The organism is Streptomyces sp. NPDC058008 (genome assembly GCF_042886395.1).
In the GTDB taxonomy this organism is placed as follows: Bacteria; Actinomycetota; Actinomycetes; order Streptomycetales; family Streptomycetaceae; genus Streptomyces.
In genome coordinates, this window is record NZ_JBHVQX010000003.1 from 179,330 (window position 1) to 237,000 (window position 57,671).

A 57,671-nucleotide genomic window follows, 5' to 3' on the forward strand; every position below is an offset into this window, starting at 1 on the left:
GAACGCGCGCGGCTCGCCGAGCACGGCCCGTGGAGCGAACGGGCCACCGGCTTCGCCGCCCGCTGGTCGGCCTTCGTCGAGCGGCGCCCCCGGCTGCTGGGCGCGGTCGCCGCCCTCGTCATGGCGGTGCTCGCGCTGCCCACCCTCTCCCTCCACCTGGGCACCTCCGACCAGGGCAACAACCCCGCCTCGGCCACCACCCGCCAGGCGTACGACCTGCTGGCCGACGGTTTCGGCCCCGGCGTCAACGGGCCGCTGACGATCGCCGCCCGCCTCGACGGAGCCGACGACCGGCTCGCCCTGGACGGCCTGCCCGCCGTGCTGCGGGACACGGCCGGCGTCGCCTCGGTGAGCCCCGTGACGTACAACGGCAGCGGCGACACCGCGTTCCTGACCGTCGTCCCGGACTCCGCGCCGCAGTCGCAGCGGACCAGCGAACTCGTCGACCGGCTGCGCCACGACGTCCTGCCCGCGGCGGGGGACACCACCTCGCTGCGGACACACGTGGGCGGGGTCACGGCCAGTTACGACGACTTCGCGGAGATCATCATCGGCAAACTGCCGCTCTTCGTCGGTGTGGTCATCGGACTCGGCTGTCTGCTCCTGCTGCTGGCGTTCCGCTCGCTCGCGATCCCCCTCAAGGCCGCCGTGATGAACGTGGCCGCCGTGGCCGCCTCCTTCGGCGTCGTCGTCGCCGTCTTCCAGTGGGGGTGGGGGAGCGAACTGCTCGGGCTCGGCAGCGCGGGCCCCATCGAGCCCTTCCTCCCCGTGATCATGGTCTCGGTCCTCTTCGGACTGTCGATGGACTACCAGGTCTTCCTCGTCGGCCGGATGTACGAGGAATGGCTGGAGACAGGCGACAACTGCCGTTCGGTCCGGGTCGGCCTCGCGGAGACCGGCCGGGTGATCAACTCGGCGGCGGTGATCATGATCTCGGTCTTCCTCGCCTTCGTCCTCAGCGGTGACCGCGTCATCGCGATGTTCGGCATCGCGCTGGCGGCCGCCGTCGCACTCGACGCCTTCGTCCTGCGCACCCTGCTGGTGCCCGCGCTGATGCACCTGCTCGGGGGCGCGAACTGGTGGCTGCCCGCCCGCCTTGACCGGCTGCTTCCGCGCATCAGCATCGAGCCGCCGGACCACCCGGCCCCCCGTGCGAAGATCCCGGGGAAGCGCGCGGGGGAACAGGCCCAGGCCGCCCCCCAGCGCGTCCACTGAACGAGCACGAGAACCGAGGAGATGCACTGTGTTCACGGTGTCACTGGGTGACGACGGGGCGGAGCTGCGCCCGCTGGAGCCCTGGCAGGCGGAGGAGTTCCTGGCCCACATGGACCGGGCGCGCGCCCTGGTCGACCCCTGGATCCCGTTCGCCGCGGCGGCCACGGACCTCACCTCCGCACGGGCCCTGCTCCAGCGCTACGCCGACAAGCAGGCGGCCGACACCGGCCGGATCCACGGCATCTGGCTGGACGGCACACTCGTCGGCGGCGTCCTCTTCCGGATATTCGACGCGGAGAGCGGCACCTGCGAGGTCGGCTGCTGGCTGGAGGGGGCGGCGGAGGGCCGGGGCCTGGTGACCCGCGCGTCACGGAAGCTGATCGACTGGGCCGTCGACGTGAGGGGCATGCACCGGATCGAGTGGATCGCCTCGGCCGCCAACCGGCGCAGTACCGCCGTCGCCGAGCGGCTCGGTATGACCCGTGAGGGCGTGCTGCGCGAGGCCTATCCCTACCGTGGCGAGCGTCACGACAGCGAGATCTGGGCGGTTCTGGCCCCCGAGTGGCGTAAGGGACGGGGCTGAGGAGCCCAGTGTTAAGGAGGTTCTCATACGGGACCCCTAGCGTGCGGCGCATGAACACCTCCCCCTCCACTCCGACCACTGACGACACCGAAGAGAAGAAGGCGGCGGACGGGACGGCCACCGCGCCGGACACGACGAAGCAGGCCGCTCCCACGGAAGACGTGGTCGCGGACGACGTCGCACCGGGTGTGAGCCCGTCCGACGTGACCGCGATGGACGTGGCCGCGACGGACGCGGCCGCGGAGGACGGCCTGGAGACCGATCTGGAGCCCGACCCCTACGCCGACGCCGAAGCCGCCGCGGCGGCCGGGGTCGGGACCGGAGCCGCGGCCGTGGTGGCCGCCGGGCTCGGCATCATCTCGCTCTCGGGCACGTGGACCGGCCGCGTCGTCGCGGAGCGCGAGACCCTGATCGGCCAGATCAAGACCTCCGGCGGCGGCAGCGCCGCCCAGCAGATCTCCGAGATCTACGGTGACGCCTGGCACAGCACCGCCCTCGTCAACGGGCTCTTCGCCCTGCTCGCGCTGATTGTCGGCGTCTTCGTCCTGGTCAGGCCCGCCTTCGGCACCCCCTCCCTCCGTCCGCAGGCCGGCTGGGTCCGCTCCGTCGCCGTCGCGGGCATCACGCTCGGCGTGCTCGGTGTGCTGATCTCCTTGGGCATGTACTTCGATCTCTTCCTCGCCCTGCCCTCCGCCGCAGGCTGACGGCCCCACGACAGCCGGCCCTGGCCTCGGGCCTGAGGCGTCCGGCCTCAGAACTCCGGCGTGAGACGCCCGACCTGAGACCTCGGGCGCGACACCTCGGGTGTGGGACGTCCGGTGTGAGACCTCGAGTGTGAGACCTCAAGGGTGAGACGTCCGGCGTGCGGTGTCCGGGTGCACCCGGCGCGCCGGGAGTCCCCGGCGGACCGCCTGAGACCTCCGGCCGCACCCGCCGGAGGTCTCAGGTGCACCCGCCCGGGTCAGGCCTGGCTCCCCCCGCCCGGGTCAGGCCGCCCCGTACGTCCGAGCCTCCCTCCCACCGGCCGGAGGCCTCCGGCACACCGGCCACAGGCCCCCGTTTGCAGGTCCGCCTACCCGCTGCCCACCCCCGCCTCCTACCTGTTGCCGATCCGCCGCCGGAAGGGCGTCGGTAGGGCGCACCCGTACGAACTGGCGGTGCGCCTCGGCGGAAGCGCGTAGGGGGAGTGAGCGTGGCGGGGGCGAGGAGCCGTGCCCTCGGTGCCCCCACGCTCGCTCCGCACCGACGAGAAGACCGTGCACGTCTGCACGTCTGCACGTCTGCGCACCGCACCGGACCGATCCATGGAGCCGATCCGCACGGCCGGAGAGAGCGCACCGTCCACCGGCAGTGCCCGCCCGGCCCCGATCTCACCCCGGCCCGGGGAGACGTGGGGCAAGTGGTCGGCAACCGGATCGCCCTGGCGTCACCTTGGCCCGCACCGCGCTCACCACGTCCACCGCGCCCCGCGCCCCGTGCCCCTGCCACGGTGCGACGGCTGCTCCGGCACACCGCCTCCGCCTGCACTCGTGGGGGCGGACCGAGCCCGGGGATTCGAAGCGGTGCGACGGGCGGTGGCCCCGACCTCCCCGGCACGTCAGAGTGTGCCGCGCCTCCGCCGCCCCCGACCCATCAGGCCATCCGGACCGGGCAGGCCGCCTGGCCCCGCCCGCCGGTTACCGCACCTTCAGGAGCAGGATCCGGTCGTCGCCCGGCCTCACGGTGCCACGGCCGTCCGTGTTGCTCGTGACCAGCCAGAGCTTGTCGCCGCCCGCCGCGAGCACCGTGCGCAGCCGCCCGTACTTCCCGTCCAGGAACGCCTGGGGAGGTGCCAGCGGTTCCTTGCCGGTCCTGCCCGAGAGGGGGATCCGCCAGAGCCGCTCGCCCCGCAGCGCCGCCATCCAGATCGACCCCTCGGCGTACGCGATGCCGCTCGGTGAAGCCTCGGAGGTCTTCCACTCGGCCACCGGATCGACGAAGCCGGGCTTGCCTCCCTTGCCCTCCACGACGGGCCAGCCGTAGTTCTTGCCCGGCTCGATCAGATTCAGCTCGTCCCAGGTGTTCTGGCCGAACTCGGAGGCCCAGAGCCGCTTCTCGCTGTCCCAGGCCAGCCCCTGCACATTGCGGTGCCCGTACGTGTAGACCGTCGAGTCGGCCTGGGGATTGCCGTGCACCGGCTCGCCGTCCGGCGTCATCCGCAGGATCTTGCCCCCGAGGGAGGACTTGTCCTGGGCGAGCCCCTTGTCCCCCGTCTCGCCCGTGCCCGCGTACAGCATGCGGTCGGGGCCGAACGCGATCCGCCCGCCGTTGTGGATGGTCCCCTTCGGGATGCCCCGCAGGATGGTGTCCGGCGCTCCCAACTGCTCGCCCGGGGGCTTCTTCTCGTCGTACTGCATGCGCGCGATGCGGTTGTCCGACTCGGTGGTGAAGTACGCGTAGATCAGGTGGTCCGCGCCGAACGTCGGGGCGACGGCCAGGCCGAGCAGGCCGCCCTCGCCCGCCGGCGCCACCCCCGGCACCGAGCCCAACAGGGTCTTCCTGCCGCTCTCCCCGTCGATCCGGGTGATCGTCGCGTCGTCGCGCGAGGAGACCAGCAGATCGCCCCCGGGCAGCGCCGCGAGACCCCACGGGGACGCCAGCCCCTCCGTGAGTGTCCTGACCACCTCGACCGAGCCCTTGGCCGGCGGCAGCTCCGCCGACGGGCTCGCCGAGGCCGCGGGGCTCGTCGGGGGAGCGGAGGCGCCCTCACCGACCGCCCCGCCGTCGTCGGACGAACAGGCGGACAGCAGGAGGGAGGCCGAGGCGAGCAGAGCCACCATCCCCTTGCGCAGCACGGGTGTTTGCACAGCACCGATCCTTTCGACGATCGCACCAATACTGTTCTTACACCGCAGGTCCGCGCCGGGTTCCCGATCTCCGCCGATTCCCCGCGACGGAGTCACCCCCATGACCCGCCGGCCCGCGGCAGCCCGGCTATCTCGGCCAGATCCCCCTCCGTGAGCACCAGGTCCGCCGCCTCCGCGTTCTCCACGGCCCACCGCTCCCGCTTCGCGCCAGGAACCGGCACCACATGGCGGCCCTGCCGCAGGACCCACGCCAGCGCCACCTGCGCCGGGGTGGCGCCGTGCCGTTCCGCGATCCTGCGCAGCCCCGCCACCACGGGCTGGTTGGCCGCCATCATCTCCGCCGTGAACCGGGGGTGCCTGGCCCGGAGATCATCCGGCTCGAAGCCCTCGCCGGGCTTGAGCGTGCCCGTGAGGTAGCCGCTGCCCAGCGGCATCGCCGCCAGCACACCCACACCCCGGGCGGCGCACCACGGGAGCAGGTCCTCCAGGGCCTGCGGCGACCACACCGAGAGCTCCGCCTCGACCGCGCTGACCGGAAAGACCTGCTGCACCCGCTCCAACTGCCGGATGGTGCCGTCGTGCACCCGCGCCCCCGGCCCGCGCCCGGCCCGGGCCCCCACCGCGCACAGCCCGAGCGCCCTCACCTTGCCCGCCGCCACCAGGTCGGCCATCGCACCCCAGGTCTCCTCGACCGGCACCTCGGGATCCGCACGGTGCAGCTGGTAGAGGTCGATCACGTCGGTCTGGAGCCTTCGCAGCGAGGCGTCGCAGGCACGGCGCACGTAGCCGGGACGCCCGTTGGCCACGATGTGCTGGTCGCCGACGAGCAGACCGCACTTGGTGGAGAGGAAGGCCTCGGACCGGCGCCCCTTGAGCGCCCGCCCGATGAGCAGCTCGTTGGTGAACGGCCCGTACATGTCGGCGGTGTCGAGCAGCCGGACGCCCGCGTCCAGGGCGGCGTGCACGGTCCGCACCGAGCGGTCACCGCGCTGCTGCGACGTGCTGTACGCCCAGTTCATCGGCATACATCCCAGCCCGACCGCGCCCACGGCGAGCGCCGCCGCACCGATAGTCCTGCGCTCCAACTCCCCGAACCCTCCCTCGGCCCACGTGATCACGGGGCCACCAGCATCCCAAAGTAACCTCTGCCGTTCCGCGCCCTTCGCATAGCCTCCTGACCATGACTTCGATATCTGCCACCGACGTATGGCTGCCCTTCGCCGCCGAGGAGATCCCCGGGCTTCCCGAGGGTCTCGACTACCGGTTCTGGGACGGTGGCCGGGACTACCCGGCGGACCCCGCCGACTGCGCGTTCTACGTCGTCCCGTACATGAAGGGCTCCGAGGTCGCCGTCCGTCCGCTGGAGCGGATGCGCGGGGTCCAGGTCGTCCAGACCCTCTCCGCCGGCATCGACCACGTACAGCCGGGACTCGGGCTGCTGCCCGCCGGGGTGAGGCTGTGCAACGCCAAGGGCGTGCACGAGGCGTCCACGGCCGAGCTCGCGCTCGCGCTGGTCCTGGCCTCGCTCCGCGGGTTCCCCGGCTTCGTGCACGGCCAGGACGAGGAGGAGTGGAAGTCCGGCTTCTACCCGGCGCTCGCCGACAAGTCGGTCCTCGTGGTGGGTTACGGATCGATCGGGGCGGCCATCGAGGACCGGCTCGAACCCTTCGAATGCGCGCGGGTGGTGCGCGTCGCGCGCTCCGCGCGGACGACCGGGCGCGGCCCCGTACACGCGATCGAGGAGCTTCCCGCGCTGCTCCCCGAGGCCGACATCGTCATCCTGTCCACCCCGCTGAACCCTTCCACGCAGGGGCTGGTGGGCCCCGGTTTCCTCGCCGCGATGCGGGACGGCGCGCTCCTCGTGAACGTCGCGCGGGGCGCGGTCGTCGACACGGCGGCCCTGCTCGCCGAACTCGAATCCGGGCGCCTGCGGGCCGCGCTCGACGTGACCGACCCCGAACCCCTGCCCGCGGGCCACCCCCTCTGGCATGCTCCCCACACACTGATCACCCCCCATGTGGGCGGCAGCACCTCCGCGTTCCTGCCCCGAGCCAAGCGGCTGCTGGCCGGACAGCTCACCCGGTTCGCCGCCGGGGAGCCGGTCGCCAACCTCGTCCTCACCACCGGCTGACCACGCTGCGGAGCGGACCGGCGGCGCCCCGTACCCACAACACCCCAGGTGGTCACGGAGAGTAGAGAAGGTATGTCCCTGAGTGACGGCTCTGGTGTATCGTCCACAAGAGGGATGCGCCGTGGAAGGGGCGGCGCCGGGGAGGAAGCGGATCGCGAGGGGGCGACAGGCGATGTTCGGCCAGTGGAGAGACGGACCGCGGCGGGGCGGGCAGGAGAGGTCGGCGGCAGCGAGGGCGCGAGGGCCCGCCCGTGGGGCTCTGCGGTGAGCGCCCTCGGGGCACTTCTCTCCCGGCAGCCGGCGTCGGAGCGGACCGTGGGACTGGGCACCCAGATCGTCCTCGCCGCCGTCTGCGCCGGATACGCGGTGGGGGCCGTGGTCGGCTGGGGATCCCCCTCGGTCGCCCTCTTCATGGGTGACTTCGGCCTCAGTGTCGCCGCCCTGATCGCCGCGGTGTCCTGCTTCCTCTACGCACGCGCCGGCGGCGGCCGGTTCCGGCCCGCCTGGCTCCTGTTCTCGCTCTCCTCGGCCATGGCCGCCGGGGGCAACGCGGTCTGGGGGTGGTACGAGGTGGTGCTGGGGAGCCCGGTGCCCTCCCCCTCCCTCGCGGACCTCTTCTTCCTCTGCTTCGCCCCGCCCGCCATCGTCGGGCTCCTCGTCCTGGCCAAGCGGCCCGTGACCAGGGCCGGCTGGGTCTGCCTGGTGCTGGACTCCTGGCTGATCGGCGGATCGCTGCTGACGATCTCCTGGAGCCTCGCGCTCGCCCATGCCGCCCAGGTCGCGAACGCCGAGGGGGAGAGCGTGGCCAGGGCCGCGCTCTCGCTGGCCTACCCGCTGCTCGACATCGTGCTGGTCTCCATGGTCCTGGCCCTGCACTTCCGGCGGGTCAGCAGGAACCGCTCCGCGGTGAACACCGCCATCGCCGGCCTCGCCATGACCGTGCTGTGCGACGCGCTGTTCACGGCCCCGCTGCTGCGCTCGGCGTACCACTCGGGCCAGTTGCTGGACGCGGGCTGGTTCGCCGGCTCGCTGCTCCTCGCCTACGCGCCCTGGGGCGCCCACCGCGGCCAGGACAACGCTGTCGAGGTCCCCGGCCCCGAGCCACGGGCCGCCAGCCGCCCGATCGCCGGTTCCCTCGCCGCGCTCACGCCCTACCTGGCGGCCGCGGTCTGCACCCTCGGCATCCTGTACAACGTCGTCGAGGGCCGCAGGGTCGACCGGGTGGTGGTCCTCACGGGCTGCACGGTCGTGCTCGCCCTGGTCCTCCGGCAGGCCATCATGCTCCTCGACAACATCGCGCTCACCCAGGAACTGGCCCAGAAGGAGAACCACTTCCGCTCCCTCGTGCAGGGATCGAGCGACGTCATCATGATCGCCGAGCCGAGCGGCGTGCTGCGCTACGTCAGCCCCGCCGCGGCCGGCGTCTACCGGCGGGCCGCCGAGGACCTCGTCGGCGCGGAGCTGTCGACGATCATCCACCCCGACGACCTCGGGGGAGTGGTCCACGAACTGCGCCGCTTCCTCGCCGCGCCGCCCCGCGAGGAACCCACCACCCGGATCGAGTGCCGCTTCGGATCGGGCACCGGCGACTGGCTCCACGTCGAGTCCACCGTCAACCGCCACCAGGGCGGCCTGCTGCTCAACAGCCGCGACGTGACGGAGCGCGTGAGGCTTCAGGCGCAGCTCCAGCACAACGCCGAGCACGACCACCTCACCGACCTCCCCAACCGCGCCCTGTTCACCACCCGGGTCGGCCAGGCGCTGGGAGGCCGGCGGGCCGGGGACCCGGGCACCGCGGTGCTCTTCATCGACCTCGACGGCTTCAAGGCGGTCAACGACTCCATCGGCCACCAGGCGGGCGACGAACTCCTCGTCCAGGCCGCCCGCCGCCTCCAGGAGTCCGTACGCACCTCGGACACCGCGGCGCGCCTCGGGGGCGACGAGTTCGCCGCGCTGATCGTCGGTGACGGGACCCGCGACCAGGCCGCCCGGGAGTACCAGGTCCACGAGATCGCCGACCGGCTGCGCCTCAGGCTGTCCCAGCCCTACCGCATCGGCGCCGCCGACGTCCGGGTGGCCGCTTCGATCGGGGTCGCCTTCGCCGAGCCCTCCATCACGCCCAAGGACCTCATGCGCAACGCCGACCTCGCCATGTACCGGGCGAAGGCGGGCGGCAAGGACCGGGTCGAGCTGTACGCCCCCCAGATGCAGGCGGACGTCGTGCGCCGCTCGGAGCTCGCCGCCCGGCTCCGGACCGCCCTGCGCGACGGCGAGTTCGCCCTGCTGCACCAGCCCGTCGTCCACCTCGCCAGCGGCACGGTCGCGGCCGTCGCCGCCCAGGCCCGCTGGCGCTCCGCCCAGGGCATCCTGTTCACCCCCGCCGAATTCCTGCGCGTCTCCGAGGGCAGCGAACGTGCCGCCGAACTCGGCACCTGGCTGCTGGACAAGGCCGTCGAGCAGGCCGCCGACCGCTCCCGTGCCGGACACCCGGTCTCCGTGTCCGTCCGGGTCTCGGCGGCCCGGCTCCTGGACCGGTCCCTGCCCCCGGGTTCCGTCGAGGCGCTCCTGACCCGGCACGGCCTGCCCTCCGGCGCCCTGATGATCGAAGTGGCCGACAGCGATCCCCGGGTCTCCTTCGACGAGCTGGAGCAGCGGCTGGTCGCGCTGCGCCGGCTCGGTGTCCGGATCGCGCTCGACGGCTTCGGCAGCGGGTACGCCGCGGTCAACGCCCTGCGCCGGCTCCCCATCGACGTACTGAAGCTCGACCGGTGCCTGGTGGAGGGCGTCGTCGAGTCGGCGAGGCTGCACAAGATCACCAGCGGGCTGCTGCGCATCGCCGGGGACCTCGGCATGCAGTCCGTGGCCGACGGGGTGGACGGGCCCGAGCAGGTGCGCGCCCTGCGCGCCATGGGGTGCACCCACGGCCAGGGGATGGCCTTCGCGGGACCGCTGGACGAGTACCGGCTGCGGCGCACCCTGATCCGCGGGAACTACCCCGTCCCGGGCGCCGCCCCGGCCGCTCAGCCGGTGCTCGCGGGTGGCGCGATCCCGCTCCAGACCCGCTCACATGATGAGACTCCCGTCCCACCCACTTGACACCGTGTGCGTGCCGGAGAGAGGGTCAATGCCATGCGCACCCGAATTCTCGTACTTGGAAAGCGCGTCGGCTGAAGCAGGGTCACTCATGGACACCTTGCAGACCGCACCGGCGCGCTCCCCTCGCTTGCCTCACGGCACGAGGGGTTTTTTGTTGCACCGGGACCTCTCAAAACCCCGCAAAAACACCGCATAAACCCTCAGCTTCGAGAAGAGAATGCCGATGATCGAGCAGGCAACCGGGGCCCAGCACCCGCAGCCGCGGGCCCGTAACGGCGGACCGTCCACCGCCTCCGTTGAGCACCTCACGGGCGCGCAGTCCCTCATCCGCTCTCTCGAGGAAGTCGGCGCCGACACCGTATTCGGACTCCCCGGCGGCTGCATCCTTCCCGCGTACGACCCGCTGATGGACTCCACCCGGGTCCGTCACATCCTGGTCCGCCACGAGCAGGGCGCGGGCCACGCGGCGACCGGTTACGCCCAGGCCACCGGCAAGGTCGGTGTCTGCATGGTCACCTCGGGTCCCGGTGCGACGAACCTGGTCACCCCGATCGCCGACGCCGCGATGGACTCGGTGCCGCTGGTCGCGATCACCGGCCAGGTGGCCTCCGCCGCCATCGGTACGGACGCCTTCCAGGAAGCCGACATCTGCGGCATCACCATGCCGGTCACCAAGCACAACTTCCTGGTCACCCGCGCCGAGGACATCGCGCACACGATCGCCGAGGCCTTCCACATCGCGTCCACCGGCCGCCCGGGGCCGGTCCTCGTGGACATCGCCAAGGACGCGCTCCAGGCGAAGACCGCCTTCAGCTGGCCGCCGACGATGGACCTGCCCGGCTACCGCCCGGTCACCAAGCCGCACGCCAAGCAGATCCGCGAGGCCGCCAAGCTCATCACCCAGGCCAAGCGCCCGGTGCTGTACGTCGGTGGCGGCGTCATGAAGGCCGGCGCCACCGCCGAGCTGAAGGTCCTGGCCGAGCTCACCAAAGCGCCCGTCACCACCACCCTGATGGCGCTCGGCTCCTTCCCCGACAGCCACCCGCTGCACGTGGGAATGCCCGGCATGCACGGTTCGGTCACCGCCGTCACCGCGTTGCAGAAGGCCGACCTGATCGTCGCGCTCGGCGCCAGGTTCGACGACCGCGTCACCGGCAAGCTGGACAGCTTCGCCCCGTACGCCAAGATCGTCCACGCCGACATCGACCCCGCCGAGATCGGCAAGAACCGTGCCGCGGACGTCCCGATCGTCGGCGACGCCCGCGAGGTCATCGCCGACCTGGTCCAGGCGGTCCAGGCCGAGCACAACGACGGCCACACCGGCGACTACGGCGCCTGGTGGAAGGACCTCGACCGCTGGCGCGAGACCTACCCGGTCGGCTACGACCTGCCGGAGGACGGCAGCCTCTCGCCGCAGCAGGTCATCGAACGCATCGGTGAACTCGCCCCCGAAGGAACGATCTTCGCCGCGGGCGTCGGCCAGCACCAGATGTGGGCCTCGCACTTCATCCGGTACGAGCAGCCCTCCACCTGGCTCAACTCCGGCGGCGCCGGGACCATGGGGTACGCGGTCCCGGCCGCGATGGGCGCCAAGGCGGGCATGCCCGAGCGGGCCGTGTGGGCGATCGACGGCGACGGCTGCTTCCAGATGACCAACCAGGAACTCACCACCTGCGCGCTCAACAACATCCCGATCAAGGTCGCGATCATCAACAACGGCGCGCTCGGGATGGTGCGTCAGTGGCAGACCCTGTTCTACAACCAGCGGTACTCCAACACCGTGCTGCACTCCGGCGCGGACGCCGACGGCGTTCCCGCCAAGGGCACGCGGGTGCCGGACTTCGTCAAGCTGTCCGAGGCCATGGGCTGCCACGCGATCCGCTGCGAGGACCCGGCCGACCTGGACAAGGTCATCGCCGAGGCCAACGCGATCAACGACCGCCCGGTCGTCATCGACTTCATCGTCCACGAGGACGCCATGGTGTGGCCGATGGTCGCCGCCGGCACCTCCAACGACGAGGTCATGGCCGCACGTGGTGTCCGCCCCGACTTCGGCGACAACGAAGACGACTGAGAGACAGAGAGAGACCGACTCATGTCCACCAAGCACACGCTCTCCGTCCTGGTCGAGAACAAGCCCGGTGTCCTCGCCCGGATCACCGCCCTGTTCTCCCGGCGCGGCTTCAACATCGACTCGCTCGCGGTCGGTACCACCGAACATCCCGACATCTCACGCATCACCATTGTCGTGAATGTCGAGGGCCTGCCCCTGGAGCAGGTGACCAAGCAGCTCAACAAGCTGGTCAACGTCCTGAAGATCGTCGAACTCGAGCCCTCCGCAGCGATCCAGCGGGAGCTCGTCCTGGTGAAGGTCCGCGCAGACAACGAGACCCGCTCCCAGATCGTCGAGATCGTCCAGCTGTTCCGCGCCAAGACCGTGGACGTCTCCCCCGAGGCCGTCACGATCGAGGCGACCGGGGGTGCCGACAAGCTGGAGGCCATGCTCAAGATGCTCGAACAGTTCGGCATCAAGGAGCTTGTCCAGTCCGGCACCATCGCCATAGGGCGCGGCGCGCGCTCGATCACCGACCGTTCCCTGCGCGCGCTCGACCGCACGGCGTAGACCATTACCGGCCGACCCACCGGCCCGTATGGCGAGACCCGGCACCGCATCCACGCACCCCGCCGTACGGTGGGACGCAACACCTGCACACCAAGGAGAAGACCCAGTGGCCGAGCTGTTCTACGACGACGATGCCGACCTGTCCATCATCCAGGGCCGCAAGGTCGCGGTTCTTGGCTACGGCAGCCAGGGCCACGCGCACGCGCTGTCGCTGCGTGACTCGGGTGTCGACGTCCGTGTCGGTCTCCACGAGGGCTCGAAGTCCAAGGCCAAGGCCGAGGAGCAGGGCCTGCGCGTGGTCACGCCGTCCGAGGCCGCGGCCGAGGCCGACGTCATCATGATCCTCGTCCCGGACCCGATCCAGGCCCAGGTCTACGAGGAGTCCGTCAAGGACAACCTCAAGGACGGCGACGCGCTGTTCTTCGGCCACGGCCTGAACATCCGCTTCGACTTCATCAAGCCGCCGGCCAACGTCGACGTCTGCATGGTCGCTCCGAAGGGCCCGGGCCACCTGGTCCGCCGTCAGTACGAGGAGGGCCGCGGCGTCCCGTGCATCGTGGCCGTCGAGCAGGACGCCACCGGCAAGGGCCTGGAGCTCGCGCTCAGCTACGCGAAGGGCATCGGCGGCACCCGCGCCGGCGTCATCAAGACGACCTTCACCGAGGAGACCGAGACCGACCTGTTCGGTGAGCAGGCCGTCCTCTGCGGTGGCACCGCCGCCCTCGTGAAGGCCGGTTTCGAGACCCTGACCGAGGCCGGCTACCAGCCGGAGATCGCGTACTTCGAGTGCCTCCACGAGCTGAAGCTCATCGTGGACCTCATGTACGAGGGCGGCCTGGAGAAGATGCGCTGGTCCATCTCGGAGACCGCCGAGTGGGGCGACTACGTCACGGGCCCGCGCATCATCACGGACGACACCAAGGCCGAGATGAAGAAGGTCCTCGCCGAGATCCAGGACGGCACCTTCGCCAAGAACTGGATGGCCGAGTACCACAACGGCCTGCCCAAGTACAACGAGTACAAGAAGGCCGACAGCGAGTCCCTGCTGGAGACCACCGGCAAGGAGCTGCGCAAGCTCATGAGCTGGGTCGACAACGAGGACGCCTGAGTTCCCGCCGGGGACGGGTCCGCACGGTCCCGTCCCCGGCACCCGGCCGGTCCACCTCCGTGTCACTGCGGGGGAGGGACAGGTGGCAGGACGGAGGTGGCGGACGCCTGTACAGACCGTCCACCCCGTGAGGGTGATCCTTCCACCAGGGCGCCAGCGGGCGCCCGGCCGCATGGCTACACTGCTCAACACATACACGCGTCAGGGCCCACAGTGTCGTGCGTCTTCCACGCGGCTAGCCCCTCCACCGCCTGCGGCCGTCGGGACGGCCGTCCGCACTGGACTTGTGAGGACACACGTGAGCCCGAAACCTGTCGTACTCATCGCCGAAGAGCTGTCGCCCGCCACGGTTGACGCCCTGGGTCCGGACTTCGAGATCCGGCACTGCAACGGCGCGGACCGCGCCGAACTCCTCCCCGCGATCGCCGGCGTCGACGCCATCCTGGTGCGCTCCGCCACCAAGGTCGACGCGGAGGCCATCGCCGCCGCGAAGCAGCTCAAGGTCGTCGCCCGCGCCGGGGTCGGCCTGGACAACGTCGACGTCTCCGCCGCCACCAAGGCCGGCGTGATGGTCGTCAACGCACCGACGTCCAACATCGTCACCGCCGCCGAGCTGGCCTGCGGTCTGCTCGTCGCCACCGCGCGCAACATCCCGCAGGCCAACACCGCGCTGAAGAACGGCGAGTGGAAGCGCTCCAAGTACACGGGCGTCGAGCTCAGCGAGAAGACCCTCGGTGTCGTCGGCCTCGGCCGCATCGGCGTGCTGGTCGCGCAGCGCATGTCGGCCTTCGGCATGAAGATCGTCGCGTACGACCCCTACGTGCAGCCCGCGCGTGCCGCGCAGATGGGCGTCAAGCTCCTCACGCTGGACGAACTCCTCGAGGTCTCCGACTTCATCACGGTGCACCTGCCCAAGACCCCCGAGACGCTCGGCCTGATCGGCGACGAGGCGCTGCACAAGGTGAAGCCCTCGGTGCGCATCGTCAACGCCGCACGCGGCGGCATCGTCGACGAGGAGGCGCTCGCCTCCGCCCTCAAGGAGGGCCGGGTCGCCGGCGCCGGCCTGGACGTGTACACCAAGGAGCCCTGCACGGACTCCCCGCTCTTCCAGTTCGACCAGGTCGTCTGCACCCCGCACCTCGGCGCCTCCACGGACGAGGCCCAGGAGAAGGCGGGCATCGCGGTCGCCAAGTCCGTGCGCCTGGCCCTCGCCGGTGAGCTCGTGCCGGACGCGGTCAACGTCCAGGGCGGCGTCATCGCCGAGGACGTGCGCCCCGGACTGCCGCTCGCCGAGAAGCTCGGCCGGATCTTCACCGCGCTCGCGGGCGAGGTCGCGGCCCGTCTCGACGTCGAGGTCTACGGCGAGATCACGCAGCACGACGTGAAGGTGCTCGAACTCTCCGCGCTCAAGGGTGTCTTCGAGGACGTCGTCGACGAGACGGTGTCCTACGTCAACGCCCCGCTCTTCGCGCAGGAGCGCGGTGTCGAGGTCCGCCTCACCACCAGCTCCGAGTCGCCCGACCACCGCAACGTGGTGACCGTCCGCGGCACGCTGTCCAGCGGCGAGGAGGTCGCGGTCTCCGGCACGCTGGCCGGCCCCAAGAACCTCCAGAAGATCGTCGCGATCGGCGAGCACGACGTCGACCTCGCGCTCGCCGACCACATGGTCGTCCTGCGGTACGAGGACCGTCCCGGTGTCGTCGGCGCCGTCGGCAAGATCCTCGGCGAGGCCGGTCTGAACATCGCCGGCATGCAGGTCTCGCGGCAGGACGCGGGCGGCGAGGCGCTGGTGGTCCTCACCGTCGATGACACCATCCCGCAGTCGGTCCTCACCGAGATCTCCGAAGAGATCGGTGCGGCCTCGGCCCGCTCGGTGAACCTCACCGACTGAGCCCCGCTCCCGGCCTCCGCGTTACCACGGCCGCGTCCGGCGCACGGATCACGATCCGTCCGCCGGACGCGGCCGTCCGCGTGCACGGGGTGGTCCGCAAGGGGGGACCGGTCCGTCCACCCGCCCGGTGGGGCATGACGGGGAACGGATCCGGCCCTTCACGGAGATCGGTACGGGGAACCGGGCGGCGACCACGCGTCCCGGCAGTACGAGGGCCTCGGGACGGCGCCGGTGTGCGGGCGTCCGGGCGTCCGGGCGAGGAGCCTGCCGGGCAGGACCAGCGCGCCGGGAGCGGCAGGCCGTCGGCCAGAGGAAACGGCCCGCCGGCGAAAGCGTTCTCCGGCGACGACACGGCGGCGGCCGCTGCGACAGCCGCGACGGTGCCGGTCAACGGGGCCGCCCACCGCAGTGGTTCGGGCCGCCTTGATTGCGGCGAGGGGGAGGGGCGTCCTGACGCCGTGGCCCATCGGCCACGTCCTCCGGGTGCGACGCGCTGACGCTGCCGGACGATGCGCTCAGGCCTGGCGGGCGGGTCGGCCGGCGGCTCTGGACCGGCTCCCCACCGGGGTGGTTCGGGCCGCTGGAGTGCGGTGAGGGGGAGGGGTGTCCTGACGCCGTGGCCCACGGGCGCTGTCCTCCGGGTGCGACGTGCTGATGCTCCCGGACGACGCGCTCGGGCCCGGCGGGCGGGTCGGTCGGCGACTCCGGACCGGCTCCCCACCGGGGTGGTTCGGGCCGCCTGGAGTGCGGTGAGGGGGAGGGGCGTCCTGACGCCGTGGCCCATCGGCCACGTCCTCCGGGTGCGACGCGCTGTCGCTGCCGGACGATGCGCTCGGGCCCGGCGGGCGGGTCGGCCGGCGGCTCTGGACCGGCCGCCCCGGACTGGCCGCGCCGGCCCCCACCCCGGGGTGGTTCGGGCCGCCTTGATTGCGGCGAGGGGGAGGGGCGTCCCGACGCCGTGGCCCACGGGCCCCGTCCACCGTGTGCGACGAGCTGACGCTGCCGGACGATGCGCTCGGGCCCGGCGGGCGGGTCGGCCGACCGCCCCGGACCGGCCGCCCCGGCCGCCCCGACCGCCCCGGGCCGGCCGCCAAGTCCGCCACGGACCGGCTCCGCGCCGCTTCGCGGGCCTACCGGTGCACTCGGCCGGCGGCCGTGCCGTCCTCGTCCGGGGCGCCGCTCACAGCCGTGCGGTCTTCAGCGCCATGTGCAGCAGCAGCCGGTCCTCACCGTCGTTCAGATCGAGGCCGGTGAGCTGCTGGACCCGGGCCAGGCGGTAGTAGAGCGTCTGGCGGTGGATGCCCAGTTCGGTGGCGGTGCGGCTCGCCTGGCCCGCACGGTCCAGGAACACCTCGGCGGTGCGGGCCAGTTCGGCGTGCGGCGGGGAGAGCAGGGCGCGGACGGTGGGGTCCGGCGCGGTGCCCGGGGTGCGGGGGAGCGCGGCGAGCAGGCGGTACGGGCCGATGGCCGACCAGTCGGCGACCGGCCCGAAGCGGGATTCCGCCGAGGCCGCGCGGGCCGCGGACAGGGCCTCGTGCCAGGAGTCGGCCAGTTCCGCCAGGCCCCGGCGGGGTGCGGCGAGGCCGCCGGTCGCGGCGGGCCCGGCGGTGTCGCGCAGCCGTCGCGCCGCCGTCGTCGCCGGGTCGAGCGCCTCGGGGGAGCGCAGCCGGACCAGCGCCGCCAGCGCCTGGCCATCGGCCCCGGGCACCGCGGCGAGGGCCGCGGCCGACGGCACCGTGCGCACGGAAGGGGCCTCGCCCGGCCAGGGGGTCACGCACACCAGCGTGTGCAGACCGTCCGCGTCGGCGCCCAGGGCCTCGCGCAGCGCGGCCACCGCCATCTCCCGCTGCCATCCGTGCCCGGCCACGAGCACGGCGCCGAATTCCCGGGACAGGTCCGTGCCCGCCCGCTCCTCGTCGGCCAGCAGGGCACCGATCCGGGCCGCGACGTCCATCGCCGCCGCCAGCTGCTCGTCGGCCGGCCCGGGATCCGCGTCCAGCAGCCACACGTAGCCCAGGACGACACCCCGATGGCGTACCGGCAGGCAGACGCGGTCCCGGAACACCCCGGCCTCCGGGGCCGCCGGGATGCGGACCGGGCCCGTCGCACGGGTGATGCCGAAGCCCTCGAACCAGGCGCGGACCGCGGGGGTGGAGCGGCGGGTGAGGATCGAGCGGGTGCGGACGGGGTCCATGGCCGTGTCGTCGTCGCTGTCGTGGGCCCCGAAGGCGACCAGCCCGAAATCGCGGTTCTCCAAGGTCGCGGGGGCGCCGAGCAGCGCGGAGATCTCGTCGACCAGCTCCTGGTAATCGCCCTTCACCCGGCCATTCTCGCATCCCTTCAGACATATGTCTGAGATCCAGTACACGGATGCGTGACAGCTGTCGATGGCACGCGGTTGCGGGGGTACCTAGATTTCGCAGTGGTTCTCCGTGCCGTCCCGGTCTGTTCACATCCGTACCGGTCCGGCCTCGTTCGTACTCCGTGGAGGTGCCCCGTGCTGGGTCCCGTGATTCTCGCCGCGTCACGCAGCGACAAGATGCGTCGTTTCATCTCGGCCGCGCCGGGCACCAAGCAGGTCGTCGACCGGTTCATCGCCGGTGAGAGCGTCGACGACGTGGTCCCCGTCATCGAGGACGCGGCCGCCAAGGGCCTCGAGGTCACCCTGGACGTCGTCGGTGAGGACATCACCACCCCGGAGCAGGCCGCCGCCGCGCGTGACGCCTACCTGGAGCTGGTCGGCCGCCTGGAGGAGCTCGGACTCGGTGTCCGGGCGGAGATGTCCGTCAAGCTGTCGATGTTCGGCCAGGCCCTGGAGAACGGCCACGAGCTGGCCCTCGCCAACGTCCGCCCCGTTGTCGAGGCCGCCGCCGCGATCGGCACCACCGTCACGCTGGACGCCGAGGACCACACCACCCTCGACTCGATGTTCGCCATCCACGAGGAGCTGCGGAAGGACTTCCCGCAGACCGGCTGCGTGATCCAGTCCTACCTGTTCCGCACCGAGGCCGACGCCCGCCGCCTCGCCGCCTCGGGCAGCCGGGTCCGCCTGGTGAAGGGCGCGTACAAGGAGCCCGCCTCCGTCGCGTACCAGAACAAGCCGGAGATCGACAAGGCGTACGTCCGCGTCCTGAGGACGCTGATGCGGGGCGAGGGCTACCCGATGATCGGCTCCCACGATCCCCGTCTCATAGCGATCGGCCAGGAGCTCGGACGCCAGGCAGGGCGCAAACTGGACGAGTACGAGTTCCAGATGCTGTACGGCATCCGCAGCGAGGAACACGTCCGGCTCGCCGCCGAGGGCCACCGGATGCGCGTCTACACGGCGTACGGCACCGACTGGTACGGCTACTTCATGCGCCGCCTCGCGGAGAAGCCGGCCAACCTGCTGTTCTTCGGCCGCTCCGTTCTCACCAAGGGCTGAACCGCAGGGTTCGTCCGCATGACGCACCAGGGCCGACCCGCCCGGCCGACCACCCACCCCGACCAAGGAGACAAGGCACTCATGGACGCCGTCACCCAGGTTCCCGCGCCGGTCAACGAGCCGGTCCACTCCTACGCCCCCGGCACCCCCGAGCGGGCCCGCCTGGAGGCGAAGCTCAAGGAGCTCGCCGAGAACCCCGTCGACCTGCCGATGACCATCGGCGGCGAGAAGCGCATGGGCGGCGGCGAGCGCGTCGACGTCGTGCAGCCCCACAACCACCGGGCCGTCATCGGCACCTTCGCCGGTGCCACCGAGCAGGACGCCCAGGACGCCGTGGACGCGGCGCTCGCCGCCGCTCCGGCCTGGCGCGCGATGTCCTTCGACGACCGCGCGGCCATCATCCTGCGCGCCGCCGAGCTGCTGTCGGGCCCCTGGCGCGAGACGCTGGCCGCCTCCACGATGCTCGGCCAGGGCAAGACCGCCCAGCAGGCCGAGATCGACTGCCCCTGCGAGCTCGTCGACTTCTGGCGCTTCAACGTGCACTACGCGCGCCAGATCCTCGCCGAGCAGCCCCCGGCGAACTCCCCGGGCGTGTGGAACCGCATGGACCACCGCCCGCTGGAGGGCTTCGTCTACGCGATCACGCCGTTCAACTTCTCGGCCATCGCCGCCAACCTGCCCACCGCGCCCGCCCTCATGGGCAACGTCGTCGTGTGGAAGCCGTCCCCCACCCAGACCCACGCCGCCGTGCTGCTGATGCGGCTCCTGGAGGAGGCCGGGCTGCCCAAGGGCGTCATCAACCTGGTCACCGGCGACGGCATCGCGGTCTCCGAGGTCGCGCTGAACCACCGCGACCTGGCCGGTGTCCACTTCACCGGCTCGACCCCCACCTTCCAGCACCTGTGGAAGACGGTCGGCAACAACATCGCCAACTACCGCACCTACCCGCGGCTCGTCGGCGAGACCGGCGGCAAGGACTTCGTCGTCGCGCACCCCAGCGCCGACCGCGCCGTCCTGAAGACCGCGCTGACCCGCGGCTCCTTCGAGTACCAGGGCCAGAAGTGCTCGGCGTCCTCCCGCGCGTACGTACCCGCCTCGATCTGGAACTCCGGCTTCAAGGAGGAGTTCGCGGCCGAGGTCGACGGCATCACCATGGGTGACGTCACCGACCTGTCGCACTTCATGGGCGCCGTCATCGACGCGCGTTCCTTCGCGAAGAACAAGGCCGCGATCGACCGCGCCGCGGCCGACCCGACGTGCACGATCGTCGCCGGCGGCACCTACGACGACTCCGTCGGCTACTTCGTCCGCCCGACCGTCATCGTGTGCGACGACCCGGCCAACGAGGTCTTCACCACCGAGTACTTCGGCCCGATCCTCGCCGTCCACGTCTACGAGGACGAGAAGTACGACGCCATGCTGGAGCAGATGGAGTCGGTGTCCGACTACGCGCTGACCGGCGCGGTCATCTCCAACGACCGCGCGGCCGCCGCGTACACGATGGACAAGCTCCGCTACGCCGCGGGCAACTTCTACATCAACGACAAGTCGACCGGCGCCGTCGTCGGCCAGCAGCCCTTCGGCGGCGGCCGGGGCTCCGGCACCAACGACAAGGCCGGCGCCCCGCAGAACCTGCAGCGCTGGACGCTGACCCGCGCCATCAAGGAGACGCTGGTCCCGCCGACCGAGTACACCTACCCCCACCAGGGCTGACGCCCTCCGGGGCGCCCGGACCGGGCGCCCCGCCCCCTGCCCCGCCTCCCGACCGGCTCCCCCCGCCGGCCGGGAGGCGGTTTCCATCTCCCGGCGGCCGCTCAGCCCTTCACGGTGAAGCCCGCCCGCAGGAGGACGTCGTCGGCCGAGGACGGGCCCACGAGCAGTTCGAAGGCGCCGGGCTCGACGACCCGCCGTCCCGCCGCGTCCACGAGGGTGCAGTCGGAGACCGGCAGCTCCAGCAGCACCTCACGCGTCTCACCCGGGGCGAGCGCCACCTGCCGGTAGGCCTTCAGCTCCTTCTCGGCCCAAGTCACGGACGTGACGGTGTCGCTGACGTACACCTGCACGGTCTCCAGGGCCGGCCGCCCGCCGGTGTTGCGGACGGTGACGCGGGCCCGGAGCGTGTCGCCCTCCCCGACGCTCGGCGTGAGCACCTCCAGGCCGGAGTAGGCGACGTCGGTGTAGCTCAGCCCCTCGCCGAACACGAAGGCCGGACGCTGGGTGAGGTCGGCGTACCGGCTGCCGTGCTGGCCGCGGATCTGGTTGTAGTACGTCGGCTGCTGGCCCGCGTGCCGGGCGAAGGAGACGGGCAGCCGTCCCGACGGCTCCATGAGGCCCAGCAGGACCTCGGCGACCGCCCGGCCCCCCTGCATACCCGGGTTGAAGGCGTGCACGATCGCCGCCGCGCCGAGCGCGGACGGCGGGAGCACCAGCGGCTTGGAGCTGATGACCACGACGACGAACGGCCTGCCCGTCGCGGCGAGCGCGTCGAGCAGCGCGACCTGGTCGCCGACGAGCTCCAGGGTCGCGGTCGAACGGCCCTCGCCGACCAGCTCGATACGGTCACCCACCACGGCGACCACGTGGTCGGCGGCCTCGGCGGCGGCGACGGCCTCGGCGATCAGGGCCGCGGAGGGCTCCGCGGGGACGACGACGTCGGGGCGGGGCTGCCCGTCAGGGAAGAAGGCCCCCTCCGGGTCGGGGCCCACGGAGAGGATCTCGGCACCCCGCGCGTAGGTGACCTCCCACCCGTCCGGGACGTGCTCGCGGAAGCCGTCGAGCACGGTACGGATCATGGCGCGCGGGTGGCCGTCCGGCAGCCAGTCGGCCTGGCCGGAGGAACCGGCCCAGTCGCCCAGCTGGGTCTGCGCGTCGTCGGCGTTGGGGCCGATGACGGCGACCGTGCGCGGAGCCGTTCCCGCCGCGGCCACGGCACGCCCCTCCGGGCCCGCCACGAGCCCGCCGGCCAGCGGGAGGGTGCCGTCGTTGGTGAGCAGGACCAGCGAGCGCCGGGCGGCCTCCAGGTTCAGCACGGCGTGTCCGGCGCTGCCGATGACCGCGGCCTGCCGGGCGGGGTCGGGGTGGCGCGGGTCCTCGAACAGGCCGAGCTCGAACTTCAGGGTCAGGACACGGCGTACGGCCGCGTCGATCTGCGCCTCGTCCAGCGTGCCCTCGGCGACCGCGGCCTGGGCGCCCTCGAAGAACTGGGGGGTGGTCATCACCATGTCGTTGCCCGCCCGGACCGCCGCCGCCGCGGCCTGGGTGTGGTCGGCGTAGATCTTCTGCTCCCACACCATGCGGCCGACGTTGTCCCAGTCGGTGACCAGCGTGCCGGTGTAGCCCCACTCGCCGCGCAGCACCTCGTTGAGCAGCCAGTCGTTGACGGTGACGGGCACGCCGTCCATCGACTGGTAGCCGAGCATGAACGTGCGGCAGCCCTCGCGGGCGACCCGCTCGAACGGGGGCAGGAACCAGGAGCGCAGCTTGCGCCGGGAGATGTCGGCCTCGCTCGCGTCACGGCCGCCCTGCGTCTCGGAGTAGCCCGCGAAGTGCTTGGCGCAGGCCAGGACGGCCGTCGGGTCGTCCAGGCCCTCGCCCTGGTAGCCGCGGACCATCGCCGAGGCCAGCTCGCCGATCAGGAAGGGGTCCTCGCCGAACGTCTCGCTGACCCGGCCCCAGCGCAGGTCGCGGGTGATGCAGAGCACCGGGGAGAACGTCCAGTGGACGCCCGTCGAGGCGACCTCGACCGCCGTGGCCCGGGCGACACGCTCCACGAGCTCCGGGTCCCAGGTCGCGGCCAGGCCGAGCTGCGTGGGGTAGATCGTGGCCCCCTCCCAGAAGGAGTGGCCGTGGATGCAGTCCTCCGCCACCAGCAGCGGGATGCGCAGCCGGGTCCGCCCGGTCAGCTCCGCCGCCTCGACCACGCGCTCGGGCGCGGCGTGGAGGATCGAGCCCACGTGCAGGTCCTCGATGAGGTGGCGTACCCCGTCCTTGGCGTTCAGCTGGAGCATCTGACCGGTCTTCTCGGCCAGGGTCATACGGCCGAGGAGGTCACCGACCCGCTCGGCGACGGGGAGCGAGGGGTCGAGGTAGGGCAGGGAGGGGGACACGGGGGGTCCTTTCGCGACACGGTTCGCCTTCACCATAGAGTCAATACCGACCACCTGGTAAGTATCTCCGGGAATCCGGTCCCGGGGGCCGGACCCCCTGGGTCCGTTTCCCGCGCGGGCCCGGTCCCGCGGAGAGTTGAATGGGAATCCGACGCACGCGAGTGCCGGCCGGACCGGCGCCGGCGGACCGGGAGAGTGGCGAGTGACGGCCGAAGCGCCGCGTGGCTACGCGAAGGGCCGCGCGAAGCGGCGGGAGATCCTCGAACAGGCGATGGCCCTGTTCGGCGAGGCCGGGTACAGGGGCGCCTCGCTGCGGGTGATCGCGACCCGGTGCGGCATCTCCCACACCGGCCTGCTGCACCACTTCCCGACCAAGGAGGCGCTGCTGCTCGCGGTGCTCGAACACCGCGACGACGTGGACGACGCGTGGCTCTCGCTCGGCGGCACCACGGGCGTCGGCCGGCTGCGGCGCTTCGCCGAGCTGGCCGCGCTGAACTCCGGACGGCGCGGGATCGTCGAGCTGTTCTCGGTGGTCTCCGCCGAGGCGACGGCCGCCGACCACCCGGCCCACACGTACTTCGTACGCCGCTACGAGAACTCGGTGGCGGGTGCCCGCCTCGCCTACGAACAGGCGCGGCGGCAGGGCGCGCTGCGGGACGGGGTGGATCCCGGCGCCGCCGGCCGGCAGCTCATCGCGCTGATGGACGGGCTCCAGGTGCAGTGGCTGCTCAGCGACCGCGCCACGGACATGGCGGGCGTGCTGCGGGCGCACATCGAGGCCCAGCTCACCGTCCGTCTCTGAGTCCCCGGACCGGGCCCATGCACACTCCGCTCGCGTCGCCGTCTCAGATAGTAGGAAGTCCGAGTATCTGTAGAGACAGATCGCCCGGGCTGTCCTAGCGTTGTAGGAGCCGAACGAATCGCTGATCCAGCGACCGGCGTGCGTGAGCGGCCCGAAGCAGGCAATCCCTGCGTGCCGTTCCCCGCCCCTTCCGGCTCACCGATCCCGATCCCGGCCTCCGCCGTGCGAAGTCCCGGTCCCGAAATCCACGCGATCCCAAGGAGTCGATCCGTCATGGCCCAGACCACCGCCCGCCGCGTCCGCCGCACCCCCCGCACCGCCGAGCCGGAGCGCAAGAACGCCGCCGCGGCCCTCCAGCGTGCTCTCGACCGCCGGGACAACGGCGGCTCGACGGGCCACTGAGGGCACGCTCCCGCCCCGGGCCGGCCGGCCGGTGACGGCACGGAGAGCGTCCGCATCGTGGACGGCCGGTGTCATGGGGTGGGACGGGGGGCTAGGGTGCCTGTATGTCTCGCAGCATCGATCTCGCAGTGATCCCCGGCGACGGTATCGGCCAGGAGGTCGTCACCCAGGGCCTCAAGGTCCTCAACGCTGTTCTCCCGCAGGATGTGAAGCTGGAGACCAAGGAGTACGACCTCGGCGCCCAGCGGTGGCACCGCACCGGTGAGACCCTCCCCGACGCGGAGCTCGAAGCCCTCAAGGGCCACGACGCCATCCTGCTCGGCGCCATCGGCGACCCCTCCGTGCCGTCGGGCGTGCTGGAGCGGGGTCTGCTGCTGAAGCTGCGCTTCGCCTTCGACCACTTCATCAACCTGAGGCCGTCGAAGCTCTTCCCGAACACCGCGACGCCGCTGGCCGGCCGCCCCGAGATCGACTTCGTCGTCGTCCGCGAGGGCACCGAGGGCCCGTACACGGGCAACGGCGGTTCGCTGCGCACGGGCACGGAGCACGAGGTCGCCACCGAGGTCAGCGTCAACACCGCCTACGGTGTCGAGCGCGTCGTGCGGGACGCCTTCGCGCGTGCCGCCGCCCGCCCGCGCAAGAAGCTGACGCTGGTCCACAAGAACAACGTCCTCGTGCACGCGGGCCACCTGTGGAAGAACACCTTCGACAAGGTCGCGGCCGAGTTCCCCGAGGTCAGCACCGACTACCTGCACGTCGACGCCGCGACGATCTTCTTCGTCACGCAGCCGGAGCGCTTCGACGTCATCGTCACCGACAACCTCTTCGGTGACATCCTCACCGACCTCGCCGCGGCCGTGACCGGCGGCATCGGCCTGGCCGCGTCCGGCAACATCAACCCGACGGGTGCCTTCCCGTCCATGTTCGAGCCGGTGCACGGCACCGCGCCCGACATCGCGGGACAGGGCAAGGCGGACCCGACCGCCACGATCCTCTCCGTCGCCCTCCTGCTGCGTCACCTCGGCTACGAGGCCGAGGCCGTGCGCATCGAGGAGGCCGTCTCCGCCGACCTCGCGGAGCGTGACGGGAAGCACGCACGCACCACCGACGAGATCGGCGACGCGCTCGCGGTACGCGTAGCGGGCTGACCCGACGACTCCACTTCGAAGCCGCCGGGTCGCAACCGCACCCGGCGGCTTCTCCTCGCGGTCTCCGGGTGCCACCATCGACCTCCGGACCGCGTTCCCGCCCCGTGCGGGCGCCACGCCGAACGTCACCGCACGCCCAACATTTCGTGCAGGGCCGCCCCCGGGAGATAATCGAACGCGGGACCGCGGCTCGCGGTGGTACTCGGACGTCCTACGACCTGCCCGGTGACTGCCGGGAGGGAGCGGGCGTGAGCGCGGTCCATCACACACAAGACCGGTGAAGGACACGCACTCATGACGACGCCCACGATCGAGCTCAAGCCCTCCTCGAACCCGCTGTCCGACGCGGAGCGCGAGGCGATCCTGGCCAGCCCCGGATTCGGCCGCCACTTCACCGACCACATGGTGACGATCCGCTGGACCGAGGGCCGCGGCTGGCACGACGCCCAGCTCGTGCCCTACGGGCCGCTGTCGATGGACCCGGCCAACATGACGCTGCACTACGCGCAGGAGATCTTCGAGGGGCTGAAGGCGTACCGGCAGCCCGACGGCACCGTGGCCACCTTCCGCCCGGAGGCCAATGCCGCCCGCTTCCAGCGCTCCGCCGCCCGGCTCGCGATGCCGGAGCTGCCGGTCGAGACCTTCATCGAGGCGTGCGACGCCCTGGTCCGGCAGGACCAGGCCTGGGTCCCGGCGCACGGCGGCGAGGAGTCCCTCTACCTGCGCCCGTTCATGATCGCCACCGAGGTCGGGCTCGGCGTCCGGCCGGCCAACGAGTACCTCTTCCTCGTCATCGCCTCCCCGGCCGGCGCGTACTTCCCCGGCGGCGTGAAGCCGGTCTCGATCTGGCTCTCCCAGGACCGGGTGCGCGCCGTCCCCGGCGGCATGGGCGACGCCAAGACCGGGGGCAACTACGCCGCCTCCCTCCTCGCCCAGGCCGAGGCCGCCGCGCAGGGCTGCGACCAGGTCGCCTACCTCGACGCCGTCGAGCACACGTGGGTCGAGGAACTGGGCGGCATGAACCTCTACTTCGTGTACGGGCAGGAGGACGGCGGCGCGAGGATCGTCACCCCCTCCCTCACCGGCTCGCTGCTCGCCGGCGTCACCCGTGACTCCCTGCTCACCGTGGCCCGCGACCTCGGCTACACCTCCGAGGAGAGCCGCGTCTCCATCGACCAGTGGCGCGCCGACACCGCGAACGGCACCCTCACCGAGGTCTTCGCCTGCGGCACCGCCGCCGTGATCACCCCCGTCGGCACCGTGAAGTCCGCGGACGGCACGTGGACCCAGGGCGACGGCACCCCCGGTGAGGTCACCCTCAAGCTGCGCGAGCGCCTGCTGGACATCCAGCGCGGCACCGCCGAGGACGCCCACGGCTGGATGCACGAGCTCGGCTAGCCGCCCGCCGTGCCCACGGAGGCCGCGCCCCGCACCCCGGGACGCGGCCTCCGCCGTGCCCGCGCCCGTTCCCGGCGGTACGGCCCCGGTGCCCGCCCGCGGCCGCCGCCCGTGCGACGGGCGTCACGCCCGCATCCTGAGACGGGCCGGGACCCGGCGGCGCCGTTGTGCCAGACTGCGAGCGTGTCCTCGTTCGCCATGATTATCGGCAGCAGGCGCGCCGGTCCGCAGTGACCGTCCCGTACCACCACGTACGGAACGGACATCGTGCCCCAGACCCGCGCGCAGACCTCTCGCACCCGCGAGGGGTTTTTTCGTTTTCCGGCCCCCACCACGGCCGGAGCGAGGCACGCGAGAGGATGGGGGCAAGTGGAGCCGATTCGTCCGGATCCGCTCACCCGACAGGAGTCAGATCAGCATGACCACCAAGGCCTCGGCCCCCGACGACAGTTTCCATGTCTTCGACACCACCCTGCGCGACGGCGCGCAGCGTGAAGGCATCAACCTGACGGTCGCGGACAAGCTGACCATTGCCCGGCATCTGGACGACTTCGGTGTGGGCTTCATCGAGGGGGGATGGCCCGGCGCCAACCCCCGCGACACCGAGTTCTTCGCCCGCGCCCGGCAGGAGATCGACTTCGAGCACGCCCAGCTCGTCGCGTTCGGCGCCACCCGCAGGGCGGGCGGCAGGGCCGCCGAGGACCCCCAGGTGCGGGCGCTCCTGGACTCGGGCGCCCCGGTGATCACGCTGGTCGCCAAGTCCCACGACCGCCACGTGGAACTGGCCCTGCGCACCACCCTGGACGAGAACCTGGAGATGGTCCGCGACACCGTCGCGCACCTGCGTGAACAGGGCCGCCGGGTCTTCGTCGACTGCGAGCACTTCTTCGACGGCTACCGCGCCGACGCCGAGTACGCCAAGTCGGTCGTGCGCACCGCCCACGAGGCCGGCGCCGACGTGGTCATCCTCTGCGACACCAACGGCGGGATGCTGCCCGCCCAGGTCCAGGCCGTCGTCTCCACCGTCCTCGCCGACACCGGCGCCCGGATCGGCATCCACGCCCAGGACGACACGGGCTGCGCCGTCGCCAACACCCTGGCCGCCGTGGACGCGGGCGCCACCCACGTGCAGTGCACCGCCAACGGCTACGGCGAGCGCGTCGGCAACGCGAACCTCTTCCCCGTCGTCGCCGCGCTGGAACTGAAGTACGGCAAGAGGGTCCTGCACGAGGGCGCGCTCGCCGACATGACCCGCATCTCCCACGCCATCGCCGAGGTCGTCAACCTCACGCCCTCCACCCACCAGCCCTACGTGGGCGTCTCCGCCTTCGCCCACAAGGCCGGACTGCACGCCTCCGCGATCAAGGTCGACCCGGACCTGTACCAGCACATCGACCCCGAGCGCGTCGGCAACACCATGCGGATGCTCGTGTCGGACATGGCGGGCCGCGCCTCCATCGAGCTCAAGGGCAAGGAGCTCGGTATCGACCTGGGAGGCGACCGGGCGCTCGTCGGCCGGGTCGTCGAGCGGGTCAAGGAGCGCGAACTCAAGGGCTACACCTACGAGGCGGCCGACGCCTCCTTCGAGCTGCTGCTGCGCGCCGAGGTCGACGGCCGGCCCCGGCGCTACTTCCGCGTCGAGTCCTGGAGGGCCATCGTCGAGAACCGCCCCGACGGCAGCCACGCCAACGAGGCGACCGTGAAGCTCTGGGCCAAGGGCGAGCGGATCGTCGCCACCGCCGAGGGCAACGGTCCCGTCAACGCCCTGGACCGGGCGCTGCGGGTCGGCCTGGAGCGGATCTACCCGCAGCTCGCCAAGCTGGAGCTGATCGACTACAAGGTCCGCATCCTGGAGGGCCGCACCGGCACCGAATCCACCACCCGGGTGCTGATCACCACGGGCGACGGATCCGGTGACTGGGCGACGGTCGGCGTGGCCGAGAACGTCATCGCGGCGTCCTGGCAGGCACTGGAGGACGCGTACACCTACGGTCTGCTGCGGGCGGGCGTGGAGCCCACCGACTGACGCCCCCCGCTACTGGAGCCGCCACTTCTGGTTGGCGGCTCCGGTGCACGTCCAGATCTGCACCCGGGCGCCGTTCGCCGTGGACCGGTCGGTCACGTCCAGGCACTTGCCCGAGGCCGTGTTGACCAGGTCCCCCGTCGAGGAGTCGTACCTCCAGCGCTGGGCGCCCGAGCCGTTGCAGGTGTACAGCTGGACCTTTGCTCCGTCGGCCGTGGAGCCCGACGTGACGTCCAGGCAGGCACCGAGCACCTGCACGGAACCGTCCGCGGAGACCGTCCACCTCTGGTTGGCCGCGCCCGTGCAGTCCCAGATCTGGACCGGCGTCCCGTCCGAGCCGCTGTTGCCCGTGGCGTCCAGGCACTTGCCGCCGTCGCCGGTGAGGGCGCCGCCGCTCCCGGAGCCGGACTGGGTGCCCGACCAGGTGAACGTCGCCGAGGTCCGGCCGGGCAGTGAGTAGCCGAACTTCTGCCCGCCCCAGTTCACGGTGATCTGCCGCGCCGACGCCGAACCGTTGTAGGCGATCAGCGCCTTCGAGCCGTCCGGGTTGCGCCAGGCCACGTTGGGCACGGCGGAGTCCGAGGTGGAGGCGACGCGGGCGGCGCCGGGCCGTACGTACTTGGTCAGGTGGCCCATCGTGTAGTACTCGACCGTGTAGTCGACCTGGCCGTGCCTGCCGTCCCCGTTGTGCACGGTGACGAGCCCGTCGCAGGTGCCGCAGCCGCCGTTGTGGGGGCCGCGGTTCTGGTCCACCGCGAGGGACCACTTGGTCACCGACTTCGCCCAGTTGCGGGTGTAGCCGATGATGTCGAGCATGTCCTCGCGCTGCTGGTCGGCGATCCACGTGCCGCCCGAGTGCTCGGTCTGGAAGGCGTCGAGCTGCGGGTAGCGGTCGTGCACGGCCGTCTGCTTCGTGATGTCACCGCCGTAGCCGTGCCAGGCGATCCCGCCGAAGTTCGGGTGGTCGCGTACGGCCGGGTCGTCGACCGTGGGAGCGGCGTACGCGTCGTAGCTGTCCCAGTTCCAGTCGTGCGCCAGGACCTTGGTGGGCAGGCCCGCCGACCGGAGCTTGGGCAGCAGCTCGTTCTTGGTGAAGTAGGCCAGCCCGGAGCCGTTCCAGCTCATCGACGGGTAGCCGGAGCAGCAGGTGGGCTCGTTCTGCGCGGTGACGTAGTCGACCGGGACGCCCTGGTCCCGCCACGCCTGGAGGTACTTCACGAAGTAGTCCGCGTAGGCGCCGTAGTACTCGGCCTTCAGCCAGCCGCCGTTGAGCTGCCCGCTGTCCTTCATCCAGGCCGGCGCCGTCCACGGCGAGGCGACCGTCGTCAGCGCGGGGTTGAGCTGTTCGGCCTGCCTGGTGAGCGGCAGGACGTCCTGGAGATCGTGTGCGATCGAGAAGTCGGCGAGTGAGGGGTCCGTCCGCCCGGCCGGCATGTCGTCGTAGGTGTAGCCGAACCGTGCCAGGTCCGATCCGCCCATCGGGTTGCGCACGAAGGACAGCCCGATGCCCTCCGTGGGGGAGAAGAGCTTCTTCATCGTCGCGTCGCGGGTCGCCTGGCTGAGCGCGCCGCTGCCCTTCATCAGCCAGGCCGCCGTGTCCGTGAACGAGGCGCCGCCGCCGGTGAAGGTCTGGTAGCGGGTGTTCTCGTCGACGGTGATGTTCGTGCCGGAACCGCCGTTCCCGGCAGCGAAGGTGACCGGCGTCTGTGCCTGGAGGCCGCGGGTCACGTGGCGGCCGCCGGCGTCGTCCGTGGTGGTCAGCACGATGTTCACGGTCTCGCCGGCGGCCTGTGCGCTGCCGGAGGAGAGTCCGGCGAGTCCCGCTGTCGCGAGCGCCGTCGCGACGAGGACCCTCGCCGTTCTGCTGGTCCGAATCATGGCTGCTGCCTTTCTCGGCAGGGGCGTGGGGGATGTGCCGTCGAACGAGCCGTGAGTGAACTGCTTTTACGTGTCCGCGTCAAGAGTCTCGTACGTTCGAGAAGTGAACGGAAGCGGTGCCGGAGCTGCTTCGATCATGGGTACGGACCAATCTCGGTGTGAAGTATTGACGCCCCTGTTCCGGCGCGGTTAACTCCAGCCGCAACGCCGGTACCGGTTCCGGTACCGGTTGCGGAACCGGTACCGGAGTCCGCCCCGCCCCCCTGCCCTGCCTTGTCCCCGGAGGCCCCGATGCGTGTCACCATCGCCGATGTCGCCCGTGAGGCCGGCGTCAGCAAGACGACCGTGTCACGGGTCATCAACCTCAAGGGAGAAGTCGACGGTTCGACGGCGGCCCGCGTTCGTGAAGTGATCGCGGACCTCGGCTACGTACCCAGCTCGGGCGCCGTCGGGCTGGCCCGCGGCAGCAGCCGCACGGTCGGCATGCTGGTGCCCTCGCTGGCCTGGCCCTGGATGGGCGAGGTGCTCCAGGGCGTCGTCGACACGGTCGAGGCCGCCGGCTACGGGCTGCTGCTCTTCACCTGCAACCGGGGCGCGGAGTCCGTCGAGCGCTTCACCACCCAGGTGTCGGCGCGCGCCTTCGACGGGCTCGTCGTCGTCGAACCGGAGAACACGCTCGACCAGCTCACCGCACTGCACCGGTCCGGTCTGCCGATCGTCCTGATCGACGACCGCGGCCACCACCCCGAATTCCCCTCCGTCGTGACCACCAACCACGAAGGGGGCGCGTCCGCCGCCCGCCATCTGCGGGCCGCCGGCCGCACCAGACCCCTGGTCGTCACCGGCCCCCAGCACTTCGGCTGCGTACGCGACCGGCTCGCCGGCTTCCGCTCGGTCCTGCCCACCGAACTGGTGGTGGACGGGGACTTCACCGAGCGCCAGGGCCGGCTCGCCGTGGAACGGCTCCTGGCCACCGGGACGGAGTTCGACTCGGTCTTCGCGCACAACGACATCAGCGCGGCGGGTGTCCTGCGCGCCCTGAGGGCCGCCGGCCGCCGGGTACCCGACGACGTCGCGGTGGTCGGGTTCGACGACATCCCGATGGCCGAACACACCGAACCACCGCTGACCACCGTGCACCAGCCCACCCGGCAGATGGGCGAGGCGGCGGCCCGCCTGCTGCTCTCCCACCTCGGCGGCACCGCCGTACCGGACGGACCGGTCGTGCTGCCCACCGAACTGGTCGTGCGCCGCTCGGCGCCGTAACGGATCCGGCCCCGCCGGACACCCGTCCGCATCCCCGACCCGCACCACGCCCACCGGCACCACCCGCACCCGGCGCGTCGAGCGCTGCCCGCCCCCGGATCTCCCAGACCCGCAGTCCTCCTGGAGTCGCCATGTCCGTACGCCGCCGTCACACTCTGAGAGCGCTCTCAGCCGCCACCGCGGTGGTCGCGCTCGCCGCCGGCTGCTCGTCCGCCAACTCGGGTGCCAACAAGGGGGGCGGCGCCGGTGCCTCCGGTGTGCTGACCCTGGGCAAGCCCGACGGGCCGCAGACCAACAACAGCAACCCGTTCCTCGCCACCTCGGCGGGCGCCACCCTCGGCTACCGGTTCATGATCTACGAGCCCCTGGCGATGACGAACCAGATCCGGCCCACCGACAAGGCGGACCCCTGGCTGGCGACCGCCTGGGACTGGGAGTCCAACTTCACCAAGCTCACCTTCACGCTCGACGGCCGGGCCAAGTGGGCCGACGGCAAGCCGCTGACCGCCGCCGACGTCGCGTTCACCTTCGAACTGCTCAAGAAGCACCCCGCGCTCAACGGCAACGGCATCCCCTACGACGGGATCGCCGTCGAGGGCGAGAAGGTCGTCCTGACCTTCAAGGAGTCGCAGTTCGTCAACCAGAACAAGATCATCACGACGTTCGTGGTGCCCAAGCACATCTGGGAGAAGGTCGAGAACCCCGAGACCTGGCCGAACCGCACCCCGGTCGGCTCCGGGCCGTACAAGCTGAAGACCTTCACCCCGCAGACCACCACCCTGACCACCACGCCCACCTACTGGAAGGGCGAGACCAAGGTCAAGGAGCTGCGCTACACCGCGTACAACGACAACAGCGCGGCGACCACGGCCCTGGCGAACGGCAAGGTCGAGTGGTCGTTCGTCTTCATGCCGAACTACAAGCAGCTCTACGTCGCCAAGGACCCGAAGAACCACAAGCTCTGGTTCCCGTCCGGCCTCGGCATCCACGGACTGTGGATCAACACCGCGCGCAAGCCGTTCGACAACCCGGCCCTGCGCAAGGCGATGGCGATGGTCATCGACCGCAAGGCGATCCACGTGCAGGCCCAGGCGACCCTCTACCCGGAGATCAGCAACCCGACCGGCATCCCGCTGCCCGCCGGTGAGCCCTTCCTCGCACCCGAGTACAAGAACGCCACCACGGCGCCCGACGTCGCCGGGGCCAAGAAGATCCTCGACGAGGCCGGGTTCGAGCTCAGCGGCGGCGTCCTGAAGGACCCGGACGGCAAGCCGGTCGAGCTGACCTTCACCGACCCGGCCGGATGGAACGACTACATCACCGGGCTCTCCATCATCAAGGACAACATCAAGCAGCTCGGCATCGAGGCCAAGGTCAAGACGCAGACCGCGGAGGCCTGGGGCACCGACGTCGCCACCGGCAACTTCGACGCCACCCTGCACTGGACCAACAGCGGTGCCACGCCGTACGACATGTACCAGAACATGATGGACGGGGCGATCCTCCAGCCCGTCGGCAAGACCTCCCAGCTCGGCAACTTCGGCCGCTTCAAGAGCCCGGAGGCCACCGCCGCGCTCAAGGAGTACGCCAACGCCACCGACGACGCCGCCCGCACCAAGGCCATGAACACCCTCCAGAAGATCATGGTCGAGGAGGTTCCGGTCATCCCGACGGCCGCGGCCCCGATCGGCGCCGAGTACTCCACGAAGAACTGGGTGGGCTGGCCCACCGAGGAGGACCCGTACGCGGCCCCGCAGCACACCCAGCCCGACGCGCTGGAAGTCGTGCTGAACCTCAAGCCCGCCAAGTGAGGGAGTCCGGCGACCGGGGGCCGGGCACGCACGTCAGCGGCGGCGGCGCCCGGCAACGCCCGGCGCCGCCCCGGCCCTCCGCCCCGCCGCACGCGCCCTCTCCCGCCCCCCAGATGCCGGACCCTCCGAGTACGTAGGGGAAGAACCGTCCATGACCACTGAACAGTCCGCAGACGCGCTCACCGGGAACGACGTGGTTCTCGAAGCGCGCGGAGTCACCAAGCACTTCCCCGTACGGCGCACCGCCGGCGACCTCCTCGCCCGCAGGCGCCGCACCGTCCACGCCGTCGACGACGTCTCGCTGGAGCTCCGGCGCGGCACCGTCACGGCCCTGGTCGGGGAGTCGGGCTCCGGGAAGTCCACCGTCGCACGGCTGCTCGCCCAGCTCTACCCGCTCACCGCGGGTGAGGTCCGCCTCGGCGGCACGGCGGTGAAGGCCGGGCGCGGCCGGTCCTTCCGCGCCTACGTCAGGCGGGTCCAGCTGATCTTCCAGGACCCGTTCGCCTCGCTCAACCCGGTGCACACCGTGCGCTACCACCTGACCCGCGCCCTGAAGATCCACGGCCGGGCGGGGAGCGGGGAGACGGAGCTGGAGGCGAACCTGGCGGCCCTGCTGGAACGCGTCCAGCTGACCCCTCCCGGTCAGTTCCTGGACAAGTTCCCGCACGAGCTGTCGGGAGGGCAGCGCCAGCGCGTCGCGATAGCGCGCGCGCTCGGCGCCGACCCCCAGGTCCTGCTCGCCGACGAACCCGTCTCGATGCTCGACGTGTCGATCCGGCTCGGCGTCCTCAACCTGCTCCGCGACCTCAAGGAGCGGCTCCGCCTCGCGATCCTCTACATCACCCACGACATCGCGTCCGCCCGCTACTTCGCCGACACCACCCTGGTGATGTACGCCGGCCGGATCGTCGAGGGCGGGGACAGCGAGACGGTCACCCAGCACCCCGCGCACCCCTACACCCAGCTGCTGATCGCGTCCGCGCCCGACCCGGACCGGGTCGCCGACGAGGCCGACCAGGAGGAGACCGGGAGCGGCGAGCCGCCCTCCCTGATCACCCCGCCGGCCGGCTGCCGCTTCCACCCCCGCTGCCCCAAGGCCATGGAGCGCTGCCGCACCGAGCTCCCGCCCCGCTTCGACCTCGCCGACGGCCAGTGGGCGGCCTGCTGGCTGTACGGCCCCACCCCCGCGAAGGAGACGGCGAAGTGAAGTACGTCCTCCAGCGCTTCGCCTTCTACGCCGTCACCGCGTGGGCCGCGATCACCATCAACTTCCTGATCCCCCGCCTGATGCCGGGCGACCCCGTCGAGGCCCTGATGAGCCGCTACCAGGGGCAGCTCGACACCAACGCCATCGCCTCCCTGAAGGCCCTGTTCGGGCTCGACAAGAGCCAGTCGCTCTGGGCGCAGTACACCGACTACTGGTCGAGCCTGCTGGACGGCGACCTGGGCCTGTCCTTCACCTACTTCCCGACCCCGGTGGGCGAGGTGCTGTCCGACGCGCTGCCCTGGACGCTCGCCCTCGTCGGCATCACCACGCTGATCAGCTTCCTGCTCGGCACCGGCATCGGCGTCTACAGCGGCTGGCGGCGCGGATCGTGGCTGGACGGGCTGCTGCCCGTCACCACCTTCATCTCGTCGGTCCCCTACTTCTGGCTCGGCCTCATCGCCATCGCGCTGTTCGCGGTGAAGTGGCCGCTGTTCCCCTTCGAGGGCGGCTACGACAGCTCCCTGGTCCCGGCCTTCGACTGGCCGTTCATCTCCAGCGCCCTCTACCACGGGGTACTGCCCGGACTCACGATCGTGCTCAGCGCCGTCGCCGGCTGGATCCTCGGCATGCGCAACATGATGGTGACCGTGTCCTCCGAGGACTACGTCATGGTGGCGCAGGCCAAGGGGCTCTCCGAGCGCCGGGTGATGTTCGCCTACGCGGCCCGCAACGCGGTCCTGCCCAACATCTCCGGTTTCGCGCTCTCCCTGGGCTTCATCGTCAGCGGCACGCTCCTCGTCGAGATGGTCTTCAACTACCCGGGCATCGGCTTCCGGCTCCTCCAGGCGGTCGGGGCGAAGGACTACCCGCTGATGCAGGGGGTCTTCCTGATCATCACGCTCTCCGTGCTCGCCGCGAACCTGCTGGCCGACATGGCCTACGCCCTCCTCGACCCGCGCACCCGTAAGGAGGCCTGACGACCATGGCCGTCACCGCCACCGACGTAGCCGTACTGGACGACGTCCCCGCCCCCGCAGTGCCGAGCCGGGCCAGGTTCCGCTTCCTGCGCGGCGGCAAGACCCGCACGGGCCTGCTGATCCTCGCGTTCTTCGTGGTCCTGGCGGTCGTCGGCCCCTGGCTGGCCCCGTACGACCCGGACGCGATGAGCGACCAGCTGCTGCAACCCCCCTCCGGCGACCACTGGTTCGGCACCACGCACACCGGGCAGGACGTCCTCTCCCAGATCCTGGTCGGCACCCGCGGGGTGCTCGTGGTCGGGTTCCTCGCCGGATTCCTGGCCACGGTGCTGTCCGTGCTCATCGGCGTCAGCGCCGGATTCCTCGGCGGGGCCGCCGACGAGGTCCTCTCGATGCTCTCCAACATCTTCCTCGTCATCCCCGGGCTGCCGCTGATCATCATCATCGCCAGCTTCGTCGAGGACACCGGTGACCTGCTGATCGCCTTCGTCATCGCCCTCACCTCCTGGGCGTGGGGCTCACGCGTCCTGCGCGCCCAGACCCTGTCGCTCAGACGGCGCGACTACGTGGAGGCCGCCCGCGCCACCGGCGAGTCCACCTGGCGGATCATCCTCTTCGAGGTCATGCCGAACCTCACCGCCGTCATCGCCTCCGGCTTCGTCGGCACCGTCATCTTCGCCATCCTCTCGGAGATCACCCTCGCCTTCATCGGCGTCGCCGACATCTCCCACTGGAACTGGGGCACCGTGCTCTTCTGGGCCCAGTCCAACCAGGCCCTGGCCCAGGGCGCCTGGTGGTGGTTCGTCCCCGCAGGCCTGTGCATCGCCCTGCTGGGCACCGCCCTGGCCCTGATCAACTTCGGCATCGACGAGTTCGTCAACCCGAGGCTGCGTACCGCGACCGGCGCCTCGCGGAAGGTCAGGATGCGGGTCGGCTTCACCCCCGTGGCCCGAACGGGCACGCCCACGCAGCCCGGAGCACCCGGCACGCGCAGCAAGGAGCAGTCCGAATGACCGCCGAGCCGATCCTCACCATCAGCGGCCTGAACGTCGACTACGGCACCGGCGCGAGCGGCGTCCACGCGCTGCGGGACATCGACCTCACCCTGCACCGGGGCGAAGTCCTCGGCCTCGCGGGCGAGTCGGGGTCGGGCAAGTCCACCCTGGCGTACGCCGTCACCCGGCTGCTCTCCCCGCCCGGGGTGATCACCGGCGGCGACGTCCACTACCACCGGCCGGGCGCGGGACCCGTCGACATCCTCTCCCTCACCCCGGACGAGCTGCGCGCCTTCCGCTGGCAGGAGCTGTCGATCGTGTTCCAGGGGGCGATGAACTCCCTCAACCCGGTGCACACCGTCCACAGTCAGCTCACCGACGTGCTCAAGGCCCACCGTCCCGGTATGCGCACGGCCGAACGGACGGCACGGGCCGAGGAGTTGCTCGGGCTCGTCGGCATCTCCGCCGACCGGCTCGCCGCCTACCCGCACCAGCTCTCCGGCGGCATGCGCCAGCGCGTCATGATCGCGATGGCGCTCGCGCTGGAGCCCGAGATCGTCATCATGGACGAACCCACCACCGCCCTCGACGTGGTGATGCAGCGTCAGATTCTGCGCAAGCTCGTCCAGCTCAGGGAACAGCTCTCCTTCTCCGTCGTGTTCATCACCCACGACATCTCCCTGCTGATCGAGTTCTCCGACCGCATCGCGATCATGTACGGCGGCCGGATCGTCGAACAGGCGGGCGCCGCCGAGATCTACGGCGACCCCCGGCACCCCTACAGCGCGGGCCTGCTCCACTCCTTCCCCGCGCTGCACGGCCCCCGGCGCGAGCTCACCGGCATCCCGGGCTCGCCCCCGCACCTGTCCGCGATGCCCGCGGGCTGCGCCTTCCACCCCCGCTGCGGCAAGGCGTTCGAGCCGTGCTCCGAGCGGGTCCCGGTCCTCGCCGCGCCCGACGCGGGCCAGGGCCGCGAGGTCGCCTGCTGGCTGCACCACTGACCGACCGCCCGTCGCCCACCACCCCGCAGCACCACGGAGTTACGGAGACCCATGAACCTCGTCACGCCCCGCAGCAGCCTGCAGCCCGCCGCCGTCCGAGGACTCCCCGCCGGCTTCCGCTGGGGCGTCGCCACGTCCTCGTACCAGATCGAGGGCGCCGCGTCGCAGGACGGCCGCACCCCCTCCATCTGGGACACCTTCTGCCGCGTGCCCGGCGCCGTGCACCACGCGGAGCACGGCGACGTGGCCTGCGACCACTACCACCGGATGCCGGAGGACGTGGAGCTGATCGCGGGCCTCGGCGTCGACACGTACCGCTTCTCGCTCGCCTGGCCGCGCATCCAGCCGGGCGGCCGGGGGCCCGCCAACGCCAAGGGGCTGGACTTCTACAAGCGGCTGGTCGACGAGCTCCGGGACAGGGACGTCACGCCCTGGATCACCCTCTACCACTGGGACCTCCCGCAGGAGCTGGAGGACGCGGGCGGCTGGCCGGCCCGTGACACCGCCCTGCGGTTCGCGGAGTACGCCATGCTCGCGTACGAGGCGCTCGGCGACCGGGTCGAGCACTGGACGACCCTCAACGAGCCGTGGTGCTCGGCGATGCTCGGATACGCCTACGGGGCCCACGCCCCCGGCCGGACCGACATGGGCGACGCCATCGGCGCCGTCCACCACCTGCTCCTGGGCCACGGCCTCGCCGCCCGGCAGATGCGCGAGGCCGCGGGGGACAACCCCCTCGAACTCGGCATCACCCTCAATCTCGGCACCGCCACCCCCGAGACCGGCAGCGACGCCGACCGGGAGGCCTGCCGCCGCGCCGACGGCATGGGCACCCGCCTCTACCTCGACCCGGTCGTCCACGGCCGCTACCCCCAGGACGTCGTCGACGACCTCGCGGCGCAGGGGATCGAGCTGCCCGTCCGGGACGGCGACCTGGAGGCCATCGCCACACCCCTCGACGTCCTGGGCGTCAACTTCTACCGCGGCGCCCTCTTCTCCGGTGTCACCGAGGACGGATCGCCGACCGACGCCGACGGCCTCCCCGTCGTGCGAGGGGTGGAGCGCGACCTGCCGCGCACCGCCATGGACTGGGAGATCACCCCGTCCGAGCTCACCGACCTCCTGCTGCGGCTCCAGCGTGACTACGGGCTGCCGACCGTCATCACCGAGAACGGCGCCGCCTTCGACGACACGGTCGCCGCCGACGGATCCGTACCCGACACCGACCGCACCGCCTACCTCGCCGACCACATCGCCGCCGTGGCCGAGGCCCGCGGGCGGGGTGCGGACGTACGCGGGTACTTCGCCTGGTCGCTGATGGACAACTTCGAGTGGGCCTACGGCTACGACAAGCGGTTCGGCATCGTCCGCGTCGACTACGACACCCAGGCGCGGACGCTCAAGGACAGTGCCAAGTGGTACCGCGACACGATCCGCCTGACCCGGGACGCCACCGCCGGCTGACCCGGCGCGCACAGCCCCCGCGCCGGGCGTCCACGGAACGGAGTCCGGGCGGGCGACGCGTTCGCCGCCCGTCCGGGTTACGTTTTCTGTATGCGCACGAGGCTGTTCCTTCCCCTGTGGTCCTGTCTGCTGCTGATGTTCACGGCCGCCGCACTGGCGGTCGCCCCGGCCGCCCAGGCGGCCCCCGCCACGCTCGGCGACGCGGCCGACGCGCTGCGGCACGGCCCGGTGTACGTGGATCCGGGGGCGGCCGGTCAGCTCTCGGCGTCCCAGAAGGCCGCCCTGGAGAAGAAGATCAAGGACGCCGACAAGCCGGTCTTCGTGGCCGTGCTGCCCGCGACGTCCTCCTACCCGCCCGAGAACCTCCTGCGGAACCTGCGCACCGACACGGGAATCACCGGTGTCTACGCGGTCCGCCTCGGCGACGGCTTCGACGCGGGCGCCGACCCGCAGGTCATGCCGACCCGGGCCGTCGCGAACCTGACGACCGCGGTGAAGGCGCCCGGCGCGGACGCCGACGCGGCGACCCAGCTCAACGCCTTCGTCGACCGGGCCGTCGAGCAGGCCAAGGGCAGCGCCCCCGCCTCCTGGTCCGGCGGCGCCGGCTCCGACGGCGCGGGCGGCGGCGCACCGGTGACCGGGCTCGTCGTCCTCGGCGGCCTCCTCCTCGTGGGCGGCGGCACCGCGTTCGCGGTCTCCCGCCGCAACCGCCGGCGCAAGGACGAGGAGGAGCGGGCCGCCCTGGACCGGCTCCGCGTCGTCGTGGACGAGGACATCACCGCCTACGGCGAGACCCTGGACCGGCTGGACTTCCACCCCGGCGAGAAGGGCGCCGACGACGCGATGCGCGCCGACTACGAGCGCGCGCTCGACTCCTACGAGAACGCCAAGTCCCGCATGGGCGAGGCCCGCCGCCCCTCCGACGTACGCCCGGTCACCCAGGCGCTGGAGGACGGCCGCTACTCCCTCGCCGTCCTGGAGGCCCGCCGCACGGGCCGCGAGCTCCCGGCGCGCCGCCCGCCCTGCTTCTTCGACCCGCGCCACGGGCCCTCGGTCGCGGACGTCCGGTGGACACCCTCCGGCGGCGCGGCCCGCGAGGTGCCGGTCTGCGGCGCCGACGAGGTGCGGGTGCGCGAGGGCGAGGACCCCCTGAGCCGCACGGTCGACACCGGTGACGGGCACCGGCGCCCGTACTGGGAGGCGGGTCCCGCCTACGGTCCCTGGGCCGGCGGGTACTTCGGCGGCGGCCTGCTCCCGGGCCTGCTGGTCGGCACCGTGCTCGGCTCGATGCTCGCCACCCCGGCGTACGCGGCGGAGTACGGCGGCGGTGACTTCGGCGGGGGCGGCGACTGGAGCGGCGGCGACGTCTCCGGCTCCGACTTCGACTCCTCCGGCTTCGGCGGCGGTGGCTTCGGCGACGGGGGCGGCTTCGGCGGCGACAACTTCGGGGGCGGCGGAGGCTTCGACGGCGGCGGGTTCTAGGGCGCCGTACCGGCCGGACCCGGCGCACCGGGCCCGGCACGGTCCCGGTGGCGGGGCCGGGCGGGGCGCTCGACGGCCCCGGGGCCCGTCGGCCGGGAAGGGCCTCAGCCCTTCGTGGCCGCGCCCTCCCAGGTCTCCGGCGCCCACACGCCGGAGCGGCGCAGCGAGGCCGGGCAGTGCAGGTAGACCTCGTCGATCTCCACGACCAGGGCCAGGTCGGGGCGCCGCCCCTTCACCTTCATCGCGTCGAAGAAGGGGGCGTCCGTGAGGATGCGGGCGCGCCCGTTGATCCGCAGGACGGTCATCGCGCCGGGTATGAGGTAGAGCAGGCCGACGTGCGGGTTGGACAGGATGTTGTGGAAGCTGTCACCGCGGCGGTTGCCGGGCAGGTCGGGCAGGGCGAGGGTGCGCGAGTCCAGGACCCGCGTGAAGCCCGGCTCGCCGCCCCGGGGGGAGGTGTCGCAGTTGCCGTCGGCGTCGGAGGTCGACACCGCGCAGAACGGCGCACGGGCCAGGAGGGCCAGGTCGTCCTCGGTGAGTTCCCCGTGGACCTTGTCGATGACGAGCGGCCACGGGGTGCCGAGGATCTCGCGCAGCTGCTCCGCCGACCGCAGGGGCACGGCCCCGGCCAGTGGATCGCCACCGGAGGCGGGGGCGTCTGCGGGGGCCGCCACGGGCGCGGCGTTCGACAAGGGGTTCTCCGTACCTCGTGGGGGCGCAGCGGCGGACCGCTGATCTGACACTGTTAGGCTCACCTTACTTATGCTCGCGGGTGCGCTCCGTCCCGGGGGCGACAAGCAAGGGTGAGGAACAGTGCACAACCGCATGCCGCCGCCCCGGGTGCACCGGCTGTGAGCGGCCCGGTACTCCAGGGCGCGAAGGAACGGACGGCCGGGGCACCCGGGCCGCGCCGTGCGCGCAGCCGGCCCGTCCTGGCCCTCGGGCTGGCCGGCGCCGTGGCCGTTCTGCTGCTGACCGTGCTGGCGAGCCTGGCGGTCGGCTCGGGGGACGTCTCCCTCGGCGACGTCCTCAAGGGCGTGTTCGACCCGGACCTCGCGGTCAAGGGCCAGCTCATCGTCCAGGAAGTGCGCATCCCCCGCACCGTGGCCGGACTGCTGGCCGGTGCGGCGCTCGGCCTCGCGGGCACGGTGATGCAGGGCGTCGCCCGCAATCCGCTCGCCGACCCCCAGCTCCTCGGCGTCAACGCGGGCGCCTCGGTCGCCGTCGTGTGCGCGATCAGCTTCTTCGGATTCACCGCCGCCACCCAGTACATCTGGTTCGGTTTCCTCGGTGCGCTGGTCGCCGCCCTCCTCGTCTACGGGGTCGGCTCGCTCGGCCGCGAGGGCGCCACACCGGTGAAACTGGCGCTCGCGGGCGCCGCGACGAGCGCCGTCCTCACCTCCGTGACCAGCGCGGTCCTGCTCCAGGACCGCGACAGCTACGACCGTTTCCGCTTCTGGCAGCTCGGCGCGCTCACCGCCCGGGACGCGGACGTGCTCCGGCAGGTGTCCCCGTTCATCGCGGCCGGGGTCGTCCTCGCGCTGCTGCTGGGCCCGCAGCTCAACGCCCTCTCCCTCGGCGACGACCTGGCGCGCGGCCTCGGCCAGCGGGTGGGCCTCGCCCGGCTCACCTCGGCACTCGCCGTGGTGCTGCTGTGCGGCGCGGCCACCGTCGTCGCCGGCCCGATCGGCTTCGTCGGCCTCGCCGTACCGCACGCCGCCCGGCTCATCACCGGGCCCGACTACCGCTGGGTGCTGCCGTACAGCATGGTCCTCGCCCCCGTCATGCTGCTCGTCGCCGACATCGCCGGCCGGGTCATCGCCCCGCCCGGCGAGATCCAGGTGGGCGTGGTCACCGCCGCGATCGGCTGCGTCCCCTTCATCTGGCTCGTCCGGCGCAGGAAGCAGGTGGAGCTGTGACCGGCGCCCCTCCCCAGGAGCTCTCCGGCACGGGCCTCGCCGACGCCGTACGCACGGTGACACGGGTACGCGGCCGGGGGCGCGGGCGCTCCACGCTGGTGGCGGCCGGTCTGCTGGTGGCCGTGGTGGTGATGTTCGCCGTCTCGCTGAGCATCGGCGACATGGTGATGCCGCTCGGCAAGGTCGTGGAGACCCTGCTCGGCGGCGGTGACGGCGGCTCGCGGTTCGTCGTGCTGGAGCTGCGCCTGCCCCGCGCGCTGCTCGCCGTCCTCGTCGGCCTCGGCTTCGGACTCTCCGGGGCGGTCTTCCAGTCCGTGCTGCGCAACCCGCTGGCGGCGCCGGACGTCATCGGCATCAGCGCCGGGGCGAGCGCCGTCGCCATCACCGCCTCGCTGCTCTTCCAGGTCAGCGGCCTCGCCCTGTCCGGGAGCGCCCTGGCCGGCGCGGTGGCCGCGGGCGCCGCCATCTACCTGCTCGCCTGGCGCCAGGGCGTCGTAGGCCAGCGCCTCGTGCTGATCGGCGTGGGCTTCGGCACCGGCCTGAGCAGCGTCGTCTGGTACGTGATGGCGCGCTCGGACACCACGGACGCGCACGAGGCGTACCTGTGGCTGACCGGCACCCTCAACGGCCGTTCCTGGGGCCAGGTGTGGCCGCTGCTGACCACCCTCGCCGTGCTCGTGCCGCTCACCGCCCTCGCCGCCCGCGCACTGGCCCCCCTCCAGCTCGGGGACGACGCGGCGGCCGGTCTCGGCGTCCGCGTCGAGCCCGGCCGGCTGGCGATGCTCGGCTGCGCGACCGCCCTCGCGGGCGTCGCGACCGCGGCGGCGGGACCCGTCGGCTTCGTGGCCTTCGTCGCCGGGCCGATCGCCCGCCGGCTGGTGCCGGGCCAGGGGGCCGCCCTGCCGCACGCTGCGCTGACCGGCGCCCTGATCGTCCTGGTCGCCGACTTCGGCGCCCAGCACCTGCTGCCGTCGGTCCAGCTGCCGGTGGGTGTGGTGACCAGCCTCATCGGCGCCCCCTACCTGCTGCTGCTCCTGGCACGCGCCAACCGCGGGGGCAGCGGTGGCTGACCCGCGGAACCACGAGACGGATGAAGACGACAAGGAAAGGCGTGGCCGCGCCGTGGCTGAGCACACTCTTCGAGCCCAGGACGTCCGCCTCGGCTACGGCGACCGGGAGATCGTCTCCGGCCTGAGCGTCGGCGTCCCCCCGGGACGGATCACGGTCATCGTGGGCCCGAACGCCTGCGGCAAGTCGACGCTGCTGCGGGCGATGGCACGGCTGCTCACCCCCTCGGCGGGTGCCGTGCTCCTGGACGGCCGGAGCATCCAGGAGATGCCGACGAAGGAGGTCGCCGCCGTGCTCGGCATCCTCCCGCAGAGCCCGTCCGCGCCGGAGGGGATCACGGTCGCCGACCTCGTGGGGCGCGGCCGGTACCCGCATCAGGGCTGGTTCCGGCGCTGGTCCGCCGAGGACGACGAGGCGGTCGCCCGTGCGCTGCTCTCGACCGGCACCCTGGACCTCGCCGAACGCCCGGTGGACGAACTCTCGGGCGGACAGCGCCAGCGCGTGTGGATCGCGATGGCGCTCTCGCAGCGCACGGACATCCTGCTGCTGGACGAGCCGACGACCTTCCTGGACGCCAGCCACCAGCTGGACGTCCTGGACCTGCTCACCGATCTGAACCATGAGCACGGGGTCACCATGGTGGCCGTCCTGCACGACCTGAACCTGGCCTGCCGTTACGCCGACCACATGATCGCGATGAAGGACGGCCGGATCGTCGCGGAGGGCCCGCCGTCCGACATCGTGACGGAGTCGCTGGTCGGCGAGGTGTTCGGGATGCGCTGCTCGGTGATGGAGGACCCGGCCTCGGCCACGCCGATGGTCGTGCCGCTGGGCCGTCACCACGTGCGGGGCAGGACGGGCCACCCCGCCGCATGATCACCAATTAGGTGAGGCTACCCTAAGCGCATGAACGATTCCGCTCCACGCTCCCGTCGTACCCCGGTCCTGATGGCCGGCGCCGTCGCCGCCCTCCTCGTCGGCCTCACCGCCTGCGGCTCCTCCGACGACTCCGCCGGTTCCGGCTCCTCCGCCTCGGACGGGGCGGCGGGCGGCGCCTTCCCGGCGAAGGTCGCGACGAAGTTCGGCGAGGTCACCGTCGACAAGGCCCCCAAGCGTGTCGTGGCGCTCGGCTGGGGCGACGCCGAGACGGTCCTCGCGCTCGGCGGACAGCCCGTCGGGGCGAGCGACTGGCTGGCGTTCGGCGGCGAGGGCGTCGGGCCGTGGGCCAAGGGCAAGTACGACAAGAGCCCGCAGATGATCGGCACGCTGGAACCCGAGTTCGAGAAGATCGCCGCGCTCCAGCCCGACCTCATCCTCGACACCAAGTCCAGCGGCGACCAGACCCGTTACGACACCCTGAGCAAGATCGCCCCGACCGTCGGCGTGCCCGAGGGCGGCGACCAGTACAAGGTCTCGTGGAAGAAGCAGACCGAGATGGTCGCCGCCGCCATGGGTGTCCCGGAGAAGGGCGAGAAGCTGATCGCCGACACCGAGGCGAAGTTCGCGGACGCCGTGAAGGCGCACCCCGAGTTCAAGGGCAGCACGATCACGCTCGGCTCCCGCACCTCCGAGGGGTACGGCGCCTACGTCTCCGGCACCGGCCGCGTCGACTTCGTCGAGCGCCTCGGCTTCGAGAACAACCCGGCCGTCGAGGCCAAGGCCGGCGAGGGCTTCTCGGTCTCCGTCTCCAAGGAGAACCTGGACCTCCTGGACGCCGACCTGACCGTCATGGCGCCCATCGGCATCCCGGCCACCGACATCAGCGACGACCCGCTGTACAAGGCGGTCCCGTCGGTGAAGGCCGGCCACTCCCTGATCTTCGACGACCAGGGCATCAGCCAGGCGTTCGCCACCGACTCGGTGCTCTCGACCGGCTACGCGCTGGAGAAGGTCGTCCCGCTCTTCGCCGAGAAGCTGAAGTAGCCCGAGCGGCCCCGCACCGTGTGCGACCCCGCGCCCCGTGCCACCTGGTGGCACGGGGCGCGGGCGGCTGACGGGTCCGGTGCCGTGGACCGTGAGCGGCTGCCGCACGGCCCGGCCGCCGGCGCCACCAGGTCCGAGCAGTCGGTCCTGCCGGGGCCGCCCGGAGGCGATGCGCGGTCTCCTAGCCCGCGTGGACCACGGCCGTCGAACCCGTCCGTCCCCTCGTCGGCGCGGCCGCCTCCCTGCTGGAGCCGGGCGAGGAGGACACCGCCCTCGCGCCGATCCGTTTCGGCTCGCACGCGGTGGGGCCGGGGGAGCACCCGTGGGCGAGGTCAGCCGCGCGTGGCGCTGACATCGCCGTTGACGCTGGTCAGCGTCATGGCATGCCCGCCGCCCTCGGTGGCCGGGGGGATGTCCACCGAGGTCCGGCCGTTGCGCGTCGCCGCCTCGACGGTGTAGGCGGGGGCGTCGTGCGGCAGCGTCACCCGTACCGAACCGTTGGTCGTGGCGGCGGTGAGACGGGACGGGGAGGTGGCGCCGGAGAGGGTCACGTCCCCGTTGACGGTCCCGGCGTGCAGACCCGCCGAACTCAGCGTGCCCGCCCGCACGGAGCCGTTCCGGGTCGTCAGCCGGACCGTGGCGTCGCCGAGCCCGGACCGGGTGACGGTCACGTCCCCGTCGACCGTGGTCAGGTCGAGCCCCGCCGCCACCCCGGCCACGTCGATGCCCGCGTTCCTGGCGTCGACCGTGACGTGGACACCGGCCGGGACACCGATCGTGGGCATGCGCGGGCACGGCCCCTCGTCCTGGCCGCCGTGGCGCGGACAGGACAGCCGGAGCACCCAGGTGTCGCCCCGCCGGGACCAGCGGCTGTCGGTCCCCGTCCCCGTCACCGCCCGGTCACCGTCGGCGGGGCGCAGACTCACACCGTCACCGGTCGTGATCACCAGCCGGGAGCCCGGTTCCAGGGAGGGCGGCGGTCCGTCGAGGCGCGCCCCCGGGTCCCCGCCGCACGCCGCGACCAGGGGGACGACCGCCAGCAGGGCCCATCGCCGTCCACGCGTGAAAGCCGTGATGTCCATGCCTGCCCGTCTTCCCCGGACCCGGCCGTCCCATGACCCCCTCACCGAACGGCCCGGCGCCGGAGCCCCGTTGTCCGGGCGACGGCGGGCGGCGCCGGGCCGACGGCCCGTCACATCCCGTCCGCCGTCGGCCGGTCACCCGCGGCGGCGGCTCGATCCCCGCGGGGGCGGGTACCGGTACGAGTCGTCCTCGTACAGGTCGTCGTCCCCCTCGAATTCGGCGTAGCTGGTGGGGGCGTAGGTGCTGCGGCCGCTGTCCGTGATGACCGTCCGCCTGGACGACGGCTGACGGCTGCGTCCACGGTCCCGTTCACGTGGGGGCTCGTAGCCGCCGGATCCGTGGACCACGTCGTCGTCCACGAGCTCGATGGGGCGGCTGCCGGACATGCCGGAGGGGGCGCGGCTCGACCTGCGCCGCCGTCCTCGGTCCCGTTCGCGTGCGGGTTCGAGGGGGCCGGATCCGTAGACGACGTCGTCGTCCAACAGCTCAATGGGGCGGCTGCCGGACATGCCGGACGGCGCGCGGCTCGACCCGCGCCGGCGTCCGCGGTCGTCCTCGGGCTCCGGGACGCTGACGGACGGCCGGCGGCTACGGCTCCTCCTGCGCGAGCTCCGCCCCTCGTCCTCGGAGGCCACCACATAGCTCGGGGCCACACTGCGGCGGCGCCGGTGACCGCCGCTCTCCGGCTGCTGGCTGCCGAAGTACTCCTCCTCGTCCTCCACCGCGGCGTAGTTGACGTGGGTGGAGGCGGAAGGGCGGCCGAACGAGGCCACGGGAGGCCGGCTCGACCTGCGCCTGCGGCTGGGAGCCGGAGCCTGGCTCGCGCGGCTCCTGCTCTTGCTCCGGCTGCGGTACGAGGGCTCCGGATCGTCCTCGGGGCTGTTGCTGCGCCGGTCCGACTCCATCCGGTAGGTCTTACGGCGTTCGGCCACGGCGGCACCCTCGTCCTTCGTGGACTGCCGGTGGTTGTAGCCGTACTGCTCCAGGTCCCCCTCGTCGTCGGAGTGCTCCCCGGCCATCCGCATGCCCTCCGGCACGCCCTTGCGGTTCTCCATGCCGTAGAAGCCGTCGTGCGTGCCGCGCTTGGAGTACTTGACCGGGTGGGGTGTGGTCACACTGACCGTGACGTCGTCGCGGCCCGCGCGCCTGGGGACCCGGCCGGTGTCCCGGATCAGCTTCGGGGTGGAGTAACCGCGCGTTCCCCGGGGCACGCGCGGCATCTGGAAGTGCATGTTGGCGTTCGGGGCGACACCGCTGAGGCGGCCCGCTGCCTCGGGCCTGCTCAGGTCGACGTCGTTGAGGACGGGGACACCCAGCCGCCGCAGGTCCTCGCGGTTGTTCTCGTACTCCTGGTAGTCGGGCTGCTCCTCGAACGTGGTCGCCGCCATCCTGCCCGCCCGGCCGGGGTCCCGGCGGATCCGCGCCCGTGCCGCGGACAGGTCGGCCTCGGACAGGAAGATCTCGTCCCGGTCCTGGAGGTTCTCCTCGGGCGGGCGCGACCGGCCCTCCGGGTGGATTCCGCCCACCGTGGCACGCGGTCCCAGGATCTGGTGCGGGTACACCTGGATCCGGCCCTGTGTGGTGTCGAAGATCTCCATGTCCCCGGACGACTTGACGTACCGTCCGACGATCGGGCCGCGCTCGCCGGTGATCTCGAACATCTGGCCGCGGTCCTTCTTGTGCATCCTGCGGCCTCCGCCGGCCATCATGCGGGCCACCGGAACGGCGCCGCCGTGGGCGGTCGCCGGGCCTGCGGTGCCGGACCCGGGTCCGGACAGGTCGGGCGTCGACCCCTGGGCCATCCTCCTGCCGTTCGCCGCCGCGGAGCGCTCGAACGGATCGTCCTGGTGGGAGACCGCCACCCCGGCCCCGTTGTCGGTACCCGCCACCGGCCCCAGGGACTGCTGGCGGACGTGGTCGAGCTCGTGGAACATCGTCTCGTCGTCCGCGCCCTGCGGGCCGACGACGATGTCGTGGCCGGTGGTGTAGGCACGGGCACCCAGCTCCGTCGCCGAGCGCTGCGCGGCCGGGTCGCTGTGGACCCGCACGTGGCGGAAGGACATGCCGTAGCCCTGCTCCGCCCTCTCCATGAGACGGCTGTCCAGCGGACGGCCCGGGGAGCGGACGGCGTCGGCCACCGACGACTGCGGGACGGGCGAGGCCTCCACGGGCTGCTCGGCGGTCTCGTGCCCGCACCCGCCGCCGTGCTCGTGCCGCTCCTCCTCGACGGCGCGGGCCACGACCGCGTTGCCCGCCGCGCGCTGGAGAGCCAGGACGCGTTGCGCGAACGTGGCCGGCGCCTCCGCGTGGTGGCTGCTCGCCGGGCCACCGGCCCGCTCGGCCCGGGTTCTGTATGCGCGCACGGTACTCCTCGCCACTCAACGCCTGATCAGGAATGGTCACCCGCCCCGCACGGGCGGCGGGAGGCCCGCGAGGGCAGGATCCCGGGTGTGGGCGGGTCGGCGCCAAGGGCTGCGAGGGCAACGCCGGCGGTGGGGCGCCCCGGACGGCCGTGCCGCCCCGGACCCCGCCCGGCGCACGGGGCGCCGCTCACGTCAACCAGCGTCCTGCGTACCGCTGTTGAGCGCGGCAGGCAGGTGCACGCGGCGCCGTATGCCGAGTTTGCGGTAGGTGCTGGTCAGGTGGGTCTCCACGGTACGCCGTGCCAGGTGCAGCAGTTCCGAGATCTCGGCGTTCGTCCGTCCCTCCGCGGCCAGCGCGGCGATGCGCCGTTCGCTGGCGGTCAGTGAACCGCTGCCCGTGAGGGGCGCGTTCCTGCGGCGGGCACCACTCGCGCGCAGGGCCGTCTCCGCGCTTCCCGACAGCCGGACCGCGCCGAGCCGTTCGGCCGTCACCGCGGCCTCCCGGAGCAGCGGGCGGGCGCTGCGGGGCTGTCCGGCCGCCGTGAGCTGGAGCCCGTGGGTGATGAGCGCGGGGACCAGCTCGATGTCGAGCGAGGTGCCGCGCAGGATGCCGACGGCCTCGGCGGTGAGTTCGAGACCGCGCCGGCCGCCGGTGGCCGCGCCGAGGACGCGCAGGGCACGGCCGCGGACCCGGGGCGTGTCCCAGATGGCGGCGTACCGGCTCTCCTCCTCGGCGAGTTCGAGTGCCTCCGGCATCTCCCCCAGGAGGAGGTGGCACTCCGCTGCGGCCGAGCGCCACGGCGTGACGACGGGGCTCTCCACGTCACGGCCGAGCTGGCGCCTGCCGCACTCCCGGAAGTCGTCCAGGGCGCCCGCCGGGTCGCCGACGGAGGCACGCAGCACACCACGCGCGTAGAGGAACCGGTTCTGTTCCCAGCTGTCCCGCGCCTCCCTGACATCGACACCCGCGACGAGCCGCTGGGCCTCGGCGGGGCGGCCGCACTCGACGAGGGCGATGACGCGATGGGCCAGGAAGGTGCTCGCACCGGTGCGGGGCGCGTCGCCGGGAGCGGGCGCCACGCCGGCGGTCTCCTCCAGCACCCAGCGGTAGTGGCCGCGCGCGGCGGCGGTGTCCACCCGCGCGTCGAGCAGCGACCGGTGGACGGGGTGCAGGGGCGACAGCCAGTGCTCGGCCAGCCCGGTCCTGATGATGCGCTCGGCGTCGTCCGGCGCGTCCGCCCACTGCGCCACGGAGGCGGCCGTACCCAGCAGGTAGGGCACCAGCAGCGGGTCCTCGGGGGCCGTCAGCAGCGGCCGGATCTGCCGCATAGCCGACTCGGCGGACAGCAGCCCGGCCGACGCCTCGTACCGGACCAGCAGGGCGCGCAGGGCCGGGCTGATCCACTCCGGGGAGTGCTCGGCGCGCTCGCAGAGCCGGGTGTACACGGCCCGCCGGATCTCCGGGTCGTGGTCGGAGAAGAACGCCGAGGCCGTCTGGATCGTGCGGGCCAGGACGGGTTCCCCGTCCAGGGAGCCCAGTTCGCGCATGACGTCGAGCGCGGCGTGCGGTTTGCCCCGGTGCGCCAGGGCGTTGCCCAGGCTGACCGCCGCCAGCACCCGGTCCCTGGGCCGCTCCTGGAGGCGCAGCGCCTCGGCCAGCCGGGGTATCCCGCCGGTCCGCGAGGTTGCGAACTCCAGTTCGCCGAGTCCCGTGAGCACGGCGGCCCGGCGTTCGCGCGGCATCGGCTCGTCGAGCGCGCGGCGCAGGTAGTGCGCGGCCGCGGCGGTCCGGCCCGCCCGGGACGCGTCGGCCGCCGCGTCGAGGAGGGTCTTGGCGACACGCGCCGTGGTGCCGGGGGTGGTACGCAGCAGGTGCCCGGCCACCGCCTCGACCCCGTCGCCCCGGCGCTGGCGCAGTTCCGCCGCGCGCAGGTGCAGGGCCTGCCGGTGCGAACGGGGCCAGCCGTCGAGGACCGCCCCGCGCAGGAGGGGGTGCGCGAAGCGCGGGACGCCGGTACCGGGGTCACGGCGCAGCAGCCCGAGCCGGATCAGCGTGGTGATCCAGCCACCGACGCGGTCGGGGTCGGCCCGGGTGAGTTCGGAGAGGAAGTCACCGAAGTCGTGACCAGGGCCGGGCCCGTCCTGCCCTGGGGGGCCCGGACGCCGGGCGGACACCCCGCCCGGCTCCTCCTCGTCCTTCCTCCCGTCGCAGCGTGCGCTGTCCTCCAGCTCCGCGAGGGCGCGGGCCACCGCGGAGCTCTCGGGGCCCGCGCTCCTCAGCCACCACGAGACCGCGGCCACGAACGCCCCCGGGTACAGCTCGGCGCAGTTCTCGGGCAGTCCCGGCTCCGGGCCGCAGCCGTCCGCGGCGCCGGCCCGGGCGCCGTGCGGGAACACCGCCCGCAGGTCGTCGAGCAGCGCGCGCAGCAGCAGCGGGTTGCCCGCACCCGCCCGGACGCAGCCGTCCACCCAGGTGTCGCCGGTGTCCGGGCCCAGCGCACCGCGTACCAGCTCCTCGGCGGCCGGACGGCTCAGCGGCGCCACCGGGTGCATGCGGACCACACCGGGCGGCAGCGAGTACGCCAGCCCCGGTGACGGCGGGGCGATGTCGTACTGCCCGCGCTCGGTCACCACCATCAGGACCGGCATCCCCGTCAGCCGCCGGGCCCCCTCGGTCAGCCAGCGCCGGGACGCCTCGTCGGCGAGGTGCGCGTCGTCGACCGCGACCAGCAGGGGCGACTTCGCCGCGTACCCGCACAGCAACTGCCACAGGCGGGACGGGTAGCCGAGGTGGTGGGGGGTCCCCGGGGTGTCGTCGTGGAGGGCGCCCAGAGCGCGCGGCGGGTCGAGGAGCTGCGTGACGAGGGCGAAGGGCATGCCGGAGCTCTCGGCGGTGGCATGGGCACGCAGCACCCGCATGCCGAGGTCGGCGCCCAGTTCGGCGGCGTTCTCCAGCAGCGCGCTGCGGCCCGTCCCGGTGGGCGCGCGCAGCAGGACCAGCCGACCGGACCCGGCCACGGCCCGCTCGGCCTCCGCCGCCAGCAGGTCCAGCGCGGACTCGCGTTCCAGCAGCCCGGCGGAGGCGGGCCCCGGGCCCGGCTTCCGCGCCGGGACCGCCGGACGCGGCTGACCCGTTAACACCCTCATGGGGACGTGCCGCCGATCTCGTGGTCGGTCTCGTGGTGGGCCACGTTGTTCTCGTCCTGTCGGCGAAGGAAGGATGGGAGGAGCGGGAACGCCCTGTTCCGTTGAGGCAAGACGCGAGGACGTACAGCCATGGTTCTTCGAGCCCCGGTCAGAATTCCTGTGGAGATCCACGCGTCTGACCCGCTGTCCCTGGACGGCGCGGTCAGCCAGCTTCGCCGGCACTCCGAGGTGGAACTGGTCGAGGAGGGCGCGGGCCGGCCGGCCACGGTCGCGGTCCTGCTCGCCGAGGGCCTCGACGAACCCACGCTGTCGCGGCTGAGGCGGCTGACCCGGGCGGACGGCACCAAGGCCGTCCTCGTCACGAGCCTCATCCGCGAGGCGGAACTGCTCCAGGTGATCGAGTACGGAGTCGGCGCGATCGTCTGGCGCCGGGAGGCCACCGGCCAGCGTCTGCTCCGGGCGGTCCTCGCCGCCTCGCGGGGTGACGGCGATCTGCCCTCGGACCTGCTGGGACGGCTGATAGCCCAGGTCGGCACGATGCAGCGCGGCGCGGCCAGTTCCTCGGGCGCCACGGCGTCCGGACTCGCGCCACGCGAGGTGGACGTGCTCCGGCTGGTGGCCGAGGGAATGGATACCGGGGAGATCGCCAGCAAACTCTCGTACTCCGAACGCACGGTCAAGAACGTGATGCACGGTCTGACGACCCGGCTGCAGCTCCGCAACCGTGCCCATGCCGTGGCCTATGCCTTGCGGGAAGGCTACATCTGATGCCTCGCCCGCGGATTCAAGGGCCCTGAGGACAGAAGAACGGCCGTGCGGGGGCAGTGGGGTTGCCCCTTGATCGTCCCCCGGGTGCCTCGCGGGGCCGGTGCCCCGACGGCGACGATGTGATGGGGCGTCCCGTGCCGGGGCGCCCGCGGCCGGCCGGACGGCGAACAGGTCCGGCCCGGCGCGGTGACAGGTTGAGAGACGACAGGTCGTTCCCCGACGGTCCGTCCGGCGACGGGCGGTCGCCCGCCGGGCTGCGACGGTGAAGGGCAGGGCCACCGTGATCCACGAGGTGGATGACATCCTCAGAGGGCTGCTCACCCGCGGCGCCTTCGCCGGTTCCGACGTCGAGGTCACCTTCGACGCCCCGACGCGCGACTGGGCGGCCCGGCGCAACGCCCCGACCATCGACGCGTATCTGTACGACATCCGCGAGGACACCAAGCGGCGTCAGCGCGGCAAGATGTCGCTCCGGGACGAGCAGGGGATCGTCCTCAAGGAGCACCAGCCGCCACGCTGGTTCCGGCTCTCCTACCTCGTCACCGCCTGGACGAAGCGCCCGCAGGACGAACACCGGATGCTCTCCGCCGTGCTGCACACCCTGCTGCCCAAGGAGATCCTCCCGCCGGAGGACCTGACCGGCACGCTCGCCGGACTCGGCCTCTCCGTCCCGCTGACCGTCGCGGGGCTGCACACCGAGGCGCGCTCGCTCGCGGACATCTGGTCCGCCCTCGGCGGCGAACTCAAGCCCTCGCTCGACGTGGTGATCACCGCGCCCTTCCTGGCGTTCCCCGAGTACACGGTCGGTCCGCCGGTCACGGAAGGGCTCGGAGTCCAGGTCGGCAGGGCGGACGGCCGGCCCGAGGACAGTCCCGCGCGCTACCACAGCGCGGAGACCGTCGAGGCCGCCAAGGAGGACTACGTGAAGAAGCACGGCACGACGGGAACCCTTCAGGAGCGGCGGAAGTGAGCGACCCGTCCTCCCCGCTGCTCGAACGGCTCGCGGAGCTGCGCGAGCGGGTGGCCCTCCTCGTCGAGCAGCGCAGCGCCACCGACCCGACGGCCGCCGATCCCATGCGCGGGATGTACCTGACGGACGACGCGGTACGCCACCTGCTGTCCGCGCGTACGACGGGCGCGTATCCCCCCGGCCCCGACGAGCCGGACGCGGCGGAGGGGCCGGCGGAGGAGGAGGAGCCGGACGCGTCCGAACCCTCCGACGACGACCGCCTCCACTGGCTCGCCCACTGGCTGCGCCTCGGTCCGCTCGACACCCGGATCCTGCTCATCGCGCTGGCACCCGACCTCGACCGCACCTTCGAGTCGCTGTACGGCTACCTCAACGACGACGTCACCCGCCGCCGGGCGACCGTCGCGCTCGCGCTCGACCTGTGCGGCGTCCCCACGCACAGCGCCGGGGGCAGGGCCAGGTTCCACCCGGCCGCCCGGCTGCTCGCGCGCGGGCTGATCGAGGTGGAGGACCCCGAACGCCCCTTCCTCAGCCGCTCCCTGCGCGTCCCCGACCGGGTCGTGGCCCATCTGCTCGGTGACGACACCCCGGACCCGGCGCTGGACGGGACCGTACGGCTGCTCCCCTACCTCCCCGCGGACGCGGACACCGACGCCGACGGCACGGCGCACCCCGTCGACCCGCTGGTGGCGCGGCTGGGCGAGCAGCTGTCGGTGCGCGCGCTCACCGTCTACCTGCGGGAGCACCGCGAGGGCGAGGGACTCGCCTTCGCCACCGCCGCCCTGCGCGCGGCGGGCGTCCCGGCCCTGCACCTCGTCCCGGGGGAGCGGCCGGAGCCCCACCGCCCCGAGGAGGACGCGCCGGCGGAACGCGCCGTGGCCGAACGCCTCCCGCCGTACCGGGAGCTGCTCCGCGAGGCACGCCTGACGGGCCGCGCGATCGTGGTGTCCTCGCTGCCCGAGCGGCCCGGGGAGCTGATCCGGGCGCTCACCGCGAACGACGTCCCGGTGCTGCTCGCCGACCCGCGCCCGTACGACCCGCAGTGGTGCGACCGGGGACGTGACCCGATCGTGCTGGACGCGCCCCGGCAGCGGACCGGCGATCTCGGCGCCTGGCGGGAGGCGCTCGGCCCCGGGGAACCGGACTTCGACCTGGCGCCGGTCGTCGCCGCGTACCGGCTCGGACCCGGCGGGATCAGCCGCGCGTCCCGGGCCGCGCAGGACCTCGCCGCCTTCGAGGGCACCGGACTGTCCGCCGCGCACCTGCGGCTCGCGGCCCGGCAGCAGTCCGCCTCGGGCCTGGAGCGGCACGCCCGCCGCATCCGGCCCGACGTCGGCTGGGGCGACCTCGTCCTGCCGGACGCACCCCTGGCCCAGCTGCGGGAACTGGTCCTGCGCGCCCAGCACCGCGACCGGGTGCTCGGCGACTGGCGGCTGAGCGCGGGCGGCGGACGCGGCCGGGGCGTGGTGGCGCTGTTCGCCGGCGACTCCGGTACCGGCAAGACGCTCTCCGCCGAGGTCGTCGCGGGCGAACTGGGCCTGGACCTCTACGTGGTGCAGCTCCCGTCCATCGTGGACAAGTACGTCGGTGAGACGGAGAAGAACCTGGAGCGCATCTTCACCGAGGCCGACCGCACGGACGCGGTGCTGCTCTTCGACGAGGCGGACGCCGTGTTCGGCAAGCGCTCCGAGGTCAGCAGCTCCAACGACCGCCACGCGAACATGGAGAGCGCCTACCTCCTCCAGCGCCTGGAGTCGTTCGACGGCATCGCCCTGCTGACCACCAACCTGCGGTCCAACATCGACGACGCCTTCACCCGCCGGCTGGACCTGGTGGTCGACTTCCCCTTCCCCGACGAGCAGCAGCGCCTGGCGCTCTGGCGCCACAGCCTCGCCCACGTCCCGTGCGCCGACGACATCGATCCGGCGTCCTGCGCGGCGGACTTCGAGCTGGCGGGCGGCTCGATCCGCAGCGCCGTCGTCACGGCCGCGTACGCCGCGGCGGGGCGCGGCGACGGGGTGTCGTCGGCGGACCTGCTGGCCGGCGCCCAGCGCGAGTACCGCAAGGCGGGCCGGCTGGTGCTGGACGACGCCTCCTGGTGATCCCCGGCCACGCGGCGGGCCCGTGACCCGCCGTGCGGCGGGTCACGGGCCCGAAGTGTGTGACCGGACGGGGCTTCCTACTCCATCGGCTCCGGGAGCCAGTCCTTCGCGATGACGGTGCCCGGCTTCTCCTGCTGGTTGATCCAGCCCAGCTTCGCCTTGTTGAGGGTCAGTTCGTCCAGGACCCCGGTCTCCTCGGACGCGAACAGGCGCTGGTACTCCTTGATCCGGTTGAAGAGGCCCTGGGACGGCTTCTCCTTGGGCTGCTCGTGCTTGCGCAGGTAGTCGATGTTGGCCCGGGTGGCGTAGACGGCCAGCTTCAGGTCACCGTCGTCGATCTCGGCCTGGGTGCCCCAGAGCAGCATGTTGCGCACCCACAGCACCTCGGGGCTGGGCTCGTCCGCCTTCAGCGGCACCGTCTTCACGGCGACGAAGTGCGCCGCCAGGAGCGCCGTCATCGTGGAACGGCCCAGGTTGCCGGGCCCGTCGTTCTCCGCCAGCCTGCTGAAGGCGCCGTACTTCGTGTCGTTGGACTGCTGGAAGCACTTCACGGCCTCCTGGGTCGCGCGGTCCAGCTTGCCCACCGTGTGCTCGGCGGTCAGCTTGCAGCCGCCCGCCCCCGTGGCCAGCCGCACCTGTGCGAACTGCACGAAGAGGTTGGGCTTGTCCTCCGGGGTGATGGGCAGCGGGCCCCGCTCGGGCTTCTCCTCCTCCTCGGGCTTCTCCTCCCCGCCGCCGCCGCCGTCCGACCCGCCGGGCTGCTCGGAGGGCGCGGGTTCCTGCGTCGGCTTCTGGGTCGGCTGCTCCGGCGGTTCCTCCGGCAGCGCGGTGGCCGCCGCCTGTTCGATCTTCGGCTGCGCGAGGGTGCGGACCGGCGCCTTGTAGGTGAACCAGAGCACCAGACCGGTGATGGTCAGGGCGAGCAGCAGGCTCAGCGTGGTCATCATCCAGAACGGCAGCACGCTGCGCTGCACGTACGTCCCGTTCACCGCCAGGGGGTCGAAGCCCGAGCGGCGCACGGACAGTTCGTACGGCCGCTGCTGCTTCTGCCCCACCCAGGTGATCTGCCGGGGCTTCAGCGTCGCGTCGACGAAGGCGGCGCGGCCGGGCTCGATCTGGACGTTGGCCGGGACGATCTCGTACGAGAGGTCGTCACTGGCCTTGTCGCCGCCGCCGATCGACGCCGTGAGCACGGTGTTGCCGAGGTTGTCGACGGCCAGCCTGGGCCGGCCCCTGAAGCGGCCCTTGACGGTCTGCGGGACCAGTTCGGCCCGCACCTCCATGAACGTCGTGAAGGTGATGTTGCCCTCGGCGACGGTGGTGGCCTCGGGGTGCTCGGTGGGCAGGATGCGCACGCCGTAGGGGTGCGGCCCGGCGGCCGCGTCCGGGGTGCGCGGCGGGGCGAAGGTCAGCTCGACGATTCCGGTCGTCCCTGGAAAGAGCCTGATGGA

At 72.4% G+C, this 57,671-nt stretch carries 41 protein-coding genes (2 of these 41 running past the window's edge); 31 read left to right on the forward strand and 10 right to left on the reverse strand.

Going from position 1 to position 57,671, the window contains the following annotated elements; translation table 11 throughout:
- The 3 genes in view from ACFVS9_RS04360 to ACFVS9_RS04370 are tightly spaced (at most 50 nt apart) and all read left to right on the forward strand, a layout consistent with a single transcriptional unit that may run on beyond the window.
- Window positions 1-1,215: the 3' portion of an MMPL family transporter gene (locus tag ACFVS9_RS04360; RefSeq protein WP_389929942.1), read on the forward strand. It extends 1,011 nt beyond the left edge of the window; the window shows 1,215 of its 2,226 coding nt (coding positions 1,012-2,226); the start codon falls outside the window, past its left edge; it ends in the stop codon at window positions 1,213-1,215.
- A gap of 28 nt (window positions 1,216-1,243) precedes the next feature.
- Window positions 1,244-1,798 carry a GNAT family N-acetyltransferase gene (locus ACFVS9_RS04365; RefSeq protein WP_383115494.1) on the forward strand — a complete coding sequence of 185 codons (555 nt, stop codon included), beginning with the start codon at window positions 1,244-1,246 and terminating at the stop codon, window positions 1,796-1,798.
- Window positions 1,799-1,848: 50 nt separating this feature from the next.
- Window positions 1,849-2,502, forward strand: a complete 654-nt coding sequence (locus ACFVS9_RS04370; RefSeq protein WP_389929944.1) for a hypothetical protein — start codon at window positions 1,849-1,851, stop codon at window positions 2,500-2,502.
- Window positions 2,503-3,474: 972 nt separating this feature from the next.
- Here the strand turns inward: ACFVS9_RS04370 and ACFVS9_RS04375 are convergent.
- Together ACFVS9_RS04375 and ACFVS9_RS04380 are read right to left on the reverse strand one after the other, a co-directional pair.
- Entirely contained in the window at window positions 3,475-4,617 is a 1,143-nt protein-coding gene (locus tag ACFVS9_RS04375) for a PQQ-dependent sugar dehydrogenase (RefSeq protein WP_383115499.1), read from the reverse strand.
- A 119-nt stretch (window positions 4,618-4,736) separates the two neighbouring features.
- On the reverse strand, window positions 4,737-5,693 hold the full coding sequence (locus ACFVS9_RS04380; protein WP_383115498.1) for an aldo/keto reductase: 957 nt from the start codon (window positions 5,691-5,693) through the stop codon (window positions 4,737-4,739).
- 131 nt (window positions 5,694-5,824) lie between these two features.
- On the opposite strand from ACFVS9_RS04380, the gene ACFVS9_RS04385 reads away from it, so the two are divergent.
- The 6 genes from ACFVS9_RS04385 (at window position 5,825) to serA (ending at window position 15,493) form a co-directional block, all read left to right on the forward strand.
- On the forward strand, window positions 5,825-6,775 hold the full coding sequence (locus ACFVS9_RS04385) for a 2-hydroxyacid dehydrogenase (protein WP_389929946.1): 951 nt from the start codon (window positions 5,825-5,827) through the stop codon (window positions 6,773-6,775).
- 264 nt (window positions 6,776-7,039) lie between these two features.
- Window positions 7,040-9,871: a putative bifunctional diguanylate cyclase/phosphodiesterase gene (locus tag ACFVS9_RS04390; RefSeq protein WP_383115497.1), complete on the forward strand. Its 2,832-nt coding sequence runs from the start codon at window positions 7,040-7,042 to the stop codon at window positions 9,869-9,871.
- Window positions 9,872-10,088: 217 nt separating this feature from the next.
- Window positions 10,089-11,945 (forward strand): acetolactate synthase large subunit, encoded by a 1,857-nt coding sequence (locus tag ACFVS9_RS04395; protein WP_389929948.1) that lies wholly within the window; start codon window positions 10,089-10,091, stop codon window positions 11,943-11,945.
- Window positions 11,946-11,966: 21 nt separating this feature from the next.
- Entirely contained in the window at window positions 11,967-12,494 is a 528-nt protein-coding gene (gene ilvN, locus ACFVS9_RS04400; protein WP_104789338.1) for an acetolactate synthase small subunit, read from the forward strand.
- Between the two features lie 106 nt (window positions 12,495-12,600).
- Window positions 12,601-13,602 (forward strand): ketol-acid reductoisomerase, encoded by a 1,002-nt coding sequence (ilvC, locus tag ACFVS9_RS04405; protein WP_383115490.1) that lies wholly within the window; start codon window positions 12,601-12,603, stop codon window positions 13,600-13,602.
- Between the two features lie 298 nt (window positions 13,603-13,900).
- Window positions 13,901-15,493 (forward strand): phosphoglycerate dehydrogenase, encoded by a 1,593-nt coding sequence (gene serA / locus ACFVS9_RS04410; RefSeq protein ID WP_383115489.1) that lies wholly within the window; start codon window positions 13,901-13,903, stop codon window positions 15,491-15,493.
- A gap of 1,180 nt (window positions 15,494-16,673) precedes the next feature.
- Here the strand turns inward: serA and ACFVS9_RS04415 are convergent.
- Window positions 16,674-17,813, reverse strand: a complete 1,140-nt coding sequence (locus ACFVS9_RS04415; protein WP_383115488.1) for a PucR family transcriptional regulator — start codon at window positions 17,811-17,813, stop codon at window positions 16,674-16,676.
- Window positions 17,814-17,990: 177 nt separating this feature from the next.
- On the opposite strand from ACFVS9_RS04415, the gene ACFVS9_RS04420 reads away from it, so the two are divergent.
- Together ACFVS9_RS04420 and pruA are read left to right on the forward strand one after the other, a co-directional pair.
- Window positions 17,991-18,917: a proline dehydrogenase family protein gene (locus ACFVS9_RS04420; RefSeq protein WP_389929951.1), complete on the forward strand. Its 927-nt coding sequence runs from the start codon at window positions 17,991-17,993 to the stop codon at window positions 18,915-18,917.
- 81 nt (window positions 18,918-18,998) lie between these two features.
- The gene (pruA, locus tag ACFVS9_RS04425; RefSeq protein ID WP_383115486.1) at window positions 18,999-20,630 is read left to right on the forward strand and encodes an L-glutamate gamma-semialdehyde dehydrogenase; all 1,632 of its coding nucleotides are present in this window, start codon (window positions 18,999-19,001) and stop codon (window positions 20,628-20,630) included.
- Between the two features lie 101 nt (window positions 20,631-20,731).
- On the opposite strand, the gene ACFVS9_RS04430 is transcribed toward pruA, so the two are convergent.
- On the reverse strand, window positions 20,732-23,023 hold the full coding sequence (locus tag ACFVS9_RS04430; RefSeq protein ID WP_389929953.1) for a glycoside hydrolase family 3 N-terminal domain-containing protein: 2,292 nt from the start codon (window positions 23,021-23,023) through the stop codon (window positions 20,732-20,734).
- 202 nt (window positions 23,024-23,225) lie between these two features.
- On the opposite strand from ACFVS9_RS04430, the gene ACFVS9_RS04435 reads away from it, so the two are divergent.
- From ACFVS9_RS04435 to cimA, 5 genes are all read left to right on the forward strand, one after another.
- A complete protein-coding gene (locus tag ACFVS9_RS04435) occupies window positions 23,226-23,825 on the forward strand; it encodes a TetR/AcrR family transcriptional regulator (RefSeq protein WP_389929955.1) in 600 nt (199 codons plus the stop codon).
- 273 nt (window positions 23,826-24,098) lie between these two features.
- Window positions 24,099-24,227 (forward strand): hypothetical protein, encoded by a 129-nt coding sequence (locus ACFVS9_RS04440; protein ID WP_389929956.1) that lies wholly within the window; start codon window positions 24,099-24,101, stop codon window positions 24,225-24,227.
- Between the two features lie 104 nt (window positions 24,228-24,331).
- Window positions 24,332-25,375 carry a 3-isopropylmalate dehydrogenase gene (locus ACFVS9_RS04445; protein ID WP_383115482.1) on the forward strand — a complete coding sequence of 348 codons (1,044 nt, stop codon included), beginning with the start codon at window positions 24,332-24,334 and terminating at the stop codon, window positions 25,373-25,375.
- A 294-nt stretch (window positions 25,376-25,669) separates the two neighbouring features.
- Window positions 25,670-26,773 carry a branched-chain amino acid aminotransferase gene (locus ACFVS9_RS04450; RefSeq protein WP_389929958.1) on the forward strand — a complete coding sequence of 368 codons (1,104 nt, stop codon included), beginning with the start codon at window positions 25,670-25,672 and terminating at the stop codon, window positions 26,771-26,773.
- A 418-nt stretch (window positions 26,774-27,191) separates the two neighbouring features.
- Entirely contained in the window at window positions 27,192-28,799 is a 1,608-nt protein-coding gene (cimA, locus tag ACFVS9_RS04455) for a citramalate synthase (protein ID WP_383115480.1), read from the forward strand.
- A 9-nt stretch (window positions 28,800-28,808) separates the two neighbouring features.
- Here cimA and ACFVS9_RS04460 read toward each other — a convergent pair whose 3' ends face one another.
- The gene (locus ACFVS9_RS04460) at window positions 28,809-30,674 is read right to left on the reverse strand and encodes a lectin (protein WP_389929960.1); all 1,866 of its coding nucleotides are present in this window, start codon (window positions 30,672-30,674) and stop codon (window positions 28,809-28,811) included.
- A 291-nt stretch (window positions 30,675-30,965) separates the two neighbouring features.
- Between ACFVS9_RS04460 and ACFVS9_RS04465 the strand changes: the two genes are divergently transcribed.
- From ACFVS9_RS04465 to ACFVS9_RS04500, 8 genes are all read left to right on the forward strand, one after another.
- The gene (locus ACFVS9_RS04465; RefSeq protein WP_383115478.1) at window positions 30,966-31,940 is read left to right on the forward strand and encodes a LacI family DNA-binding transcriptional regulator; all 975 of its coding nucleotides are present in this window, start codon (window positions 30,966-30,968) and stop codon (window positions 31,938-31,940) included.
- A gap of 131 nt (window positions 31,941-32,071) precedes the next feature.
- Window positions 32,072-33,751, forward strand: a complete 1,680-nt coding sequence (locus tag ACFVS9_RS04470) for an ABC transporter substrate-binding protein (RefSeq protein ID WP_389929962.1) — start codon at window positions 32,072-32,074, stop codon at window positions 33,749-33,751.
- A gap of 151 nt (window positions 33,752-33,902) precedes the next feature.
- Window positions 33,903-34,958: an ABC transporter ATP-binding protein gene (locus tag ACFVS9_RS04475; protein ID WP_389929963.1), complete on the forward strand. Its 1,056-nt coding sequence runs from the start codon at window positions 33,903-33,905 to the stop codon at window positions 34,956-34,958.
- Window positions 34,955-35,935 (forward strand): ABC transporter permease, encoded by a 981-nt coding sequence (locus ACFVS9_RS04480; RefSeq protein ID WP_383115475.1) that lies wholly within the window; start codon window positions 34,955-34,957, stop codon window positions 35,933-35,935. Before ACFVS9_RS04475 ends, ACFVS9_RS04480 begins: the two co-directional genes overlap by 4 nt.
- 5 nt (window positions 35,936-35,940) lie before the next feature.
- A complete protein-coding gene (locus tag ACFVS9_RS04485) occupies window positions 35,941-36,948 on the forward strand; it encodes an ABC transporter permease (RefSeq protein WP_383115474.1) in 1,008 nt (335 codons plus the stop codon).
- The gene (locus ACFVS9_RS04490) at window positions 36,945-37,931 is read left to right on the forward strand and encodes an ABC transporter ATP-binding protein (RefSeq protein WP_383115473.1); all 987 of its coding nucleotides are present in this window, start codon (window positions 36,945-36,947) and stop codon (window positions 37,929-37,931) included. The genes ACFVS9_RS04485 and ACFVS9_RS04490 overlap by 4 nt, the downstream gene beginning before the upstream one ends.
- Window positions 37,932-37,982: 51 nt before the next feature.
- Window positions 37,983-39,395 carry a GH1 family beta-glucosidase gene (locus ACFVS9_RS04495; RefSeq protein ID WP_383115472.1) on the forward strand — a complete coding sequence of 471 codons (1,413 nt, stop codon included), beginning with the start codon at window positions 37,983-37,985 and terminating at the stop codon, window positions 39,393-39,395.
- Window positions 39,396-39,485: 90 nt separating this feature from the next.
- Window positions 39,486-40,877 (forward strand): hypothetical protein, encoded by a 1,392-nt coding sequence (locus ACFVS9_RS04500; protein WP_389929966.1) that lies wholly within the window; start codon window positions 39,486-39,488, stop codon window positions 40,875-40,877.
- Window positions 40,878-40,981: 104 nt separating this feature from the next.
- On the opposite strand, the gene ACFVS9_RS04505 is transcribed toward ACFVS9_RS04500, so the two are convergent.
- Window positions 40,982-41,569, reverse strand: a complete 588-nt coding sequence (locus tag ACFVS9_RS04505; RefSeq protein ID WP_383115470.1) for an MSMEG_1061 family FMN-dependent PPOX-type flavoprotein — start codon at window positions 41,567-41,569, stop codon at window positions 40,982-40,984.
- Between the two features lie 159 nt (window positions 41,570-41,728).
- Between ACFVS9_RS04505 and ACFVS9_RS04510 the strand changes: the two genes are divergently transcribed.
- Genes ACFVS9_RS04510 through ACFVS9_RS04525 form a run of 4 tightly spaced genes read left to right on the forward strand, consistent with a single transcriptional unit; the run spans window position 41,729 to window position 45,787 of the window.
- Window positions 41,729-42,796 (forward strand): FecCD family ABC transporter permease, encoded by a 1,068-nt coding sequence (locus ACFVS9_RS04510; RefSeq protein ID WP_389929968.1) that lies wholly within the window; start codon window positions 41,729-41,731, stop codon window positions 42,794-42,796.
- Window positions 42,793-43,866, forward strand: coding sequence for a FecCD family ABC transporter permease (locus ACFVS9_RS04515; RefSeq protein ID WP_389929970.1), 1,074 nt, complete (start codon window positions 42,793-42,795; stop codon window positions 43,864-43,866). Before ACFVS9_RS04510 ends, ACFVS9_RS04515 begins: the two co-directional genes overlap by 4 nt.
- A gap of 52 nt (window positions 43,867-43,918) precedes the next feature.
- Window positions 43,919-44,740 carry an ABC transporter ATP-binding protein gene (locus tag ACFVS9_RS04520; RefSeq protein WP_383115467.1) on the forward strand — a complete coding sequence of 274 codons (822 nt, stop codon included), beginning with the start codon at window positions 43,919-43,921 and terminating at the stop codon, window positions 44,738-44,740.
- Between the two features lie 30 nt (window positions 44,741-44,770).
- A complete protein-coding gene (locus ACFVS9_RS04525) occupies window positions 44,771-45,787 on the forward strand; it encodes an iron-siderophore ABC transporter substrate-binding protein (protein WP_383115466.1) in 1,017 nt (338 codons plus the stop codon).
- A 332-nt stretch (window positions 45,788-46,119) separates the two neighbouring features.
- On the opposite strand, the gene ACFVS9_RS04530 is transcribed toward ACFVS9_RS04525, so the two are convergent.
- From ACFVS9_RS04530 to ACFVS9_RS04540, 3 genes are all read right to left on the reverse strand, one after another.
- On the reverse strand, window positions 46,120-46,869 hold the full coding sequence (locus tag ACFVS9_RS04530) for a DUF4097 family beta strand repeat-containing protein (protein ID WP_383115465.1): 750 nt from the start codon (window positions 46,867-46,869) through the stop codon (window positions 46,120-46,122).
- A 135-nt stretch (window positions 46,870-47,004) separates the two neighbouring features.
- Entirely contained in the window at window positions 47,005-49,233 is a 2,229-nt protein-coding gene (locus tag ACFVS9_RS04535; protein WP_389929973.1) for a DUF4157 domain-containing protein, read from the reverse strand.
- 192 nt (window positions 49,234-49,425) lie between these two features.
- Entirely contained in the window at window positions 49,426-52,380 is a 2,955-nt protein-coding gene (locus ACFVS9_RS04540) for a LuxR C-terminal-related transcriptional regulator (protein WP_389929976.1), read from the reverse strand.
- Window positions 52,381-52,509: 129 nt separating this feature from the next.
- Between ACFVS9_RS04540 and ACFVS9_RS04545 the strand changes: the two genes are divergently transcribed.
- From ACFVS9_RS04545 to ACFVS9_RS04555, 3 genes are all read left to right on the forward strand, one after another.
- A complete protein-coding gene (locus ACFVS9_RS04545; RefSeq protein ID WP_383115462.1) occupies window positions 52,510-53,148 on the forward strand; it encodes a LuxR C-terminal-related transcriptional regulator in 639 nt (212 codons plus the stop codon).
- 280 nt (window positions 53,149-53,428) lie between these two features.
- Entirely contained in the window at window positions 53,429-54,118 is a 690-nt protein-coding gene (locus ACFVS9_RS04550; protein WP_383115461.1) for a DUF4255 domain-containing protein, read from the forward strand.
- Window positions 54,115-56,220 (forward strand): ATP-binding protein, encoded by a 2,106-nt coding sequence (locus tag ACFVS9_RS04555; RefSeq protein WP_389929980.1) that lies wholly within the window; start codon window positions 54,115-54,117, stop codon window positions 56,218-56,220. The genes ACFVS9_RS04550 and ACFVS9_RS04555 overlap by 4 nt, the downstream gene beginning before the upstream one ends.
- 77 nt (window positions 56,221-56,297) lie before the next feature.
- Here the strand turns inward: ACFVS9_RS04555 and ACFVS9_RS04560 are convergent, their stop codons facing one another.
- On the reverse strand, window positions 56,298-57,671 hold the 3' portion of the coding sequence (locus tag ACFVS9_RS04560; protein WP_383118348.1) for a hypothetical protein. Its footprint extends 159 nt past the window's final position; 1,374 of the gene's 1,533 nt are visible here — the last part of the coding sequence; its start codon lies beyond the right edge, outside the window — the gene reads right to left on this strand; the stop codon is at window positions 56,298-56,300.

Excerpts from the sequence above, each read along its gene's own strand:
- ACFVS9_RS04370 (WP_389929944.1), top strand. The coding sequence starts at position 1,849 with ATGAACACCTCCCCCTCCACTCCGACCACTGACGACACCGAAGAGAAG.
- ACFVS9_RS04375 (WP_383115499.1), bottom strand. The coding sequence starts at position 4,617 with ATGGTGGCTCTGCTCGCCTCGGCCTCCCTCCTGCTGTCCGCCTGTTCG.
- ACFVS9_RS04385 (WP_389929946.1), top strand. The coding sequence starts at position 5,825 with ATGACTTCGATATCTGCCACCGACGTATGGCTGCCCTTCGCCGCCGAG.
- ACFVS9_RS04395 (WP_389929948.1), top strand. The coding sequence starts at position 10,089 with ATGCCGATGATCGAGCAGGCAACCGGGGCCCAGCACCCGCAGCCGCGG.
- ilvN (WP_104789338.1), top strand. The coding sequence starts at position 11,967 with ATGTCCACCAAGCACACGCTCTCCGTCCTGGTCGAGAACAAGCCCGGT.
- pruA (WP_383115486.1), top strand. The coding sequence starts at position 18,999 with ATGGACGCCGTCACCCAGGTTCCCGCGCCGGTCAACGAGCCGGTCCAC.
- ACFVS9_RS04440 (WP_389929956.1), top strand. The coding sequence starts at position 24,099 with ATGGCCCAGACCACCGCCCGCCGCGTCCGCCGCACCCCCCGCACCGCC.
- ACFVS9_RS04445 (WP_383115482.1), top strand. The coding sequence starts at position 24,332 with ATGTCTCGCAGCATCGATCTCGCAGTGATCCCCGGCGACGGTATCGGC.
- ACFVS9_RS04450 (WP_389929958.1), top strand. The coding sequence starts at position 25,670 with ATGACGACGCCCACGATCGAGCTCAAGCCCTCCTCGAACCCGCTGTCC.
- cimA (WP_383115480.1), top strand. The coding sequence starts at position 27,192 with ATGACCACCAAGGCCTCGGCCCCCGACGACAGTTTCCATGTCTTCGAC.
- ACFVS9_RS04460 (WP_389929960.1), bottom strand. The coding sequence starts at position 30,674 with ATGATTCGGACCAGCAGAACGGCGAGGGTCCTCGTCGCGACGGCGCTC.
- ACFVS9_RS04465 (WP_383115478.1), top strand. The coding sequence starts at position 30,966 with ATGCGTGTCACCATCGCCGATGTCGCCCGTGAGGCCGGCGTCAGCAAG.
- ACFVS9_RS04470 (WP_389929962.1), top strand. The coding sequence starts at position 32,072 with ATGTCCGTACGCCGCCGTCACACTCTGAGAGCGCTCTCAGCCGCCACC.
- ACFVS9_RS04475 (WP_389929963.1), top strand. The coding sequence starts at position 33,903 with ATGACCACTGAACAGTCCGCAGACGCGCTCACCGGGAACGACGTGGTT.
- ACFVS9_RS04485 (WP_383115474.1), top strand. The coding sequence starts at position 35,941 with ATGGCCGTCACCGCCACCGACGTAGCCGTACTGGACGACGTCCCCGCC.
- ACFVS9_RS04490 (WP_383115473.1), top strand. The coding sequence starts at position 36,945 with ATGACCGCCGAGCCGATCCTCACCATCAGCGGCCTGAACGTCGACTAC.
- ACFVS9_RS04495 (WP_383115472.1), top strand. The coding sequence starts at position 37,983 with ATGAACCTCGTCACGCCCCGCAGCAGCCTGCAGCCCGCCGCCGTCCGA.
- ACFVS9_RS04500 (WP_389929966.1), top strand. The coding sequence starts at position 39,486 with ATGCGCACGAGGCTGTTCCTTCCCCTGTGGTCCTGTCTGCTGCTGATG.
- ACFVS9_RS04525 (WP_383115466.1), top strand. The coding sequence starts at position 44,771 with ATGAACGATTCCGCTCCACGCTCCCGTCGTACCCCGGTCCTGATGGCC.
- ACFVS9_RS04530 (WP_383115465.1), bottom strand. The coding sequence starts at position 46,869 with ATGGACATCACGGCTTTCACGCGTGGACGGCGATGGGCCCTGCTGGCG.
- ACFVS9_RS04540 (WP_389929976.1), bottom strand. The coding sequence starts at position 52,380 with ATGAGGGTGTTAACGGGTCAGCCGCGTCCGGCGGTCCCGGCGCGGAAG.
- ACFVS9_RS04545 (WP_383115462.1), top strand. The coding sequence starts at position 52,510 with ATGGTTCTTCGAGCCCCGGTCAGAATTCCTGTGGAGATCCACGCGTCT.